This window comes from Psychrobacter immobilis (assembly GCF_904846175.1).
In the GTDB taxonomy this organism is placed as follows: domain Bacteria; phylum Pseudomonadota; class Gammaproteobacteria; order Pseudomonadales; family Moraxellaceae; genus Psychrobacter; species Psychrobacter immobilis_E.
The window spans coordinates 519,043-576,713 of sequence record NZ_CAJGZM010000001.1; the positions used below are offsets into that span (position 1 = coordinate 519,043).

Consider the following 57,671-nt stretch of genomic DNA (forward strand, 5'->3'; position numbering starts at 1 on the left):
ATAATCTATCGGTAGCAAATGCTAAAAATGCGGCAGATAGTGCGCAAGCTAAACAGCAATCAGAACAAGCATCAGCACTTATTAACCAAGCTTATCAAACGCTAAGTGTACCCGATAGTCGTGCCAGCTACTTATTAGATATCGCAGGTCAAGCCCAGAATTTAGAGCATTCTATTGCCGATTTAGACTTTTTAGAAGATGCGATGGAAATGCGTATAGACTTAGACGACGCTATTGGTGCTAAAGACATAGCAACGCTAAAGCAATTACATCCGCAGATTACTGAGCGTTTAGCCAGACAATCTGAGCGCTTTAACACCGCTTATCAAAGCCAAGACTGGCAAACCGCGATTGACGCCACGCAAAAGTTAAAATTCTTAGTAAAGCTAGATGCCGATGTGACCACAGGGCTTGATACAGTGGCCTCTGCTGAACATTCAGATGACGATGATTTATATGTTTAACATCATGATAATTAAAACGGTTTAACTTTAAAACTGAAGAGTTTATATAAGGATATGGTTAAAATAACAGCTATTATCCCGTATAATTGTGAATATTAAATACTTTTACCATTTTTACTCTTGCTTACTAAATCCATATATTTTCAAACGCCTATGTTCAACTATTTCTAATTATTAATAGAGATTAATAGCACAGCGGTTAAATGATAGTCGCCCGTATATTGCCTTTGTTCCATTTCACTTATTCATTTTATCTTTGAGTTTTCTTATGTCTTTATTGCAAATTGCCGAACCCAATCAAAGTGCCCAACCTCACCAGCATCGTTTTGGTCTAGGAATTGACCTTGGTACCACGCGCTCACTGGTTGCTGTGGTACGCTCAGGCAAGGCGCAAGTTTTGCAAGCAGGCACAACGACAGATACCTTGTTACCGTCTGTGGTCTACTATCCAAGCACTGGCAAGCCACTGGTCGGCTATGACGCCCTTGCCCACTTAGCAGATGATCCAAAAAATACGATTATCTCGGCTAAGCGCTTTATGGGTCGTAGCCAAGAAGATATTAAATTCTCCCATCCTTATGAATTAAGTGGCAGCAAAGATGCGATGCCAGCGTTTGTGACGGCGCAAGGGGAAGTATCTCCTGTTGAGGTTTCAGCGCGTATTTTAGCGGCGTTAGAACAACGTGCCGCAAGTGCTTTGCCAGATGACAGCATACAAGGCGCGGTGATTACTGTGCCAGCGTACTTTGATGAAGCGCAGCGCCAAGCCACTAAAGATGCGGCGCAAGCAGCTGGTATCAATGTATTGCGCTTATTAAATGAGCCTACCGCTGCGGCCGTCGCCTACGGTCTAGACCAACCTAGCGATGACAATACTGAAAAATACTACTTAATCTACGATTTGGGTGGTGGTACTTTTGATGTGTCTATTTTAAAGTTAAGCGATGGCGTATTTGAAGTATTGGCTACGGGCGGCAATAGCGCGCTTGGCGGCGATGATATTGACCGCTTATTGACCAATTGGCTGATTAAGCAATTAAATATCGATCCTAAAGACGTAAGTCTGCATGACAAATCAATACTCGCTCAACAAGCCAAAGCTTATAAGCAAGCATTGACCGATGCTGAGCAAGTTGATATCGATATTGTCGTCAATGGGCAATCTTATCAAGGTGTTTTAAACCTTAAAGATTTGATGACTATTGCAGAACCTGTCAGTCGCCGCACGTTGAGCGTCTGCGAGCAAGTACTGCGCGATGCCAAGTTATCTGCCGCTGATTTAGATGAAGTGATTTTGGTCGGTGGTTCTACGCGTATGCCAGCAATTCAACAAGTGGTTGCAGAATTTTTTGCTAAAGAGCCGCTTTGCCGCTTGAATCCAGACGAAGTAGTCGCTTTAGGGGCAGCACAAACTGCGCATCAATTGGTCAATGGCGATAGTGATAACAATCTATTGTTGCTCGATGTGACGCCGCTATCGCTCGGTCTTGAAACAATGGGCGGGTTGGTTGAAGTATTGATTCCGCGTAACACCCCTATTCCGGTCAAAAAACGCCAAGTGTTTACCACCTATCAAGATGGTCAAACTGGCATGGTCATTCATGTGGTACAAGGCGAGCGCGAAACAGTCGATAACTGCCGTTCGCTTGGACGCTTTGAGCTTTATGGCATTCCTCCAATGAAAGCCGGCTTTGCCCGTATCGAAGTGACCTTTAGTATTGATGCCAATGGACAGCTAACCGTCAGTGCGCAAGAAACCACCACTAAGACTGAAAGTAAAATCGAGATTGTGCCATCTTATGGTCTGTCTGATGAGCAAAAAGAGCAACTATTGATAGCTGGCTTTAAATACGCTGAAGAAGATAAAAATGCACGCTCTTTAATTGAGACCAAGGTAGAAGCGGAACGTGAATTATTGGCGCTACAATCGGCGCTTAATGAGTTTGCAGCGCTAATCTCACCTGAAGAGCAGCAGTCATTGGCGCAAACTATGCAAGGGTTGCAAGCTGCACTCAGCACTGACGATTTAGCCACCATAGAAGCCAAACAAGCCAAATTGAAACCACATAGTGATGCCTTTGCTGCCCGCATTATGAATCAAAGCGTCAAAGCCAGCATGGCAGGCACCAGTGCGCAAGATTGGTAGTAGATAGCGTTGATACTATGTGCGTTTAAGCAACATGGACGCTTAAGAAACTTATTTAGTAACTGTACTAATTTTATCCTTTTTATTTTTTAATTGATTAGCAGCGGACAGATAACTTATGCCAAAAATTACGATATTACCCCATCATGAAATTTGCCCTGAAGGCACCGAAGTCGAGCTAGAAGCAGGCAGCAACTTATGTAAAGCTTTGCTAGAAAAAGGCATTAAAATTGAACACGCTTGCGAGATGTCAAAAGCGTGTACCACCTGTCATGTCGTGGTCCGTAAGGGCTTTAATACCTTAGATGAGATGGACGATGTCGAAGCCGATTTGCTAGATCGCGCTTGGGGCTTAGAGCCTGATTCACGCTTATCATGCCAAGTGATGCTTGAGGATGATGACCTAACTATCGAAATTCCTAAATACACATTAAACCATGCTAAAGAAAATCACTAAATAATAACGTATAAATCTAAACTAAAAAATCCAGTTATTCATCATAACTGGATTTTTCTTTTTACAAGTGTGACATTCTGCGCGCAATTTTAACTCGCCTTTTTTAAATGCTCATTTTCTATAAATGCATCCAAGTCGAAATCAATCTTTGCTTAATTATGACTAGAATTTTCTTGCTTACTTGCTGCTATTATCTCAAGCGCGACTGCTTTCTCTTGTTGTCCGATACGTTCGAGCGCAAGATTTAGACGATCTCGAATGTCTTGATAATCGTTATCTTGCATATCTCGAAAGTTTAGGTGCAAATTAAAACCTGGTAGCGTATGGTCAACCCACTTTGATAACTGACCTTTGTTTTCATCAGGGTCAAGTACTTGCCATGCGCTTACTTTATTATCAAAACGCTTTAGCTGGAAAGCACCCGCATATTCACAGTCATAATCATGCGATATATAGTCATGGGTACTTTCGCTAATGAATATCTGCCCTTTACTAGCAGCCGCTTCAAGCCTTGATGCAAGGTTGGCCTCTTTACCAATCAGCGTATAGCTTAGACGATTATTACTACCAAAGTTACCGACATGACAGTAGCCAGTGGTAATACCAATACGGATATACAAACCCTCAAAGCCCAATAGACGCCATTTTTGCCGCAAGGTGCGCATCTCACGGCGCATATCTATCGCCATTGCGACACAATCAAGCGCATCTTGACGCGGTCCACGGCTATTTGGTTCACCGAAAAAACATACCATACCATCGCCAATAAACTTATCCAGTACCGCTCCATGTTTATTGGCAATTAACGTCATACAGTGCATATAAGTATTTAAAATATCCGCCAAATTATCCGCGCTCAAACTATCTGACAATTCAGTAAAGCCAACGATATCTGAAAACATAATCGTCAGCTTGGCACGTTTATTTTCGACGCTAACGGGACTATCAGATTTGACGATTGGCTCCCAAACTTGCGGCGGGACAAAACGCGTCAATTTATTAATCACAGAAACCATGGTATTTAGACGCCCAACCGCTTGCTGCGCTCGAGCTTCATAGTTTATATAATCATGATAAACGTGGCGAAAATGACACAATATCACAATCATGCTGGCCAATAAGACGACAGGCGTGATTAAGCTGTCGTGACAATCGATCTCAGCGCTACTTAACGTGACGCTGACATAATAAAAAACAATCATCGTTACTACTGAAACAGCAATAAGCTTTAGATGATTTTCAGGACGACTGAGAATAACGCGCAGACCAATGAGTGCTGCTAGACTGAGTGCAATCACAGCACAGAACTGTATCGAACCAATGACCGCTGACAATAAAATGATGACAATATTAGACGTCCAAAAACTGCTTTGGCGACGATAGTTATAAATTAAAATCATCAAACTAGGCAGACAGACAATGACAGCCAGCGCCATTGAAGTTGCACTAAAATTAAAATGCACAGCGAGCAAGATGACTGTCAGTATTAAAACGAAGATTTCTGGATAATCGAACTGATAGGTCTTACTATCGCTATCCTTTACAGGAGTCTTTGGGCGTGATGCTTCTACAAGTGCCATGGTCGATATTCGCCTAAAGAAAAACCATCAGGAATTTAAATAAAAATAAGGTCTATATCATCATTTGTGCTTTAGACAATACTTGCCTTTATAAACCATTGATAATATAAGTAGATAGTAAATCTATACATTATACTGCCTTATTCCCATCGAACCTAGGTTACTGGTAAGAAAAAGCATACCACTGGTCGCTTATTGGTTTGAAAAGCGGTTTAAAGTTAACGGTTAATAGAGATGATTTAAGCGAATAACAGTGACAAAAATGAAAAAGCCAGATAATTGCTATCTGGCTTTTTTATATGTAAAGATTAAGTGGAAAATGAAGCTATAAAAATTGGTTACCGAACGATAAAGCTATTAGAAACGCCTGAATACGGCTTGATTTTATGCGTCCAACCATTTTTCCAGTCGCCTTGATGGGTCAATCGATAAGTACCCGCTGGGGTATCGTTACTGATTCGCCAATCAATGATGGCTTTACTAAAAGCCGCCCCTTCACGCTTCCAAGTATAAGTGGTATCAAAATCGCTATCACTCAGATAATCGATCCACTGACCATTCTCAAAACGCTGCACCTTTAAAAAACTGTCTTCGGTGCGTAGATTGTTTTTAGGGTGAGCGCCGCGGAATACGGCTGTGGCAACCTGACCTTTTTGATAACTGACTTTGGGCTGAGTAAGGGTTTGTCCCCAACTTTGTTTTAAAGGCTTATCGTCAAATACCACGCCTGGGCGCTCATTAAACGATTTACCTGAGCGATCAGGCGGTGTGGCATTGTCATAAACCTCGATACCATCACGCAGCGCTTCGGCCAGTTGCGTATATTCTTGTATATAAGCAGCGGCTTGATAAGGGCCATACTCGGTAGACGCCCCTTCATAATGCTGGGTGGCAAATTCTTCGCGCGTACTTAAATAGCCGCTATAGTTATTCGCCAAACCATTAATAATAACCGTGTCGACCCCTGAGTCTTTTAGCTGTGCAAGCACGGCAGCGCGCATTCGTCGTCCAACCATGGTGGTCGGCTCGCCGGGAATAGCAACGAGGGCGATATTACCGATACGCATCAGCTGAACAGGTTGCTGAGTATTAATCCAGCCCCAGCTGCCCGTTGGCAATAAGACTTGTTTTTCAGCCTGACAATCATCTTGGCTGACAGTTGAAACAATGCCAAACGCGCCGCGCGTTAAGCTTCCTAAAAAGGATTGATCCACTTTATTAATATCGTCATTAATACGGAAGTTTTCTCGCGTCATACCCTCATACATACCGGGTATGTTCGATGGCCCATTCTCGCCGCCAGCAGCAAAGGAGTAACCACGAGCTGGCATACATAGAACTTTATTGCCCGCGCCATTGGTGAATTTACCATCGACTTGGTAGCCCTTTAAATCAATCCAGCGCGCGCGTACGTTTATTGGACCAGCAACGGGCGCACCTTGATTCCAAAGCTCGACCGCCTTATCAAGCTGCAGTTGCCCATCACGCCTGACATTTTCCCACTCATTGTCACTACCTTGATAGCCAGGTTTTGAGTTGGCATTGCCACCTGCGGCCAGTACATCACCCTCATCCGCATTGGCAAAAGCTGCGACAAACGGCTTGTCTGATTTTCCAGCAAAGATCTTTTCTGCGCCGCGTTGGGCAAAGCCTTTATTGTCAGCGCTTAGATGCATAAATTGATTACTAAAGCTGGTTGGATGCAGTGCAAACCAATTGATCAGACCCACTGGTGTACCATCGGCAGCATTTAGGCGCAGCTGAGTCATGGTCTCATTGACATTACTATCAAAGTCTTTTGCATCAACATTATTGTTATAAGCAAACTCTGAGCGATTGAGCGTTGCACCCTTTAGCTCGCCTTGCGCCAAAGATAGCGTGCCGGGAGCCAAGGTATCGTGAGCACGCTTAATCGAGGTGACAATGCCATTAACGATAGCATTGAAATTTTGGCTGCTATAGCCTGATAGCGTATCGTCGGTACTGGCAATTTGATACAGCTGTTGATGCGAGTAGCCAGCATTACCCACATGAGTATGAGTGGCGGTGAGCATGACGTTATCATCGTTATATAGTTCGCCATAGTTCTTTTGCAGGCGTTTGATGACTTCAAGCTTTACCGCAGTAAACATCGCGCCCATATCTGCTGATACATATACGACGCGTTTGCCCTCATTTTTATCCGCTTCGCCGATAATAAAAGCATGAGAGTATAAGCGGTCGTTAATACCTTGTACCACTTGACCAGAAGCATAACCAAACATGCCAGTTTCGGCAGCCGCACCGGTGATATCTGCCTTACCGCTACCAACGAGATACTGACTTGTCGGCATTCCTCTCATAGACATGGCAGAGGCGCTATGATTTAACGTGACAGAGCTGTCTGATGCTGAGGTATTTTCGGTAATGGTTTGCCCTGAATCGGACTGTACGGATACTGACTGTGTTGAGTCAGCCTGTAATGAAGCAGCTTCAGTTGAATCCGTCTCACAGGCCGTTAAACCGAGAGCGGCGGTACAAATTGAGATAAGTAACATAGAAGGTCGTAGTAATGGGGATGCAATAGAGGAAGTAGCCATCTGTTATCCTTAACATAGAGTGAAATCTCAGATTGAAAGGTTTCAATCCAAGACTAAATACCTCGAAGCTTTTCCAATGCGCTAAATCAAGCTTACTGATTAATACGCAAAAAAACGGCTGCGAGCAGATAAGTTGGCTATATCCATTTAACCAACCCACTCTCTAATATAATGAATAACAGACAAATGTAAAACACTTTATGGTTAAAACAACTTAAATAGTCGTTTAACGCTTGATTACATTTGCCAATCAAACGGCATTTGATGATGACCACGTAATGCCATCATTAATGTCTGCTGCATCTGCGCCAACACTTCTTTAGTATAAGGCACAGCAGGAACGCCCCATACTGGATTTGGCCACTGCATGTCGTTTTGATAACGGACGATATGATGGAAGTGTAGCTGCGGCACCTGATTGCCGAGTGCTGCCACGTTCATTTTATCGGCTTGAAAAGTCTTAGCCAATTGGCTTGATAACCAGCTCGATTCACGTAAAAACTGCGTTTGGTCTGCCTCAGACAGCTCATATAATTCTTTGATACCTGATACGCGCGGCACCAATATCAACCAAGGAAACTGACAATCATTGATTAAACGACAGGTCGATAATGGGAAATCACCCACTAAAAAACTATCAGCCGCAAGTTTATGATGAAGTTGGAACATAATGACGGTTCTCTTGTTATGACGCTTGAATAAAAGGAATTAGAATTAATTCAAAAATTAATAAGCTATAAGGATAATAAGCTAAATATAGGGTGTCGCTATTTTATCAGTTATCCAATCGATAAAATAGCGCCATGACTGATTGTCTTAGGGTATGACATTTGCATTACTTAAACCATTTAGCAAATGTACTTAGTTTAACGATATAAATCAATGAAGCTAAGCTGACTCTGCCACCATATGCTCGCTAAAATAGCGTAATAACTCTTGAATCGCAGTGACGCGCTGCTGCGGTGTTGCCAGTTTATTAGCATCCTGATAACGAATACCAGATGCACCATTCATACGATAGCGTTGCCCATTTGATTGAATCAACTTAATAATTGCTAACGCATCGACTGGCGTATCAGGGGCAAACTCTAACGTCATGCTGTTGCTATTAGCATCAATCTTATTAATTTTTAGCGGCTCGGCTTGTATGCGCAGTCCATGAATAGCAAACAACTGCTTGGTCTGTTCTGGTAAAACACCAAAACGGTCAATCATTTCGGTACGGATATCAGTTAATGCCTCTTTATCATCGGCATTACTAATGCGTTTATAGAACAATAAACGCTGATGGACATCGTGTAAATATTCTTCAGGAATCAATGCCGAGCTATGCAGATTAATCTCGCTAGTCAGTGACAATGGCGTACTCAAATCAGGTTCCTTACCCGCTTTAATCGCTTTTGTCGCCCGCTCAAGCATATCCATATATAAGCTAAAGCCAATCGCCTGCATATTACCACTTTGCTGCTTACCAAGTATTTCACCAGCACCGCGAATCTCTAAGTCTTCACTTGCCAGCATAAAACCTGCACCCAAAGTATTGGCGCGTTCAATCGCATGCAATCGGCGTTTAGCATCGCCTTTAAGACCTTTAATAGACGGCACCAGTAGATAACAATAGGCTTGATGATGGCTACGACCGACGCGACCACGAAGTTGATGCAATTGAGCCAAGCCAAACTTATCCGCGCGCTCAATGATAATCGTATTAGCATTGGGTACATCAATACCCGTTTCAATAATGGTTGAGCATATCAGCACGTTGAACTTTTTATGATAAAACTGCTGCATTACTTGCTCAAGTTGACGCTCTTGCATTTGCCCGTGAGCGACCCCTACTCGCGCCTCAGGCACCAGTTCACGTATAGTCTCTGCCATACGCTCAATACTCGCCACGTCATTATGCAATAGATAAACCTGACCGCCACGTAGCAGCTCACGCAAGATAGCTTCTTTCATCAAAGCTTCTGTCTTTTGCATGACAAAGGTCTTAATCGCCAGACGGCGAGCTGGTGGCGTGGCAATAATCGACATATCACGCATACCTGAGAGCGCCATATTGAGCGTTCTAGGGATCGGTGTAGCTGTCATCGACATGCTATCCACATCGGTCTGAATCGCCTTAATTCGCTCTTTATGACGCACACCAAAGCGATGTTCTTCATCGACAATCATCAAACCTAGATTAGAGAATTTTACATCTGGTTGTAATAATTTATGGGTGCCGATTACGATGTCGACCTTACCTGCTGCGAGGTCTGTTAGCACCGTTTCTTGATGCTTTTTGCCACCAAAGCGCGATAGCGTTTCGATACGTACCGGCCAATCAGCAAAACGGTCGCGGAAATTGTCTTCATGCTGACCGGCTAGCAAGGTTGTCGGCACCAACACTGCCACTTGATAACCGGCGCTGACCGCAATAAAGGCGGCGCGCATAGCAACTTCCGTTTTACCAAAGCCGACATCACCGCAGATGAGACGATCCATTGGCTGGTTTTGCTTCATGTCTTCCATCACCGCATGGATGGCATTGGCTTGGTCAGGCGTTTCTTCAAAGGCAAACTGACTGGCAAATAACTCATATTGCGATAGATCTATTTTGAAATGAATACCAACTTTGGCTTCGCGCCGTGCTTGCATATTAAGCAGCTCAGCCGCTACGTCATGGATTTGCTCGAGCGCTTTTTGCTTGGCTTTATCCCATTTTCCGCTACCGATTTTATGCAATGGCGCAAGCGCAGGATCACCGCCGCTATAGCGATTAATCATTTGTAAATTGGCGACTGGCACATAAATACTGGCATCATCGGCATATTTTAAGTGAATAAACTCTTGCTCACCGTCACCCACATCTAGCGTAATCAGTCCGTGATAACGTCCAATACCATGCTCGATATGAACAACAGGACTACCTTCGGTTATTTCAGTAACACTTTTAACCAAGAACTCTTCTGATACTCCGCTTTGACGACGACGGCGTGTTTGCAATACTTGGCGACCAAATAACTGTGTCTCACTAATCAGCACCAAACGTTCAGGAACATAAACCCCGCGCTCAATGGGCGCAACGGTTAGACCAACCTGTGGCAACTTTTTAGCATTAAGACCAGTAGTTTTATCAGCGGCTAAAAACGCCTCAAAGCTATCATAAGCTTTGATATCTATTTTACCTTTAAACAGTTCGATTAGAATCTCACGCCGACCCGCTGTTTCGGCAACGATTAATACTGGTGTCGCCGTTTGCGCTTGTAGCGCTAGAAATTCCAGCAGTTCAGTCAGTGGTTCAGCTTTTTGATGATTGACTGATAATTGAGGCGGCTCTAGCGCACTTAACGTCACCAAGCCTTGCTGTTTACTCTGCAGAAGCGATAATTGTGGCTGTGAATTTGACTGCTCTTCAACTTCTAGCAATGAAGCATCTTCTAGTAATGAATCACTGCTATCAATCGCAGCGACATCGGTCATGGTAGCCAATTCATTACGAGCACTTAAAATCACGCGTGGATAGTGATTGAGGTGCTCGTTTAGAGTATTTGATAATAAATACAATAGCTCAGGGGCGACGATGGGTTTATCAATATCATGACGACGCTCTTCATAACGGCGCTGAATTTGTGACCAGTAATCTACCTGTTTTTCGTTAATCAGCTCATCTGTTATAAATAAGGCGTCACTTGGTAAGTAAGCAAATAAGCTACTCTCAGCTTCCCAAGCTTTTAAATTAAAAAATAGCGGCTGATAATATTCAAGTCCGCTACTAGCGATACCTGCCATCACATCTTTATGTAGTTCAAACTTACGGCTGCTAGCATTAGGAAACATCGCGGCAAAGTTGGTACGGAATGTCTCGCGCCCTTCATCAAGCGGAAACTCTTTTGCCGGTAAGATTTGAAATTGCTTAATAGGCTTTGAGATATCTGGCAGTTTATGCAGTAGCGACAGCGACTCTTTGTCCATACTGCTATCGTTGCCATTCATCATGGTTTTGAGGTCATCAACGGTCAGTGTGCGCTGGGTCTGCGGATTAAAAAAGCGAATGGTTTCAATTTCATCATCAAACAAATCTAGACGTAGCGGAAACGGCTGACCCATCGCAAAGATATCAATGATGCTACCGCGTACGGCAAATTCGCCCGGCTCAAAGACGTTCTCAACCGCTCGGTAACCTGCCTTTGCCAGTAAGCCACGTTGGGTATTGATATCAAATCGATCACCCACGCTCAAATCAAAATGCTGTCCTATCAGCCAGCTTGGCGGTGCGACCCGATGCATCAACGCCTGAACCGAGATAAGCAGCACGCCTGACGTTGGCATATCGGTTAATAGATTGATACGCTCGCTGACGATATCTTGATGCGGTGACAGCTCATCATAGGTCAATGTCTCCCAATCAGGGAATACATAAGCATCAACGCCGCAAAATGCTAACTCTGTCTCTATCTGATTAAGCTGGTTTTGGTCACGCGTTACCACAACCTTTAGACGGTCGGCAACATTCCATAGCGATGTCTGCACCAGACTTGCCAGCCATAAACTACTGACTGCCCCATGCACAGGTGCCAGCCAACGCCGCTGGGCATTCTGGATAGGGAATAACTGCTGGTTAATCGGTTCAAAGGCGTCAGTCAAAGCAGTGATAGGCATAAAGGATAGGATCAAGGTTAAGAGTCAGAAAGCTATTATACGAATATTTTGGCAATTACCAAAATTTATGCCGTAACGGTTTGTCACTTAGCATTTTTATTAAAAACCCAATAGCTAAATAGCTGATAAAACTTATACTCGGATACAAAAATAGAATGAGTAAATGTCAAAACCTCAACGGTTAAGCTGAGGTTTTTGAGTTTTAATTGTTAAACTTTTTTTAAAATAAAAGCTGTTTCTAAATTAATGGCTTGTCACTAGCGATAATACCGTTGTTATCTGCATAAACAAACATACCTGAATTTAAGGTTAAATCACCAAAGCTGATTTCAAGATCGGTTTGACCTTCATCGCGGCGGTTTGATTTACGTGGGATACAACCAAGTGCCATGACACCGATATCCATTGCTGCCATATCATCAACATCACGGACACAGCCATATACCAACACCCCTGCCCAGCCATTATCAATCGCCGACTGTGCAATCATATCGCCTAACAGCGCACAACGCATCGAACCGCCACCGTCAACGACCAATACTTTGCCATTACCGTCTTTGTCTTTACCATCGCTATTTAATAACGATTTCACGCGGCTGTTATCCTCAAAGCATTTCACCGTCACGATTTCACCGCAAAATCTGTCTTTACCACCAAAGCTATAGAAAGACTTGCCTTCGATATTGGGCAAACATACCTGTGACTCAGGATTGGCATCCAATAAATCACAAGTCACAAAATTCTCTTTATTCATCGTTGATTCTGGCATGGCGACGCTCCTTGCTATTCATGTTTAGTCTATTAATAGATAGGTTCTGAGTTTAATTTTCTAATTTAATACTTAGGCTATTTTTTGACTTTAGTCATCGCTAGCATTTGTTTATTTTCGATAATATCTGTGGTTTGAATTGCGGGCTCACTACGGTATTTATTACGCTGATAAACATCATGCGCACTCATTGCCATGGCACTGGCAACGCGCTTTGCAGATATAGGGTGTAATGATAGTGACTCTGATACCAAAGGCGAAATAAGTTTAAACGCTTTTTGACCAAAGCTTTCAAGCGGACGACCTTTATGTTTGCCCAACAATAAAGAAGGACGAAGGATGACCAACTGTTTAAAACCTAGCGCCATAATAGACTGCTCAGTTTCCGCCTTGACCCGATTGTATAAAAATCGACTGTCGATGTCCGCATTCATTGAAGACAATAAAAAGAAGTTTTCTACGCCTTTAGCTTGGCAGAGTTTGGCAAAATTGACATTGTAATCATGGTCGATTTTTCGAAAAGCTTCATCACTACCCGCCTGCTTTTTGGTGGTACCAAGGCAACTAAAAGCATCTGTCTTACTATCAGCGCCAACGCTGGCAAATATTTCAGCCAAATTGTCAAAATCATTGACCTGATAAAAACGCATGCTGGCATTAATATAGCGAGGCGGACGCCGTGCAAGCACAATTAACGTGTCATAAAGCTCACTAAGCTGCTTCACAAGATGTTGTCCTACTAATCCTGTGGCGCCAATCAAAATCGCTTTTCGCTGCATAGCCTATCCATTTATATAATGTTAGAGTATTTATAATGCCAAGAAGATTTGTATTTTAAAAACCTATTGTTTCCGTATCATACCTAAATTCAGAGATAACTGACGCTATTCTACACAGTTTATTGTAAGAGATTTTATCAGCCATGAAATTGATTGCGCCAATTAGGTATCTAAAAGCAGCATTTTTGCTAGATATTTCGCTCGTTTACCTAATAAAAGCTTAATTAAAAATACTAAAAACCAGCAATCCGTGTGCTAGCATAACTTCTTTACGCATTAATCATCAAATATATTGTTCTAAGCGCAATAATTTGCTAAGATAACCGGCTTTACACGTCAACGCTGTTTAATTATTCCAAACAGTTCTGGCGCTTGCGATGATCTATTACTAATTTAGGTGCCTTTAATAACAGATAGGTACTCTAATATCAGACATCGACATCATGTTTGGCGAGAGGCTGCTCGTCACCGATGATTGTTAAACCCATTATTATTGCAATCAACATTCATATTTTTATCTGTCTTTATCAAGGAGATACGCGTGGCTAATACTGCACAAGCTCGTAAACGCGCCCGTCAAAACACCAAACGTCGTCAGAACTCTGCGTCACAACGCTCTATGGTTCGTACTTATCTAAAACGTGTTGACGCGGCTATCGCTGCTAAAGATTATGACGCGGCTACCGAAGCTTATAAAAAAGCGGTACCGGTTCTTGATCGTATGGCTGACAAAGGTATTATTCATAAGAATAAAGCTGCTCGTCGTAAGAGCCGCCTAAACAAAACTATCAAAGGCTTACAAGCTTAAGATTGGTTGCGTTTAGACCGCATCTCGCGTTTATAGCGTGATGACTAAAACCTTGTTACCGGTTCTAATACTGGGGCAAGGTTTTTTTATGCCTGCTTATTTAGTATTTTATTTATTATTTATAGCTGCTTAAAAGTGTTTAACAATTTTAGAAAATAATGTTCAGCAAAAAACGCTTAGGTCCATTTTACTTCTGGTGGCAATAGCAATTTGTTCGGATGAAAGCCAGCCGCACGGTAGCCATCTAATAAGGTATGTATCGGACGCACATAAACCTCACCGCGCCAGACAAGATAAGCGCTGGCTTGCTCGAAGGGTTTATCATCAAACCACAAAAACACCCCTTCCATCATCTTTGGCCAGTCATTCCAATCAATCTCAGTCACATCAAACATCACCGCCAAAAACGCTGATAGCAAAGTATCATGACTGACAGCGAGCATTAAATGCCCATGTTGGGGCTGATTCTGGTAAAACAGCGATAAAATATCAAGCCCACCTTGATAGGCATTTTTAGTGCCTTCAAGATTACCTTGCAAAAAGCGATTGATAAAGTTGAGCACGCCAATTTCTTTAAATACCGGATTGGCAATCTCAGGTTCAGTCACCAGACTACCGGGTTCGACCAATAATGACTGATGGTAAATATCACGTTGTAGCCCTGCGCCCGCCTGCATCAGCTGCGCGGTATCGATACAGCGACCAATTGGGCTTGAAATACTATCGACATCGAGCGAATACGGCAGATGTCCTGCCAACCAACGCCCCCAAGACTTTGCCAACACCCGACCTTTTTGGGTCAGCGGCAGCTGATAACTGGCAAAACCGTTACCGTCAGAGCGCTCACGTAAAGAGTGTCTGGTAAACAAAATCAGCCGTTTATCCATCGGCAATAAGCCGACCGAAGACATCATACTGTCAGGTAAGTGAGAGGGCGCTGGTGCACTTGGCGTGTGACTCGCACGCTGCGCAGCCGATAGTTTCGATAAGGTGTTATTAGGCAGTTTACTCATGGTAGCAAGCGTAGCAGATTTTTTGACATCAATGAACAAAATATAAGTTCAGTTGCAATATAGCGTATATTGCAATTATCAGTAGAAGCGCTTATTTGAGACGATTTATTAAATCTCGATTACTTTGTCCCAAGCAAATGCTAATGCAGTACTGCTCACCTCATTCGGATAAGCACGCGGATTAACAATCACACGCGTCTTATGAATTTGATAATCAAAAGCTTCATGGGTATGTCCATGTACCCAAAGCGTGGGCGCCCAATCTTCATACATCCAACTTGATAAATCACTGACGAAAGCAGCATTACTTGGCAGCTCAGCATATTTCTTAGACACAGATAATGGGCTGATACTATGATGACTCATCACTACGGTTTTTTTACCTAGTGCTTTAGCATTCATTAATGCTTGCTGTAACCATTGACGCTGCTCAGCATGAATTTGCATTGATACTTCAGGTGAAAACAGCTCGCTACCCGCATAAATTTGCTTATAATCACGCATAAAACGTCTAACCGCTGCCATCGTATCTTCGTTAGCTTGATATTGATAATCTGTCCATAGCGTACAGCCCAAAATGCGCACCTCGCCAATATCAATATACTGACACTGTAAAACGCGCACGCCTTGATCTAATTCAGGATTATAATTATCCCAAGTTGCCAGCTTTTTATCAAAATGCAGTACATCTTCATTAAAGTACTCATGATTACCAGAGATGGTAATTAATGGTACTTGTAAGCGCGCAGCTTGCTCTTGCAGCCACGGCATACCACTATCACTATTTGCCGTATCTCCAGCCACTAGCACGATGTCTGCGTCCGTTTTAGGGATATGTCCCATCGGGTGCGATTGACGAGAATAGCTGTCGATATGTAAGTCACTCAAAATCTGTAATTTCATAGGGTTTACTATTGTCCTATCATGACGTTTGCGAAAACTTGAAAGTAAAAAAAGCCTACTGCTAGGCTTGCTATCAGCATAAATTTAACCAGTGTAGCACTTTTTTGATAATTGAAAAAAAGTAAAAAAGACAGCACGTTAGGCTGTCTTTTCTATGATTATGCTGCTAAAAATTCCCTAGCTGATTATGAAAGCCTAGAGATTTTATCAATCATTAAATACTTTGAAGTATGGTTTGTAATTTAGCCGCGGGATCTGCTGCTTGGGTAATTGAGCGACCAATCACCAAATAATCAGAGCCATCATTTAACGCTTGTTTCGGCGTGCAAATACGTTTTTGATCATCGGCATTGTCGTCTAGTAGACGAATACCCGGGGTGATTAGCTTGAAATCTTGGCCACATAATACCTTGAGCGTTTTCGCTTCTTGGGCTGAGCAAACCACGCCATCAAGGCCTGCTTGTTTGGTCAGCTGTGCTAAACGGCCAACCTGAGCATCTAAGCCATCAGTGATACCCGTTTGCATCAATGCTTGATTGTCCATAGAGGTCAGCACGGTGACGGCAATCAGTAAGGTCTCAAAACTACCATCTAACAAGCGCTGTTTGGCTAATGACATTGCCTCTAAACCCGCGCTTGCATGCACATTGACCATCCATACGCCAAGCTCAGCTGCCGCTAATACCGCTTGTGCAGTGGTATTAGGAATGTCATGGAATTTTAAATCCAAAAATACTTCAAAATTACGCTGATGTAGGGCCTTAACTATCTCAGGACCACAGCGGGTAAACAGCTCTTTACCTACCTTTAAGCGACATAACGCTGGATCTAATTGGTCAGCCAGTGCTAACGAGGCATCTCTCGTCATATTATCTAAGGCAACGATGACGGGAGAAATATTTGCGTTATTCATAGTTGTGCCACTTTCTATCGGGTTTATCAAATGATTATATACAGACCTATTAGTAATAAAATAGTCATCTAATCGACTAATAGTCTCGCTTTTGCTTGGTTAAAATTGCACTGTCGTCTATATCGCTGGCAATGTCATCTTGCACATTGGTCGCTGTTGCGCCATAGACCGCCTCTTCTACCGACGGCGCATTTGCTTGACGGTCAATCACAATATTGGCTTGTGTCACCTGCTCTTGTAGATTGGCATTTAATTTTTGTAGACGTGAGATTTCCCACTTATTTTGTAGAACACGGAAGATGAGCAATGCTAGTATCATGCCAATAATGATGCCGAGTATCAGACACAGAATCAACAATAAACCCAAGTTCATCGTCGGTGCTTGTGAAAACAACAAGTTCACCCCAACTTCAGTGTTATTGGCTAATACTAAACCTAGCGAATAAGCAAAGCTTAAAAACAGTAATACCAGCAGTAATATGCGCATCAGACGTATCCTTTTATGGTGAATAGTATGAAAATTTTAGCAAATAACGCAGCCATACTGACTGCTAGTAAAGACGCTTGTTGTTTAATCCCTCATATAAAGAGATTTTCTTTATATATCTTAGCTTATTGTACTAGTTTAAGGACGAAAAGCTTTAATAGTAAGAAGCGTTAGTAATAAGCAACTCTCATAATTAAAAGATTAAATGCCTTAATATTATGCTTACCTTACTAACCGTGGGCTACTTTATCATTGACTGCTTCACGTAGCGCTTTGCCAGGCTTAAAGTGTGGAATCGCTTTGGCAGGTACTGGCACGCTTTCCCCTGTTTTAGGGTTGCGTCCCATACGTGCACGGCGATGATGGAGACAAAAACTACCAAAGCCGCGTACCTCTACTCGGCCGTCATTGGCCAAAGTATCGGTCATCAAATTTAATATTTCGCGTACTGCATCATCGACGACGATATCTGTCATGTTGTCACAATTCGCACTCAGATTACTAATAAATTCGGACTTGTTAATTGCTTGCTGCATTATCACACGGACCTTATTGATTAATGGATAAGATGATTATGAAGTAAATAATAATTTTATGATTATTTAGGTTTACGTTCACATCTCGTTACTCAATGTTGCAAATAATAGCGGATATTAGCGTAAATAGGAATAAGAGTTTGACCTTTTATACGAAATCGCTAAGTATTTGTCTCATACTCAAATTTAATCACAAAAAAAAGCGACCGGAGTCGCTTTCTTTTTATATGCTAATTATATCAACAATATACAGCTTACTGCATTTGTTCTTTGATCAAGTCACCAATAGTTTTTGGCTGTGCATCAGTACTAGCAGTAGTACTAGTAGTACCAGTGCTGCTTAGCTCTTTAATCGCTTGGCGCTCTTCAGCTTCGTCTTTTGCTTTGATTGACAGGCTGATGTTACGAGTTTTGCGATCAACACTGATGATTTTAGCTTCAACATCATCACCAACGCTCAAGTGCTTAGTTGCATCTTCAACGCGGTCACGTTGAATCTCAGAGGCACGTAGGTACGCTTCAACTTCATCAGCAAGTTCAATAGTAGCACCTTTAGCGTCTACTTCTTTTACTTTACCATTAACGATAGCACCGCGGTCGTTGTTGACTAGGTATTCGTTAAATGGATCTGAAGTTAATTGCTTCACACCTAGGCTGATACGATTGGCTTCTGAATCTACAGACAATACCATTGCTTCAACGGTGTCGCCTTTATTGTAGTTACGGATAGCATCTTCACCAGTTTCATTCCAAGAAATGTCTGATAAGTGAACTAGCCCATCAATACCGCCATCTAGACCGATAAAGATACCGAAGTCAGTGATTGATTTGATCGTACCAGTAATTTTATCACCACGCTCATGTTTCTTATCAAACTCATCCCATGGATTGGCTAAAGTTTGTTTGATACCTAAGCTGATACGACGACGTTCTTCGTCGATATCAAGAATCATCACTTCAACTTCATCACCCACTTGAACAACTTTCGATGGATGGATGTTTTTGTTGGTGTGATCCATCTCTGATACGTGTACTAGACCTTCAATACCTTCAGAGATTTCAGCGAAACAACCATAATCAGTTAGATTGGTTACGCGAGCTTTCACAACTGCACCTACTGGATAAGTACCGCCAACGTTATCCCAAGGATCAGTACCTAGTTGTTTTAGACCTAGGCTAACGCGATTGCGCTCACGGTCAAATTTAAGTACTTTAACTTTAAGATCTTGACCAACTTCAACAACCTCAGATGGATGCTTGATACGGCGCCATGCCATATCAGTGATGTGCAATAGACCATCAATACCACCAAGATCAACGAATGCACCGTAATCAGTAAGGTTCTTAACGATACCTTCGATCTCGATACCTTCTTCAAGCTTGTTCAATAGCTCTTCGCGCTCAGCTGAGTTTTCAGCTTCCATAACCGCACGGCGACTAACGACAACGTTGTTACGTTTTTGATCAAGTTTGATAACTTTAAATTCTAACTCTTTACCTTCAAGATGCGTCGTATCACGGATAGGACGTACATCTACTAAAGAACCTGGCAAAAACGCGCGTACTGAACCGATATCCACGGTAAAGCCGCCTTTTACTTTACTAGAAATAATACCTTTTACAATCTCATCGTTATCAGAGATTTTTTCAAGGAAATTCCAAGTCTCAACGCGTTTGGCTTTTTCACGTGACAGTAAGGTTTGACCCATACCGTTATCAACTGCTTCAACCACTACGTCTACTGTATCGCCAACTTCAACTTCAAGTTCGCCTTCTTCGCTTAAAAACTCTTCACGAGCGACGATACCTTCAGATTTTAGACCCGTATCAACAGTGATCCAGTCGTTATCGATGGCGACAACAGTACCGGTGATAACCGAGCCACGCTCGATATCCAGACCTGTTTCTTCGATGCTCGCTTCAAATAGTTCAGCAAATGATTCCATTATGTCTACCTTTGTATAGCCGTATCCTGTCCAGCACAGTACGGATCAAATGTATGATTGCATAAAACGAGAATACTGGTTTTATATCCTATGCAGCCATATATAAAAACGTTTGTTGCTAATAAGCGAATGGGTCAGCAAACTCACTAGCAACAACTGTCTTATAATTACCTTCTATAATTTTATACTAAAATGAAAGCCATAGGAAACCTTTTAGTACTTAATATGTTGTTTTTATTAACGATTAAAACAAATACCTTGATCCTGACAATGTTTTTTTACCAGCTCATAAACCGCATCAGCGTCTAGGTTTGAGCTGTCTAAAACCAGCGCATCTTCTGCAGCCTTTGACGGTGCCACCGCTCGGTTTTCATCACGATCATCACGCGCTTTAATCGTCGCAAGAATCGCTTCAAAATCTGCAGCTTGTCCAGCCTGTAAAAGCTGTGCTACTCGCCGCTCTGCACGGGCTTTGGCACTTGCGGTCAGATAGACCTTAACATCGGCATCGGGGAAAACCACGGTACCCATATCGCGACCATCGGCAACTAATCCTGATTGGGTCGCCATGTCTTGCTGCAATTTAAGCAACGCTTGACGCACCTTTGGATAAACTGCGACTTGTGAAGCATAACCGCCAACGGTTTCATTGCGTACTTGCTCGCCAATCTTGGCACCATTGACAATGATATCCACGCGCCCTGAATCAGTATTAGGCTCAAACACGATCTGCAAACTTTGAGTCAATGCTAACAGTGCCGCCTCATCAATATTTTGCTCGCCAGCGACATTTAGCAAACCGGCTTCAAACGCCTTTAGACCGACAATACGATATAAAGCCCCTGAATCTAACAACTGATAGCCTAATGTTTGCGCTAAGCGCCAAGTAACCGTACCTTTACCTGCCCCACTGGGACCATCAATACAGATAACCGGATAGCGCAATGATGGCGTATCACTATTGTCATTAGTATTAGCCTCAAGTGTAAATAAAGCAGTCATAACAGTCACTTAATCGTCGGCACAGCTTACAAAATGGTAAAAAGCTGAATTTCTACTGGTTTATCAAGCGCTTGCACGCCGACAAACTTGTTCGTAAGCAAATAGGGCGATAGTATAGCAAACAAACTTCCCTATCACTAGCAGTGAGCATAATATCTTGTTAATGGTTTATCGTGACTGAAACTTTTACCGCTTGTTCTCTTTTACCGCTTGGCGGCGTTGTCGAAAAAAATCCTTCAGCATCTGACTGCTATGCTGACTACACAAGCCTTTATGTACTTGAATACTATGATTATAAAAGGACTGTGCCGCCAAGTTCATTTGACTACCAACCATGCCAGCCCTCGGCTCACTTGCGGCATAAATAAGTCTATCCACGCGCGCATGAATAAGCGCCCCAATACACATGGTACACGGCTCTAAAGTCACATATAACGTCGTCTGTAATGGCAAGCGATAATTATTTAAACGCCTGCAAGCATCTCTTAACGCGATAATTTCCGCATGAGCAGTCGCATCATGACGTCCGATCGGCTCATTAAACCCTTGCCCAATTATGTGCTTATTGTGCACCAGTATCGCCCCTACTGGCACTTCTTCACGCGCAGCGCCTTGCTTGGCAAGCTCAAGGGCTTCTTGCATCCAGTGAACATCTCGAAGTGACCAAAATGTACTCGTTGATATCGGATTGCTCGCTAACTGATATGGTTGCAAGCTTATCGTTTGTGTCTGCTTCATTTATTAGTACAACTATTGTGACAACAATTATTTTGAAAACTACTTTTGACAACCATCTTTAACTACTACTGCGGTAACTGCCAGTCGATAGGCGTTTGACAGTACTGTACCAGATAATCATTGGTTTTAGAAAATGGCTTAGAACCAAAAAACCCACCGCGGTTGGCAGCAAGTGGCGACGGATGCACAGCGGTCAGAATCAGATGTTTATCGGTATTAATATACTTGCCTTTCTTCTGCGCTTTACTGCCCCACAATATGAATACGGTATGCTCTGTTTGTTCATTAACCACATCAATGACCGCATCGGTAAACTGCTCCCAACCTTTATTCTGATGGCTGTTTGGCTCTCCTTCTCTCACGGTCAATGAGCTGTTTAATAATAACACCCCTTGCTGCGCCCAATAAGTTAGATCACCATGTTTTGACGGTGCGATACCAATATCACTTGCCATCTCTTTCAACAAGTTGTTCAGTGACGGTGGCTTTGGAATGGCTTTGGGCACTGAAAATGATAAGCCCATTGCTTGCCCTGGTCCGTGATAAGGATCTTGACCTAAGATAACAACTTTAACCTGTGATAAAGGTGTTAAGTTCAACGCATTAAACATCAAAGGGGCTGGTGGATAGATACTATCGTCTGATTGATAGGCTTCCTTTAAGAAGGCACGTAAGCTATCCATATTGTCAGAGGTTAATTCTTCTGCTAAGGCGTTCTTCCAGTCTTCTGGTAAACGTACATTATCTAAAATCGCTTGTTTTTGGGCATCGGTTTTTGCGGATTTTTCGTGGAACAATTCCATGGTATGTCCTTTTTTATTTGTTATAAGATAATAAAAATGTTGTCGCTAATGGTTTACGGTGCATTTGAAAATTCCTAGCAGTAAAAATTCCTAGCAGTAAGACTTATAAGTGGCATGATTATAACCTATGGCATTATCATAAATTATAGCAATAAAAAAACGGCTACTGTAGTAACCGTTTTTTTATTGCAGTGCGACAAATACACTAACTGGCTAAGGACTCAGAGTCTGGATGAGGCTCATGCGTCTCAACAACCGTTAAAATAATACGGCTGTCCGCTGAGCCCTTGTCTGACCCTTTCTCAAGCTTGACAGAATCGCCGTCTTTACCTTTAGCATCTTCAGGCTCCAAGGTTAGATGAACAACCCCGCCATTGACCAAGTCACCAAATAAAATCATGCCTGCCAATGGCTTCTTAATCTCGTCTTGAATCAGACGCTGCATAGGACGCGCACCCATTAGGCGATCATAGCCTTTATCAGCTAAGTAATCACGTACCTCATCGTCAATCTCTAACGTTACTTGCTTATCATCAAGCTGTACTTGTAGCTCAACCAAGAATTTATCAACCACAGAAACAACGACTGAAGTATCCAATGGGTTAAATTGGATAATAGCATCAAGACGGTTGCGGAACTCAGGCGTAAACACGCGTTTCAGCGACTCAGTATTGTCACGGCTATGGTCTTGTTGCGTAAAGCCCATAGAAGAGCGACTGATACTATCCGCACCTACGTTGGTGGTCATAATCACAATCACTTGCTTAAAGATAGCGACGCGGCCGTTATTATCCGTCAGGGTACCATGATCCATCACTTGCAATAACAAGTTAAAAACATCAGGGTGCGCTTTTTCGATTTCATCAAACAACAACACACAATGCGGATGCTGATTGATTTTTTCGGTAAGCAAACCACCTTGATCAAAACCGACATAACCTGGAGGCGCACCTATCAGACGCGAAGCAGTATGGGCTTCCATATATTCTGACATATCGAAGCGTACTAATTCAACACCTAATAAATTTGCTAGCTGACGTGAGACCTCTGTTTTACCAACACCTGTCGGTCCGGCAAACATAAATGAACCAATCGGTTTATCAGGTGCTTTAAGGCCAGCGCGCGAAAGCTTAATGGCATCGGCAAGCGTTGCAATGGCTTCGTCCTGCCCAAATACCAAATGCTTCAAATCACGGTCTAAATGCTGAAGAATGCTCTTATCATCACTTGAGACTGATTTGGGTGGAATACGCGCCAGCTTGGCAACGATGGCTTCAATATCGGCGACATCGATTTTCATCGGTGCACGCTTAGCTTTAGATTTTTTAGACCCATCAGCTTTCGCTCTATCGTTGGCTTTTGCAACCTTTGCTTCATCTTGCATCTCGTTGAACGTATCTCTATCATTGATGTTGTCATTGTCAGCATCAAGACCCTCTTCATCAGCATCGATTTGAGCATCAAAATCTTGCTCTAAATCAGCAATAAAGCTCTCTTCGGCGTCAATATCGTCCAAATCAGCCACGATACCTAAGCGCTTATAAGCACCAGCTTCATCGATGACATCAATGGCTTTATCCGGTAAAAAACGCTCATGGATATGCTTAGCCGATAATTGAACAGCAGTCACCAAAGCCTCGTCGGTATATTCAACATTATGGAACTCTTCATAACGCGTTTTCAGCCCACGCAAGATATCGATAGTGTCATCGACGCTAGGTTCTTTAACATCAATTTTTTGGAAACGGCGTGATAATGCATGGTCTTTTTCAAACACCTGACGATATTCAGTAAAGGTTGTCGAACCGATACAGCGCAGCTCACCATTGGCAAGGGCTGGTTTGATTAAGTTTGACACATCCATATTGCTACTCATTGACGAGCCTGCGCCAATAATCATATGAATCTCATCAATAAACAAAATCGCATTGGGCTTTTTCTTTAGCGCATCAAGTAGCGACTTCATACGTTTTTCAAAATCACCACGATACTTAGTACCAGCGATTAACGAGCCAATATCTAGGCTATAAATCACGCAGCCGTTAAGTGGTTTTGGTGCTTTATCATTGATAATTAACCATGCCAAACCTTCGGCAATCGATGTTTTACCAACGCCTGGCTCACCAACCAATAACGGGTTGTTTTTACGGCGGCGACATAGCACTTGGGCGGCACGCTCAATCTCAGGGCCACGACCAATCAATGGGTCGGTTTTACCTTCAGCGGCGCGTTGGTTTAAGTTGGTTGCAAATTCGACCAAGGGATCTTTACTGGTTTTTTCTGAGGCACTGCGGCGCTCACCAGTCATCGAAGCACGTGGCTCAGATGGCTCGTCTTTGTCCTGACCATGTGATAAATACTGGGTCAGCTCAAGGCGACTGATGCCTTGTTTTTTAAGCAAATAAACGGCGTAAGTATCATGCTCTGAAAACATCGATACTAAAATATCAGACCCTTCAACCAGACGACCGCCACCAATAGACTGCACATGGAAAATAGCCCGTTGCAGGATGCGATCGAAGCTTTGGGTCGGTTGCGGTGATTGCTCAGTATCTGGATCTACCGTTGGTGTATGCTTATTGATATAAGCTTCTAGCTCACTGCGCAAGGTTGAGACATTGGCATTGCAAGCAGTCAAGGTATTGGCAGCATTGGTATTTTCCAATAATGCCAATAGTAGATGTTCAACAGTGAGATACTCATGCGATTTTTGGCGCGCAAGTGTCATTGCTAAACGCAAAGAAACTTCAAGATGACGACTTAACATAAGGACTTCCTACGGTTGTACCTATCTTATTATTGATAGCTTTATGAATGAGTTAGTGACTAAATCAGGGCGATAGATGGATTGTTCAAGGGCAATGTTAGGATTATTAAGAGACTTTACTGAATGATGTTAAATGAGGACTTCCATGACTTAAGTACTATTTTCAGCTCGCCTTTATATCAACATGATACTTAAAGATAGTCAATCTATTAACACTGATTAAAATGTATCGAAGTGTCCAGCAGGCCTTTTAGGGACATTTATAGAGTCAAAAAATCATACTCAACGAAATCATTCGAGTGTATACTTTTGAGATTGGCTGTTAAATATAATACGAATAAAAATGCTAAAACGACTTGGAAAAACGAGGAATAAATAAAATTAAGTGTACAAGAGTATACTTTAATATATAGGGTTATATCAGAGGAAAATCAAGTCTGGATTTAAAGGATAGGAAAATTTAGAGGATAATAAATAGAAGGATTAATATTACACTTAATGTGAATAAATATATTAGGGCAAACCATTGAGTAACTCGTCAGGATTGCTCTATATTAGAAAGATATTTTGACGAATAAAAAAGCAAAAGCTGGAAACCACAAAAAGTAAAAACCGCGACAAACGAAGAAAACTTTGCTACAAAAGCAGTCTAAAATTACTCGCCCTGATGCGGCTCGATTTGAGTCAATAAAGGATAGCCCTCACGGTGGGCAAGGCTATTAACTTTTTTGGCTTTGGTTTCAGCAATATCTTTTGGATAAATACCCGCAATACCTTTGCTACTATTATGAATCGTCAACATGATCTCAACCGCTGAATCCATACTATGACGAAATTCTGACTGCAGTACATAAACGACAAACTCCATCGGCGTGTAGTTATCGTTATACATCACCACCGCATACATCGGCGGTTTTGCCACTTCTGGCTCTGCCACCAATACATCAGCTTGCGGCGTGGTTTCACTCTCGGTATCGCCGTCTTGAGCAAAATGCAGCGGCAGATTGGGGAAATGCCAATCAGCAACGGTGGGCGTTGATTGTAATATGGTTTGTTTTATCATAATTAGAATACAAATTAATAGGTGGGTTTATAACAGCATAAAGGAGGATTAAAAAATTAGCAGATATGTCGACGTGTTAAGACATTACTAAGCGTCAGCTATTGGACACAGCAACATGAAATAGTAAAAGGTGTAAACAGTCAGGTTCAGTCAAACCTTGTAAGATTAAGGTTCAATCGGGCTTTCATCAACCTCTGGCAAGTCTAATAACGACAGCGGCATATTATCAACCTTGTCGCCAAGCTTCCAATCGTATAACTGCTTTACTTCCTGCCCGCCTGCTTTCAAGCTCAGCTTAACCTGCAAAGGCTTGAAGCCTGACGGCATCATAAAGCGACCGCGAATACGGGTAATACCTTCGATAGTATAATTGGCTGTTTCTAACGGCACTTCTACAAAGTCATCGTCGTTGAGCAATGTTAACGTTGGTTTTAAGCGTTTGGCTTTACCATCGTTAGCAAGCATCGCAACATCAAAGCCATATTCAAAAGCGTTCTCAGGTAAAGGTTGAATCTTCGCGCCAAGTATCTGTAGTGGCATACCGCCTTGTTTACTAAGCAGTTCGGCATATATCTCATTAAGCTGTGCTACTTGTTTATTTTCAACGGTCAGTTCTTGCTGATTTTCACGCAACTCTTTTAGGTTTGCCAGACTTATTTCCAGCTCTTGCTTAGCGGTAGCCGCTTCATTGGTCGCGATTTTACTGCTAAGGCGTAAATCTTTTAGCTCTTGCGTCGCCTCTTTACTGGTAATAACCGCTTGCTTAGCTTCGGTTTGCATCGAATAATAGCCGCGCTGATAGCCAAGCTTATGACCAAATAACAGCCCAACCACCGCCGTTACCAATATCGCTACTACAAATAATGCCAATACTAAAGTAGATGCACCTTGCTGCGAGTGACTGATGCCATTGCTATTGATACCATGGCGACGGATAGCCACATCAATGCTGCGATAACAATTGCGATAATCAGCGTAAGAGAGATGCGAATCACGCCCCACATTATAGGAAATAGAGTCTTGACACGCTAAACGTGCTGGCTGTGGGCAAAGGCGTAGTACATTCTTCAAACGCATTTAGACAATATCTCTTAACAGTAAGGGCAGGTTATTATAGCGGAATTTATAATCAATACCTAGCGCCATAAATATGAAGGATTTGATAATAGATGAACATCTGTTAAGGAACAATAGGAGCAAAGTTTAAGCCCATTGATTCATCGAAACCAAACATCACATTCATATTTTGTACTGCTTGCCCAGCCGCACCTTTTACCAAATTGTCTTGTACGACAATTACCGTCAGCTCAGCACGCGCATTGTCTTGATGGATACCAATACGTAAGCGATTACTAGCACGCACGCTGCGCGTATCTGGATAAAGACCTTTTGGCATCACATCTACAAAGGCTTCTGCAGCGTAGCTTGTCTCAAACATTTTCTGCCAATCAATAGCAGCGCCTGCATCCGTCAGCTCAAGATGAATAGAGCTCAACATTCCGCGTATCATCGGCACAAGATGAGGTAAAAAACGGATACGATGGCTAAATTTACTATCTAATAATTGGGCAACGCCCTGTTCAATCTCTGGTAAATGCCGATGACCTTCAACGCTATAGGCTTTGAAATTGTCTGTGGTTTCAGCATAGTTAAGGGCAAGCTTTGCTTGACGACCCGCACCCGAAACACCAGATTTTGCATCGATAACGATACGTGATTCAACCAACCTTTCTGCTTGCTTATTTTGCGCATCGATAATAGGTTTTAAGCCCAAGATAGCCGTGGTTGGATAACAGCCAGGGTTACCTACCACCAAAGCATCCGCAAGTTTTTCACGATTGACTTCAGGTAAACCATAAACGGCTGTCTTTAATAATTCAGGACAGGCATGCGCTTGCTGATACCAGTGCTCAAATTCCGTTAATGACTGTAAGCGAAAATCCGCCGCCAAATCAATCACCTTTACGCCCACTGCGGTTAACGCTTCTGCTTGCTTCATTGCCACGCCATGTGGGGTCGCAAAGAATACCACATCGCATTTCTGCAAGGTCGCTAGCGTCTCATCACCTAAGTCGCTAAAAATAATATCTGAGATACCGCGTAAGCTTGGGAATATCTCATCAGCTCGGGTGCCAGCTTCGCTACGTGAGGTTAGCAAATCAATAGACACTTCAGGATGGGCAGATAATAAGCGAATCAGCTCAATACCTGTATAGCCTGTGCCGCCGACAATCGCTGCTGAAATCATAAGATAGCCCTTTTTCTTTTATTCAGTTTCTTATTCAATTAATGTTAGATAGCTATAATCTTTACACCTTAAGTATAAACATTATAGCGTCTAGATCTATCGCTTTTAATAAACTCACGCTTCTGAATGTTAGCTACTTTTAAAAATTAGCCATATTAAATCTTATAGTCATGTACCGCATCGATAAAGACTTTAGCATTATCAGGGTTGACCCACTGAGTAATACCATGACCTAAGTTTGCCACATACCCTGTTTTTTCGCCATTGGCATAAGCACTATCTAGCATGGCATTAACTTCAGAACGGATAGTTGCAGGTGAACCGTATAAAGTCGCGGGATCTAAATTACCCTGAATGGCTTTGCTACTTTGTAGCTTTTTATGCTGCTTAGTCAATTGACGCTGACTTTCGGTCAAGACTTGGCGGGCGCGATCAATGGGCATTGTCCAGTCTAAACCCAAGGCATCGGCTTCACTATCCGCTTGAATATCAAGCCATAATCCGCCACCTTTGGTAAACAATACTACTGGTATTTCGGGGTGACGTACCTTTAGCTCAGCGACAATGCGCTTATTATAAGCGTGTGAGAAATCGACGAATTGACGATGGCCAAGCGCCCCGCCCCAGCTATCAAATATCTGTAAGATTTGCGCCCCAGCGACCACTTGTGCATCCAAATAATCAATCACTGACGTTGCTAGCTTGTCTAATAATTGATGTAAAAACTCAGGATTGCTGTATAAAAAACCTTTGGTATAACGATAATCTTTTGAGCTACCGCCTTCAATCATATAAGTCGCTAGCGTCCAAGGACTGCCAGAAAAACCAAATAAAGGCACTTGACCATTGAGCGCGGTACGGATACTTGTCACCGCACGCATCACATAATCAAGCGAGTCATTGACATCGAGTACTGGCAATCTATCTAAATCTGCCTGCGTACGAATAGGATGTTTAAACTTTGGACCTTCACCGGTTTCGAAATATAAGCCAAGCCCCATCGCATCAGGAATGGTTAAAATATCACTGAATAAAATAGCAGCGTCCAAGTCATAACGACGTAGTGGCTGCAAAGTGACTTCCGTAGCACGGGCGGTATCTTTACATAAGCTCATAAAATCACCCGCTTCAGCACGGGTGGCTTTATATTCTGGTAAATAACGACCGGCTTGGCGCATCATCCACACAGGTGTGGTATCTATCGGCTCAAAGCGCAGTGCGCGTAGTAATCTATCATTTTTTAAAGGCGCAAAATTCTGCTCTAGCGCGTTATTATTGTCTGAAGCACTCATGTACAAATCTCCAAAACAGCCCTATCGTTATTCAAATGAACAGTTAAGCAAATGCATAACAAGGCTGGATAAAATAAGTTAAAGAAAAGAATATTAAAATGCTCAGATAGCGACACTCTATTACAGAATCCCAAATTTGCTGAATAACGGGTTATGGATCAACCGTTATAAAGTCGTATTTAGAATTTTTAGAGCGTCATTTGCTGTTAGCCTTTAATTAATAATGTCGTGCTGATATTTTACTTACATACAAAATAAGATAAATTCGCTAAACGATTTACATGGTCAGCGCTAAGTTATCACGGTGTACCATAACTACGCGCTCTTCCTTGTTACCAAGGATTCTATCAAACTGCTCTGTACGCTCACGAGCCACACGGCAAGCATCGCGCGATGAGAAGTTCACTTGACCGACAGCGATACGCTCGCCCGTATCTTGGTGGACAATCTCAACCACGTCGCCTTCATCGAAATCGCCGCGGACTTCTACTACACCGACCGGTAGCAAGCTCTTGTGATGTTCAACCACTGCTTTTGCAGCACCAGCATCGACAAGTAAAGAGCCTGACATACGCAAATGCGCCGCTAGCCACTGTTTACGTGCAATGATTTTATCTTCGTCATTGGTGGTCAGTAACGTACCGACCGCTTCGCCAGAAACCACACGCGTGATAACATCGTCGATAGCACCACTGACGATGACCGTCGGACAACCGCCCATGGCAGCCAAGCGACCGGCACGGATTTTGGTCAGCATACCACCGCGACCAAGTTTGCCACCGTCACCGGCGATATCAAATAAGTAATCAGCCATCGCCCGCTCTTGACGGATCATTTTGGCATTAGGATTATTACGAGGATTATCGGTAAAGACACCCTCTTGATCGGTCAAGATAATGTATAAATCGGCATTTACCATCGCCGCTGCCATCGCGCCTAAGGTGTCATTATCGCCAAATTTAATCTCATCAATGGTAATGGTATCGTTTTCATTAATCACTGGCAGCACGCGCCATTCTAATAATTGCGTCAACGCCCCAGTGGTATTTAAATAGCGACTACGATTAGACAAATCATCATGAGTCAGTAGCAGCTGCGAGCTTTGAATACCATGCTGAATCAATGCTGACCACCAAGTCTCAATTAAGCCCATCTGACCGATAGACGCACAAGCTTGTAGCGCCGCCAATTTCCTCGGACGCTCTTCAAGATTCATACGCACCACGCCTTCAGCAACCGCACCTGAAGATACAAGCAATACTTCAACACCTTGCTTATGCAGCTTGGCAATCTGCTTTGCCCACTCGTAAATGGCAGTTCGATCAAGCCCTCGCCCATTATTGGTTAATAACGATGAGCCAATCTTGACAATAACGCGCTGAATATCAAAGTTGCGAGCTTGCTTAACAAACCTTGCTTCTTCGGTCGTGTTCTCTATGTCAACTGCCATATAAACTCCTGTTGCTAGTGTAAAGTGATTACGGGATTAAATTAAGAAATATGCGAACACCTATTTAAAGAACGTAAATTTAAATTACCTAAAGTCAAAACTCGTGAACTTAAAGCTTGTGAAGTTAAAAGAAGTACGCTTAAGGCACGTACATCACTTCAACACCATCATCATCTAGATCATCGTCGTCGTTTAAGTCAATGCCTTCACGCGCAGCTTTGCGAGCCGCACGATAGGCTTCACGCTGTGCTTCCGTGTTCAGACGTACTTCTGCTTCTAAGCGCTCAAAACGCTCTTTTTGTGCTTCAGCGAAAATAGGATCTTCGATTTCACGCTCACGCTCACGCTCAATCTCATTCATTAAATGGTATTTAACGGCATCGACGCCTTCGCCAGTCAATGTCGCGGTACGGAATACAATACCTGTCCAACCAAGCTCAGCCACAATATGCGTACAAAGCTCATTTAAGTCTTCTTCGGCAACCTGATCGATTTTATTCAAGATTAAAATCTGTGGCAAATTGGCCAATTCAGGTGAAAAACGCTCAAGCTCATTTAAAATAATACGGGCGTTTTCTACTGGGTCACTGCCATCGATTGGTTTTACATCAACCAAGTGTAACAGACGACGCGTACGAGCGACATGCTTTAAAAAGCGGATGCCAAGTCCTGCGCCTTCTGAAGCGCCTTCGATTAAACCTGGAATGTCGGCCATGACAAATGAGCGATGACGACCGATATCTACCACGCCTAAATTTGGTACTAACGTGGTAAATGGATAATCGGCCACTTTTGGTCTAGCAGCAGAGACTTGGCGGATAAAGGTCGATTTACCAGCATTAGGCAAACCAATTAAACCCACATCAGCCACAACTTTTAGCTCAAACTTAAGAACTTTTAATTCACCTTCAAAACCAGACGTCGCTTTACGCGGTGCTTGGTTGGTCGAGCTTTTAAAATGGGTATTACCCAAACCACCATCGCCACCTTTGGCAATCAGTAAAGTCTGACCAAGCTCAATCAAATCACCCAACACTTCGTCAGTTTCGGTATCGACCACAGTCGTACCGATTGGGACTGGCAAATAAATGTCATCAGACCCTTTACCGGCACAGTTCTTACTATGACCGTTTTCACCGCGCATGGCGTCATAACGACGGGTATAACGATAGTCAACTAAGGTGTTGGTATTGTCTTCTGCAATGACATAGACATCTCCGCCCTTACCGCCATCACCACCATCAGGGCCACCGCGAGGGACATACTTTTCTCGGCGAAAACTGGCGATTCCGTTACCACCGTCACCTGCTTTTACCGTTACGACGGCTTCATCAATAAATCGCATCTTACGTTCCTTTATTTACCATCCAGTTTATAAACTGGTTACAGTCAACGACCGTATTTTAGGTAGTAGCTATATATTTGGGTAGTTATGAAAAACTTAATAAGTATAAAAAATTCTTTAAAAAATTACGCCAGTTAGAATGCAATGTCATTCTTAGTTAGCATTTATTATGACAACAACACCCGATAACCATTCGGACTATCGGGTGCTTGAGTACTGCCTTTAACCATTTACACCGATTTATCTAAGATAAAACTTACTTTCGTATCACTATTTCGTCTAAATAGAAACAGCTAAAATAGTAGCTGTGCAATGTTTTACGCGGGGATTTGCGTATAGCTGATGCCAGCCATTTGCGTTGCCAAACGTAATACCTGCGTGCTATAGCCTACTTCGTTATCATACCAAATATAAACGATAGCATGGTTATCAGTCAAAATCGTTGCTTGGGCATCGACGATACCGACGTGCGTATCACCGACGAAATCAGTCGAGACCGCTTCGGTAGAGTCCGTATAAGCAATCTGCGTCTGCCATTGGCTGCTATTAGAAACTTTACGCATGAACTCATTTAACGCATCAGCACTAGCTGGCGCAGTTTTTAGGTTTAAGTTCAAAATCGCTAAGCTGACGTTTGGCGTTGGCACGCGAATAGCATTACCCGTTAATTTGCCGCTAAGCTCTGGTAGTGCTTTACCAACTGCTTTTGCCGCGCCAGTACTGGTAATAACCATGTTCAATACTGCACTACGACCACGGCGATCGGCTTTATGATAGTTATCAATTAAGTTTTGATCGTTAGTGAACGAGTGAATGGTTTCAACGTGACCGTTTTCGATACCATATTCGTCATTTAATACTTTTAGTGTTGGGGTAATTGCGTTGGTTGTACAGCTCGCCGCACTGACGATAGTGTCATCGCCAACGGTATCGTTATTTACGCCATAGACAACGTTCTTAATATCGCCGCCAGCAGGTGCGGTTAGTAATACTTTTTTCACGCCAGTAGACTGCAGATGCTTACCAAGACCGGCTTCATCTTTCCAAATGCCCGTGTTATCAATGACCAATGCATCGTTAATACCATAAGCAGTATAATCAATCTCGCTTGGGTCTTTGGCATAAATCACTTGCACAAAGCGCCCATTGATAATCAAGCCGTTATTTTCGTTATCGACAACCACGCCACCAGCGAAGCTACCATGAATCGAATCACGTTCAAGCAATGAGGCACGCTTAGCCAAATCACCCGCTGCTGCAGGACGTACAACAATCGCTTTTAACTGCATACCCTTGGCACTTGACGCTTGTGACAACAATAGACGCGTCAAGATACGACCGATACGACCGAAACCATATAGCACGACATCAGTTGCGCCATTGCTAGCGCCTTTATCAGTACCAATAGACTTTAAAGCCGCTTGTAAATCATTGTCATTCGCCATCAGCTGACCGACATCGATACGCGCCGCTTGGATATCTTTATTCTCGGCTAACACCTTAACCATCGCTAACGTGTCAGCGATATCAATAGCTTTAGCACCTTGCTCACGTAACGCCACTTTTTGATGCAATGCCAATATTTGACCTACAGAAGTCGTATCTAGCGTGTCGCCAAATAGAGTCACTTGCACATCTTGCTCGTTATAAAGCTTATTCAATAGCCCCATCAGCTCAATGGCTTGTTGCTCTTGTTGGTTATAATTGCTCAAGTGGTCTTGATGTAATTGGCGTAAGGTATCAGCGTTGCTCACGAGAAACATCCTTATGGTCAGTAATTAGGTAATCAGTAAAGTATGAAGAAATATAAATAGATAGGTCATCATTCAGTTAAGTAATGATTCTAAAACGATAACGCTCGACTGTTGCTTCGATGGTTATGGTCACCGTTTTTATCAGCATAGTCTTTAGATAAGGGGGATTTTAGCCTAAAATGCCTTATTTTGCTAGTGATAACCGAATTCGCCGCGTTTATGAAGCAGATTATTAAAATATAGCCTGCTTGTTAAAAATAAAGACAGCTAAACTTGCTGTCCCATTTTTGATGAGCCAAAAACGCTGTAGAAATCTGATGAATATAAAATATTTAAGTAGCTGTCAGTAACAGACTATTAATAACGAAATACTAATAACTAACTATTAATAATCGATAATTGGCCTTCATAACTAATAGATATTCTATGGCACCAATTTCACTGTCTGATTGGTCTGCGGCGTAAGTTTGAACTCTTTTAAATCATAGCCCTGCTGTTGAGCAATCTGGCGGTATTTTGCATAGGTTTCTTGACTCACATTTGGCGAACGCGCTAGCAACCATAAATAGTCTTTATCCGGCGTACCAACCAACGCCGTTTTGTAGTCTGCATCACGCGCCAGTACCCAATAATCCGCGCGACCGACAGGCAACCAACGAATCCAAGAAGGTAAGAAAGTAACTTTTAATTTGCTGCCCGTCGGATCAGCTGGTTTGGCTAAGCCTTCAGCTACGATATCTGAACCGTCTTGCGCTTTACACTGGTTAATTACTTTGATGCCTGAGCCATCTGTTTTTTCAACATAATTCGCGGTCACATCACTGGCGCAATTGCGCTGGAAATACATTGGCAAACGACCTATCTCATACCACGTGCCCGCGTACTTTTTAAGATCAACGCTATCTACTGTAGTTGGTACACTTGCAGACTTATGAATGATAGCACTCGGCTTGATGGATAATGTCTCTGTGCTGGTTTTATCCGTCGTTGCATTAGCGGTCACATTAGCTTTAGCCGCAGTAGTGACGGGCGGCGTCGCCGCATACGCTGAGAACGCCGCCAATGGAATAATAATCGCTAAGGCAATACCTGTGTGCTTGATAAGTCCATTCATAAATATACGCTCCGGTATCTCTGTTACAGCTGCATCGATAGTGTCAGCAGAAAGATAGTTTTTTGCTTTAGAGTCACTGGTTTTGGTTTTATTCTTTCTAGTCAGGCTATCTTTCGTAGCTATAGCATCTGCCTGTCCTTCTACCATATCATCTTCAACAGAGTGCAGCTTTGATGATTGTGTATCTACCTTTAAATTTTCATCAATATTAATATCAGTCGTTTTTGTCACTTTTTGATAGCTATGGGCTTTTTTATATCCATGATTAATCCGTGGACTTTGCGAGTCTTGCGAGCTTTCAGCACTCTTATTATTTTTATTGTGTCTAGCAACATTACTCGTGCTCGGCTTGCTTTTCATATTGCTAGTTTCAATACCAATAATGCTTCTAGCTTTATGATTGCTATTCTTAATCATTGCAGACTCTGTTGCCTCATGAAGGCTTTTTTTAACGCTTTTGTAGCCAAAATAGCTGTCATGTGTTGACGTATCTGTCACCAAATGGTTGGAGTGTTCGTCGTTAGCACTGTCATAGTGTTCATAATGATAGCTAGCGTCGTTGCTGGCGTTACCAGTCTCTGACGGCTTATCTGTCTTTAGATGGCCTTTATTCATCTGGCCTTTCTTAAGATAGTTCTTTGTAAGATGGTGCTGACTTGGCTGGCTAGTCTGCTGCGATTGAGAACCAGCTGCCTGAGAATCAGACCATGCTGATTTAGGTAACTTATTGGTTTTCATAGGAGTACCATTTATTAATAAGGATAGTTAAAAATTCTTTATTAGAAAAGTATCAAATCACTCTCAATAATCACTTTAAATATAAAAGCGCAAAAACTAAATACGGTTATAACCGCATACGCTATAAACTTTTATACGCTATAAATTCTAAGAGGCACTGCCTAAATGTCATAAGTACATGACAATAAGAAGCTGTTTTTAGAAACCTATTTTGGAAAATAGCTGCCAAATAGATATATAACAAACTAATTCAGTGCCTTTGATAATTTGACAGTTCATATTAATGGCAAAGACGCCATGAGAACAGTGTCGCAATGTAGGGAAACGCAACGGTTTGTAAGTAATTCTACATTTATCTGATAGAACTAACACATAGTTACTGATTGTTAGAACAGTATTGAAATCAGTGTTTTGTAATCCTCTAGACTACTCATTTAAGCTGCCTTACACCCTGCTCTAACCCCTTACCTAAAAGGCGTTTTCAGTTAATCAACCATGATAAGAATGGTCAAAACAATAGTGTAAAAGCCATTCGATGTATTACTCGAAAAACTGCCTAATTCCAGCAACAGCAACACCGCCATACTGCTCCGTTTGTATGCTCATTACTGGTGATAAACCGCCCAAACCTATCACTGGCATATCTGCTAATTTTGCTAATTCTGACCATTCCTGCCAGCCAAGCGGCTGAGTGTCAGGATGAGTTTGGGTTGCTAAAACAGGTGACAGGAAAATACCGATGATGGGTGGTAATTGCTCCTCTAGACGCACATGCGCCAACTTATTAGCAGCATCAATACTCTCAGCATCATGACAACTTACAATCAGTGGATAGCTTAATAAATGGTCTGAATATATGCCGCAGTGCGATACATTGTTACTCTGATGAACATCGTTATCGGCATAACTTGAGCACTGCATAAGCTGCGTCTGGGTTAAATGCTTTGCTACAATCTGGCGGTTTATGTTTATGGCTTGCTTATGCGCTGCGTTGCTTTCAAATTCAGTAGGCACAATCGCATGGATATCGGGTCGCAAGCTTAATAACTGCTCTATATTCTTATCTGAGTCCATGGCTTTTGGTCGGACATAAACCCATGCGTCATGCGCTAAGTGCACCGCATGATACTGTAACCATGCAGCTGCTGGATCAGCCGCGTCACCGAAGTGTGCCAATGGATAGGTAATTGCTATCTGTTGTGGTAAGCGCAACCATTCAAGAATGGTTTTATTGGCCGCAGGCAGATGGTAATCTCCTGCCAGTAACTTCGATTTATCTACCCAAGTTAGTATCTGCCCCTCTAAACCTTTATGACGGTGTTTATACTGTTCATACTGCTGCGCGCTCAGCGCTACCCTATAGACCTGTAAGCAAACCTGCTTATCACCATAGTCATGATGCAGGCGCCCAAGCTTTACAGCACTATTATTAGCGATATCAATGCCCGTTTCTTCGGCGGCTTCGCGTCTCAGCGCTTGCTTAGCCGTTTCGTCACCCTCTATCTTGCCTCCTACGAACTCATAACGGTTACCTTGATGTTGTGAAGCGTCTCTAAATCCTAGCAAATACTGATTATCATGATAAATGACTGCCACTGCAACATTGACGACTGTTATTGCATTCGTATTGCTCATCGCGTTCTTATCTGATGAATGTTCTATCGAGGTCATTATTTGACTTGCCATCTTAGTGCCCTTTATCAAAATATTTATGGATGCATTTATCGATATTTTATTATCTTGATTGATAGTTTTTAGAGTATTTATAGCCTTTGTAAATAAGGCTTTATATAAGTTTACATAATAACTGTCATTTATTTTATCAAATAGCTTGCAAAAGCTCTCAATGTAAATGATAATTATTATCGTTAATAACTTACTTTATATCACTATATTTAATTCAATTATTTTATCAAAAGGAATTTATTATGAGCATGGTCATCTCTCGTTATTTAAACTGCCGCGAAAATCGCTTACCTACGCTACAGTCACAGCATTTATTTGCACTGACTAAAGAAGTGCGTATCGAGCATGAAGGCGAAGAATACCGCTTACGCTTAACGCGCAACAACCGCTTAATTTTGACCAAATAGATAGACTGTTCACCGCATAAAAAAACGCCTTTACTAAAAGGCGTTTTTTATTGGATTAAATTAACCGCTAACTATCGACTTACAAACGGACAGCTAGACGATTAGAGCTTTAGAGCTTTAGAACTGCCAACTATAAACCACATCGACTGCATTCTCCGCCGCCGAGGTTGCTTCTACATAGATCCGACGCGTCAGCTGATAACGGATAGATAGGCTATTTTGGGCATTAAACACACCGACACCATAGCGGATATATAAATCAGGGGTGACATAACCGGTGACATTGACGTTGGTGTCCTCACTACTGCCTGAAGCGTCAACGGTCAGGCTTTGGAAGCCAAACGCTTGACCTATCTGGTTGGTGAGATTGCGTGTACCACTAAGCCCAAAGCTTAAGCCTGCCGCCGCAAGGTTATTGGTCACCTGCGATTTAAAGCCTTGCTCACTGATTTGGGTGGCGCTCTTATTATTAATACGACCGGTTATCAAGGCATTCATCGCTTGCTGCTGGGTAAGACCGGCATTATTAAAGACGATAATATTTGGATTTTCTGTATTGCCTTTTACGCGCACGCCGACTGTTTTACCGCTAATGGTTTTAACCGCCTCGATACTCAGATTGGGTTTCATCACATCGCCATTAAAACGCACTTGACCATAATTGAGCTCTAGACTCTGACCAAAGGCATTGATATTGGTACGACGAGAAACCTGCACCACACCTTTGGCGCGCATAATGCCCGTGCCATTTTGTGTGACATTAATCGCCCCTGCTAAAGGAATCACGGCACCAAAGCCACGGAAATTAATATCATCGCCCAAGTCGATACCGATATCGGCGTTGATTGACCAAGGTTTTGAGATAGCTAAAACCTCATCAATATTACCAATCAAACGACGATCAAGGACGACCGCATCTTCGGTTTGGGTAATGATGTCTTCACTGGCTTCTGGTGGACGAATGGTTGCTGACGGCACACTGACCGCTCCAGTGATATTGACATAACGGTCACCCGGACGCACGATAATATCGATATCAGGATTAATCTCAGCCAATAATAATGGCGGCTGGGTTAATACCAAACGCTCACCAATAATACTTAGCTTGGCTTGTAGCTTTTGTTGCCAATTCACCGTACCGGTCAGTTTACCTGTACCGGTACCACTATTAAAGGTGCCGTTGATAGTTGCCTGCGTTCCACGAATTTTGCCATCGACATTAACTTTTCTTAAGTTAATAGGCAAATCAAGCATCGCAATACGGCCGTCAGCCAATTTTACATCACCATAAAACTGCGGCTTATCAAGCGTACCACCCAAGCCACCTGCCATGGTGATATTACCTTCGAGCACCCGCATACCGGGGAAGAAAGGCTTAAATATCGCCAAATTAAGCTCATTGAGCACCAGTGCACCCGAGATAGGTTTTGGCGTTTTATAAGGGTCAACGATAACCTCAGCATAGCCGCGCGCACCGCGACCGGTATTGATGTCCGTGCGCAGCTTGATACCTTCAGGGACCGACAAAGCAATAACGGACACGCGCTTATAAGGCAAGGTAACAGGCTGACTGTCGCCATCTTGAATCAAGCCGATTTTGCCGTTGTCAGAGTACAGTGTAGTATTAATCGTCGGCGGACGACCACGTTGCCAACCGAAGATGGCTTTACCATTAATTTTCGCTTGCCAATCAATATCTTTGGGTAAAAAGACTGAGAATAGCGATGTATCCAAATTTTGTACGGCTAAATTGACTTGACCCGCGGCGGGTGAAGCAATTAGATTCTCACGTAAACACAGCTTGCCCGTTTGGTCGCTCGCTTGCCAACAGTGAGCGGCAAGCTGCACTTTTAAGTCAGTAGAATTATTACCTTGTTTTTTGGGTAGATTCACAATCAATTGCGCAGGTTGTAGTTGATTTAACGTCGCATATTTCGATTTGACTCGACCTTTACCAATCACCCCTGACCAACTGAGCTTATCGCGATTAAAGCCACCTTTGAGCCTAGCTGAGATATCAAGCTCATCATTCGCCACCTCAAGATTGACCACATGCGCCTGCTCAGTGCCATTAAAGGTCGCATTAACCTTTTTAAAACTTTGTCCTGCCGCATCCAAACCTTCTGCGCTAATAATAAGCTGACTTGGGCTATTGGCCAAATTGACGAGCTTACCGCGGATACGCCCTTGACGCAAAATAAAGCCCGGTAGCGCTAGACGCTCACCAACCAAGTCAATATAAATCGTGGGCAGCGCTTGTCCTGCTGGCTGCGATAAGGTCGCGCCGCCCGTCACTTTGCCAGCAAGCTTATCTGAGAGCTGGTCGAGACTGGTGATATTAATCTTAGCTTGTAGCTGCTTAGCATTGCCATTGGCTGTGAGGTAGTTATCGCCCCAACGTAGCACTAAATTATTGGCATTTAAGCTATCAATTAGCGCATTGACTTGTTTATATTGCCCCTGTGCATCTTGTGCTTGTAAGCGTTTGAAATAACTGCCTAAGTCTTTTGGCAGACGCATTTTCGCGGCTAGACTACCTTTAGCACTTAAGGGCTTGCCTTTTAACATACCACTTAAGTTAACTTGTTTAATATTAATGATTTGCTGATTGTCGCTCCAGCGCCCATCAGTATCGATGCTGCCAGTAATGGTACTTGGGATGTCTTTAAAGAAATAGCCCAAGTTAAAGCGATTCATCACCGCATTGATATCCCAAGCAATCCCTTTACGCACATCAACCGTACCATTGGCATCGATACTGCCTGCCGCGCCGACATGGCGGAAACGCTTGATACGAATCAGCTGGGCGTCACCACTGGCATCGATGGTAAGTTTACCAGCTGGCAATTGCTCAGCGTCTAATACACCATCAAATTTTACCGCAAAGTTTTTAATCTTACCCTTTGCATTAGGATTATTTTTTGGCGGCGTTTGCCACACGCCGCTGGTTTTTAAATCACCAGTGATAATGGCGGCGTTATTCGGTAAAAAATAGCCAAGATTAAATTTATCAAAGCGGCCATCGACCGTCCAACCGATATTTTGACGTAAATCAATAACACCGTTTGCCTTTACTGCGCCGGCTTCACCGTTATAGTTAAGTTTACGGATACGAATCAGCTTTGGCGTCCCAGCGGCATCAATCGATAAGCTGCCTTTTGGCACATCAGCGGTATCAATGTGACCATCAAAACGAGCATCAAAAACAGATAGCTCACCGCCGATAATATCGACGCTGGCATCACCGCTGCCCGTGATACCGATAGCGCGGCTATCTTGGCTAGCATCAAGGTTTACTTGCAGATCGGTATTGTTAAAACTGATGATATGACGCTGACCTTTGACGCGGTTTTTACTGATATTGAGCATGCGCCCGCGTGCATTGATACGTCCTGTTAAGCGCTCAAGTGGTAGATCACTACGATATTTTTTGGGTAGTAAACCTGTGGTACGCGCATCAACCTGCCACGTTAGCGGGCGTTTTTTGCTCGCCAGTTGAATCTGTCCAGTACCAGATAAATCGCCTACTATGCCTTTATAATTAAGACGATTAATATCGATGACGTCGCCTGCTTTACGCACACGCACATCGTAGTTGCCTTTAGGTGCGACATTTAGCTCATTAATCACCGCCTTGCCATCGACCGATAAGTTTGAACCGCGCATAACAACAGCGGCTTGCCCGCTTGGGCTGTCGATATTACCGATATTAGGCACATTACGACGTACAAGATTTTGCCATTTAGCATCGATATACCAAGGCGTTACTTGTTTAGATTTAGATGTTCTGCCACGTGCTAAGGGTTTACCCTGCACAATATTGGCATTGATATGTTCACCATCACGCTGACGCAAATCTGCATCCATCTCTAGATTACCAGTTTTATTTTTATGCTGATAATGTACGGATAAGCGACCATTGAGTTTTTGCGGGGCATACGCTTTAAAATCCGCGTAATCTTTAGGAATCACGCGACGAACATCAAAATTACTGCCCGTGGCGCGCACTCTTGCATCAAAGCTACCCTTCCAGTCTAAAATACCTTGTAGCACCAAGTTGCCGGCTGGCACCTGCGCATCCAAGCGATCAATGCGCAGTTGGCTATTGGCAATGATAGCGCGACCTTGATAATGCCCAGAGGGGATATCTTTGGCGGTCAATTCGGTATTAATACGCAGACGTATCTCTGGGATAACACCCGATGCCGTCGCCATACCACTTTTTAGGTGGATATTTTGGCTGTCGGCATACGGGATAATAATATCATCCCACTCAAGCTTCGCCTGAAATGGCGAATCCTTATCCAGACCCTGCACCACAAAATCGCCACTGACATCGCTGTCGTTATAGCGGCTACGCACTTTACCAACGGTGCGTTTAAGCGTGCCGGTTGCAGTGATATCTAATGGGTCAATATAAGCCTGTCCTAGCGCGCTTACTTCAGCTATGGCACTCAAATCTAAAGGATAATCACCTTGTAAATCCGCATATCCTTTTAGAGCACTGACCTTAACGATATCAGCGTATTGTAATTTACCGCGACCAACCGTTACTATACTACCAACCCACGTCAAATCATGCGCCTCAATATCATGCACAATGATAGGGTCTTTGGTAACTTGTTTATAAATGATGGTTTTTACTTTTGCTTGATCAAAACGCAAATTGACCGGCAAACTAAGGGTTCGATAATCGAACGGCTCGCCGGTTGGCGGTTTGTTATTGATAATCTCAATGGTTTGGATATCTGCATCGCGCAGGTGCACTTCTTTGGCAAATACCGCGCGCCAGCCAATTTTGACATAAGCCTTATCGACCAATATCTCAAGGTCTTCGTTTGCCTTGATATCGATATCAGTGACCCAAATACCATCGCGCAGATTGCCGCGTCCATATTTGAATTTAATACCCGTCTCAGCGCTGATTTTTTCTAAAACGAACTTGGTGCCTGATTCAGTGCCGACCGCATACAGAAAAACGGCGAACATAATCGCTAATACGATAACAATAAGCACCATCAATTTGAGCAAAAAAGACAGTGGATACCAACGTCTTACGGCGCGGGCGTCACGTTGTGCTGGATCTTCATCCGAGGGCTTGTTTGGCAGGATATTTTTAGTCGACATGACACTCAGCTACGTTAAAGAATGATTACCAGCATGCGCTAGGATAAAAAATAGTACTGTACTTAATATTACAGTTAGGACTGTTTTGCTGCTTACTGCTTATAAAGGCGAGCCGATAAAAAGATGCAGTCTAACCGGAATGCTGTCTTCTGTCACACCCGCAGCCACATCGACACGCACCACGCCGACCGGCGACGCCCAACGGATACCAACACCGACGCCAATTTTGGTATCTGTTTCAAAGTCTTTATCATAAGCATTACCGACATCGGTGAAAAATGCCCCGCGGAAACCCGGTTTAAACTCATAGTTATATTCGGCACTACCAACGGCAAGGATTTGCCCGCCGGTCAAATAGCCTTTATCAATCGGTGATAGGCTTTCGTAATCATAACCGCGGATACTTTGGTCGCCGCCAGCAAAGAAGCGTAGTTTATAAGGCACTTCGTAAAAGTCATCGGCCCAAATATAACCGGTATTTAAACTACCCAACACTTGGTGTTTGTTATCAGTACCGAAACTATAAATACCGCTGACGCCCGCGCGTACTATCGCCAAATCGGTATCGCTCAGAGCGCTTTCTGAACCTGCCTCAAGCGAATAATACTGGCGGAACCCACGCATAGGATTGGCGGGATTATCAACGTCTGTCTTACTCATGCCGTAACCAAATAACAAGGCTTGCTGAGTAGGTTTAGAGGAAGTAAAGCGTACCGGAAGATTGTCTAACTCATCCTCATCCACGCCGGTCTCTAGCTCATCTAAACGGTAGCGCACAGAGTAACTACGATCCCAGCCGTTTTCACGGCGGATATTACGTGCCAATGCGGCTTTTAAGGTTCTGGTAGATAAGTCAAAATTACCTTCGCCTTGGTCGATGACCTCTTCTTCATAAGTCAAACGCGCATCCAACTTATCATTCAAAGGGTGCTTCCATGGTCGGCTGGCGTAAAGGGCGACGTTCTTGGTGATACGTGATACTTCGGTTTCTGCGCCTGCTTGATAGCCTTTACGATTGAGCAGATTATAATCTATCTTGGCGGTTGCACGTACGCCAGTATCGGTGCCATAACCTAGACCGACTTGAGCATCACGCGGTTTGTTCGCAGACACAAAGACATACAATGGTACTTTTTTATTTTCTAATACGTCTTGCGGCGTTTTACGTCCAGCAAGCGTTGGCGGTACAAAGTTTTCATCAGCAAGAATGCTTTTTTCATCAGGAAAAATTTTCTGCGCAATGTTACTAATAGAGTCACTGATTTTACCTAAAATACTATTGGCTTCTTGGTCTTTTTCGTCCAATACCCGATCATTCGGCAAACGGCTTAGACGTTCGGCTTTTTGTTTAATGGCTTGCAGCTTAGCCAGTGTTTCTTCATCAGCCTCAAACTCAATCGCAGCAATGTCAGCTGGATTGACACTATCGCCACTAGTGGCGTAGCGCTCGCCATCAGCTTGAGTCATGCCATCGCCATTTTGCCCCGTATTATTTATGTCGGCGCCATCATCGGTATTATCAGTACTATTGCTATTAGGTGAATTATCAAAGGCTAAAGTACTGCTTTCACTGCGTTCATCTGGTGGCAAAATCGACTCGACGTTGACGGTATTAAAGTAACGGGTCGCTGATAAATCATTACTAAATTTGGTCACCGCCGGACGATAAAACGGATCGCCTTCTTTAAAGCCTACTAGCTGATGTAATAATGACAATTCTACCGGCAGTTTTTCAGGGTCACGCGTCAGCGTACGTGATTCTTGGTCATAAGTAAAAAACACCACTTCATCAAATTCATAGCGCTCACCAGTATTGTAGACCAGCGATACATCGGCGGTATTGTCCGGCAAGATGATATCAACCGATTTATTTAGCCAATATTGATCAAAGTAACCATAGGTATCACTAAGTGACTCAAGCGCCGCTTTACTGTCTTTATAAACTCGGTGATTAAAGATATCACCCTCTTGTGGCGGCAAGTCTTTTTCAAGCGTGGCAAATTCTTCTTGCTCGCTACCTTCGCCGCGAATATCAACAATACGGCTATCAACGCGTACTGGTTCGCCTAACTTCTCAATAATGACATCGATAGTATCGCTATTGGTTTGGCGCAAACGTAAGGTCACATCATAGTACCCAACGGCTTTGGCGGCATCTAATGCGCTTTGGCGTAGACGCGGTAGTGCGGCGGTAAAATCGACTACAGACTGCACCGTAGTCTCATCAATCGCAGCTTTGATATTCTTAAAGGGTTGAATATCATCATCGGCTTTGGTTAATGTTGGCTTAAGGTTTCTGGCATTGTTTGGCGCATTGTTTTTTGTACTATTGTTTTCACTATTGTCGCTTAAGTTATCCGCCGCCGCTTGTTGCAGATAAACTGTTGTTTCTACGTGCGGTAGCGTTATCACACCGCCATTAAATAAACGATTATAAAGACGCTTAACGATATTGCCTTTCTTATTGCGCGCCATAGTTTTAGGTTTTGCCGCTTGTTCGATACTTTCTTTTACCGCGTTAATATCGTTTTCGTAATTCGGTAAATAATCATCAGGATTGATGCTGCCTGACTGGGCATTTTCTACATCATCGCTATCCGTTTCTACACTGGCACTGGCGTTAGTGTTGGTACTGGTACTACTATCGCCATCACTAATAACCGAATCACTGACGTTAATAGGACGCGACATCACATCGTCAGTCTCTGCCTGTTTCGCAGCCGTCTCATCTCTACCTAAGGTATCAAGATTGCTTGGCGCTGCTAGATTGGTGGTATCCAATCCCACGTCCAGCCCAATCGGCGGCGTGCTATCGTCCAACCTTGCTACAGGTGCATTAAACGCTTCACCAAATGCTTGAAAATCGCTGTCGTTACGACGCATGCCATTGATATTACTAACGCCATTACTCTGATTAATGCTGTCAATATCTTGAGCGTTTTGCCTATCCATTGCCGCCAGCTCGCGATCAATCTCGTCAGGCGTCATCATCTGATAGCCTTGTTGCTGCACGATATTGACTTGCTGTTCTAAGTTTTCATTGCTATCAAATGCTTGGTTGTTGCCTAGACTATCTATGCCATTACCGATAGTATTAGCAAAATCACTAACACTAGCAATATCATTATTTGATAACTGGGATTTATCGGTGTTATTTGCTTGCGTAGTAGAATTTTTGTTAGGATTTTTAATGCCTAAGTTCTGCTCGCTATAATCATCCAATACCGATTGATCGATAACACCTTCTTCAACGGCTTTTTTTAGACGTAAGGCATCCAAAGCGATATCAAGCTGCCTATCTTCATAGGCATCTTTAGAAAATGCTCGTTTAGACGAGGACTGAGCCGAAGAATTAGAAGGCGGTTTTGGCGTTGTTGGCTGCGATTGAAGTTGCGGCTGTGCAGTGGTCGTATCACTTTCGCTATTTTCGATGACTTGGCTGCTGTTCGGGCTATTGACCGTATTATTGTTTAAATCAGTAGCGGCAAAAGCGACAGGCGCCATACCGATACTCACCCCAAAACCAACCAAACTGGTGGTCAACGCCCTAAAAATCGCCGTACGCGTAAAGTAAACGCGCGGACTATCGATACGATGGGTGCGATTAACGTAACTAAGATGAGCAAGTTTAGCTGTGCCCTTTGACATGTCTGCCGATGTATCACGCAACATAACCGATGAGTTGTGCGCTAGAGTTGAAGGCTGATGTTTCATATTTATTTCCTATCACCTCACGCGGCACAATTTGACGAGTCTTACCGGTGAATAAAAGTAGAGCAGTTAACTGAAATTATTGGTTTGGGCAGCTAAAATTTACAAATCATAACTTAGTTAATTATCAAATCATAGCATCGGGCGCATGTATTTTTACCAAAGCCTTGCTATTATACGGCTTAACATTGATAAAACCTATGCTATATTTCGATAAGTTTTTGATACCATTAACAATTGTTTATATATCAATGACTGCGTTTTACCTTGCTCTCACCATACTAGTTGCGACCCATCTGTAGGAATTTTCATGGCCAATCAGTTTCAATTATTTAAGCGCCGCCGTTTTAGCGCCATGTTTTTTACCCAGTTTTTGGGCGCGTTCAATGACAATATCTTTAAGCAAGCGCTGATACTGGTGCTGACTTATACCGCTGCCAGCCAGTTGGGTATGGAAGTCAGTATTTTAAACAACTTAGCGGCGATGTTGTTTATTTTGCCGTACTTTTTATTTTCGGCATTGGCAGGTCAAATCGCCGATAAATTTGAAAAATCAAAACTGACGCGATTGATTAAGTTGCTTGAAATATCCATCATGGTTATTGCCGCCATCGGCTTTGTCTTTGAATGGTATGCACTATTATTTGTGGCGCTGTTTTTAATGGGTGCCCAATCGACGTTTTTTGGTCCGATTAAGTATGCGTATTTACCGCAAGCGATGAAAGAAGATGAGCTGGTCGGTGCCAATGGTCTGTTTCAAATGGGTACCTCGCTTGCCATCCTGCTTGGTATGATTATCGCTGGGGTATTGACCCAGATAACGCAGCCGCTATTCTGGATCAGTGTGACCGTACTAATCGTCGCGGCAATAGGCTATTTTGCATCTCGTTTTATTCCAACCATGCCAGCGATGCAACCTGACCTGAAGATTAATTGGAACATCTTTACTACTAGCATGGCGACAGTGCGCTATTTATACTCGCTGCCTTTTTTATTCTTTGTCATCCTTGGTAATAGCTGGTTTTGGTTTTACGGCGCGACGTTTTTGACCCAAACCCCAGAGTTCAGCAAAGTCATTTTACATGGCGACGAGTCAGTGGTTATTTTTCTATTAACGCTGTTTTCAGTCGGCGTCTCGATTGGTTCTCTGCTTTGTAAATCATTGACCAAAAACCAAGTCAGCCTGCGCTTATTGCCGTTTGGTATCGCTGGTCTCAGCATCTTTGCGATTGATTTATATTTTTCTTTGTCAGGACTCAATATCAACGTTAATACAGAAGCGTTACTCGGTATTAGCGACTTATGGGGTATGAGCGGTAGCTGGCGTGTGTTTGCCGACTTATTCTTTTTAGGTTTTAGCGGCGGTTTATATATCGTGCCTTTATATGCTTCTATGCAAGCTTATGCGCCAAAAAGCCATCGTGCGCGCATTGTTGGTGCCAACAATATCTTTAATGCCATCTTTATGGTCAGCTCGGCGATTTTTTCGATTGTGGTGTTAAATACGTTAGGTATGACCCTACCGCAACTGTTCTTAGTAACGGGCATATTGAATCTGGTTTTTGGGGTATTTTTATACCTGAAACTTAATAAACATATCAAACAAGCGGTCATTCAAACCCATGATGATGAACGTAATCGACACGATTAGGTATTCAAGTCATCTAAACAAGCCATCTAAATTAGCAACACTGCAAGATGCTATTATAAGTGAATCATCAAGCTGATAATTTTGCTGCTGACCGTCTATATTGTTTGTTATAGTTGTTTGTTATAGTAAGACTCATCAGCAATCAGCAAACTGCTAATAGACAGTGCTTACTACTCGTGCAAACTTGCTATTTTAAGCGAATTTCAACTGGCTTAAAAGCCGTTAATCATAGAGCATATTTATAATATACATAGCCATCAGGAGTGAACCATGGCGCAGCGTCCCTTATCAAAAATTGACCATTTATTACTGGGGGTAGACAAGGCATTACGAGCGGTCGTACCGCATTCAAATCCTAGCACTCGCCCGCTGCCCGTGAGTAGCGACGAGATTCCTGAGCTGAGTATCACCGAGGCGCGGCATGTCGCAGGCCTGATGCGTATCAACCATACTGGCGAAGTATGCGCGCAAGGGCTGTATCACGGGCAAGCGTTTGCGGCAAAAGATAATAATGTTAAACAAGCCATGCAACAATCCGCTGCAGAAGAGGTCGATCATCTGGTGTGGTGCGAGGTACGTTTGGATGAGCTTGGCAGTCATCCTAGTATTTTCACGCCATTATGGTATGGCATGTCATTTGGGCTTGGGGCGGTAGCAGGTGCTATTTCTAACGAGTTTAGTTTGGGCTTTGTCGCAGAAACTGAAGCGCAAGTCAGTGAGCATTTGCAAGATCATATTGGACAATTACCACCACAAGATAAACGCTCAAGAGAAATACTGGCGCAAATGGATATTGAAGAATTACACCATCGCGAATTGGCACTGGCCAATGGCGGCGCGGCATTGTCACCGCCGGTACGTTATACCATGCGCTGGATGGCCAATCGCATGAAAGCCACTGCTTATCACTTATAAGCGTTTATCGTCTATAATAGTATTTATTATATTGGGCTAATTCTCTGTCATAACGGCTAGCGATAGCGAGTTATTACCTACTTTTAACAATCCTACTACTGTTAGCACTCCAGTTAATTTGCTAGGGTATTAAAAATTTGTACGATTTTGCGGAAAAATAAGACATAACGAGCAATTAATGGATTATTAGATAACGATTCAATAAACAAAATGATTATTAAATAAATAAGGTAACTATTTTTATGAAAGCCATCAGCCAACCAAATACATCTAGCAAAGCGCCGAAATTTGCAACCCTAACCGCATTAGCCGCGGCCTGTGCCATGATGCTATCGGCGCCTGTGAATGCAGCTGAAGAAGCTGTTACCGCTGCAGCCTCTACTAGCACATCAGTGCCTAGCGCAATCGATTCCAGTAAACGGGTAATTCGCTTAGCCAAACCAAATGCGGCTGTCAACACTGCTCAACCCGATGTACGGGCAAATACGGCGGCTCAAAATAACGCTCAGCAGAATGCCATTCAACCAAATAACATGGCGCAACCTACGTTTTCTCAAGCGGGTAATACTCAACCAAACCGTGCGCCTTTGAATACTACAAACATTGCCCAGCCACCAGCCGTACCGACGCCGGATACGTCAGAGTTGACTGGCACGACGCGTGTTTATGAGCGTGGTCCAATGACCGCAACGGGTATTGATTTACGTAGCGGTCAGCTGCCAAATATCCCAGCACCGCAAGTGAATATCTCAGATATAAGCTTTGTACCGACCGTGCTAATATCGCAGCAACAAGGACTTGGCACCGATAAACTGGACGTCAGCTTACTCGATGAGTTTATTAAAGAGGTGTCGCCAAATGCGCGCCATTATCCGCCAAACTTTCCTACCCGCACCCAACGTCATAACGCCCGTGAAAAAATAAAAGTCATGACCGAGTGGATTGAACCGTATGCCAAAGCACCAAATGCTTCATTTGATGTCTTGATTCGTGCTGCTAAACTGAATGGCATGGGACGTAACTTAGACTTAGGCTCAGAATATACGGTACGCGGCGGACAGTATGTCGATCGTGCGATCAAACTGAAGCCTGATAGCGGTGAAGCCAATTTCATTTACGGCATGATGCTCTCAGAAGGTGGCGGCTTTAAAGAGGGTCAAAAGTACCTTGATCAAGCAGTCAACCTCGGCTATACCGAAGCCGAGCAAAGCTTAGCGCAATCGGACGTACTGAGTGATCGCCGCGACAAAGCCCTAGAACGCTTGCGCCGTTTAGAGCAGAAAACGCCTAACAATGCGATGATTCGTCAACAAATCAAACTTGTCGAAGACGGTAAATTCTATATTTGGGATATCCCTGCACCAGACGTCAATATCAAACCAAGTACCTAGTTAGGTAATCGTTATTTTTAGAAACCAGTTATTTAAGGTTAATAATTTAGACATTTACCGCATAACTAAGATAAACACCAAAAAGCGTGCTGAATTATTGCTAGCAATAATTTAAGCGCGTTTTTTTATGCCTAATACAAACGTCAATCTTATATTAATGACTGACTCATTTATCATCAGCTTCTCACTAAACTAGCAATTTTCACTCATTAGCCTATAATCTTTTATTCCTAAAATTTTTTATTTCTATAGCTTATTAATTGAGAGCCTGTTAATTAGAAGTTCCTTGATTAAATATCTCCTCAATTAAATATCTTCTTAATTAAATATAATAGTCTCCTAACAAAAGTTGCGCTACACTTCTATGGACAGATAAATGTGTCATTTATTCTGTCTTTGTTGTGCTTTCCTGACTATTATTCACTGGAATTACCTATGATTTTTGCTGACCCTGCCAATAATATCGCGGCACCAAGCCATAAAAATAAAAGACCTATTTCTCTATTGGCAGTGGTCGCAGCAATGGCGATATTGCCTGCCTGTAGTACTGTTTCTGTCAATAAACAGGCATCAGCAAAAACCATTGCTGCTCAGCGCGGTAATATCGTCACCGATAAAAAACTCAGTAGCGATACCGCCTCGACTTTGTTGTCAGCAGGGCTTAATCAGCAAGCTTGTATGCAACAGTTTGATCTATGCTTAACGCAGCTGACGGACAGTATGCTGAATGAGCACTACCGTCCAGCATTGGCGGCTTTTGCTGAATTACACTACGCCAAAGCGCGCCAGCTTGGCGAATCTAAAGACTGCCGCAATGCCCTTGCGCGCCCGCCACTTGACCCTTATTATGCCAACGCGCCTTTAAGTGACGATGATGCCACAGCGCAGCAGAAAAGAACCGATAGCTGCTTAGTTGGTTATCAAGGGCGTTTATTTGATGCTATTAAATACAGTTACACTTACTTATTTTATGACAGTTTAGAACATGACTTTGAAGGCGCGGATAAAGAAAAATCTCGCTCACAGGCGCAAAGTCGTATCCCAAGTGAGATGGATATCCAAACCCAAGATATCTATAACGCGGCCAGCAACGATGTGATTACCCAGCTTTATCAGTCGGCTGACGGCAGCGGTAAAATGATGGGTGATACCAAGGTAGAATACTTACCAACGTTGGCGAGTACTCGTGATAGCAGCGAGCAAGCAGCGATTGCTAATAGTACACCGATAAATGGTAAACCCACCGATCAAATCAAAGTCATGAAAATGCAAATAGATAACTATAATCTCAATGTATATTTGCCCAACGAAAACAACTATCTCAAAAATGCCAATCAACAAACCGCTGCCTTAACAGATTTGGTCTCAACCTACGAGCTGCGCCTTTCTGGACTAAACTCCATCAGTAAACGCCCAGGTTTGGGGATTAGTTTAGTCGCCTCATTAGATGACCGTTATACCACTACCATTCGCCAATTATTGGTCTCCTCGCTATCAGGCAGGCTCAGTCAAGAAGCCAGCCCTCAAAAAGCCCGTAATCGTACTATAGAAGAAGAATCAAAGGATGGTTTAGCAAAGGACAGCTTAGACAGTGATGATGCCAGTACGCGCATTTATCCGACTGGACATTTACTGATGACCGGCTTGATTAAGCCTGCTGGTGATAGCGTGCTCGATACCTTGACCAGCAAGCAGCTCGATATCCATTTATATAATCCTTACCGCAGTGAGAGCGCCAATATCTTAGGCGATGACTATCCGCTTGCCGCCAACTTCTCGGCGGGATATGGCTTATGGCTGGCAGAAAACCAGCTCGATGGCGTTGGTTACCTAAATTTAATTACCCGCCAAAAAGAAGCCAGTTTACCAAAACTCTTTATGTTAGAGCCTTATGACCCAGATAAGCGTGTCATCATTATGCTACATGGCTTAGCGTCTAGCCCAGCAACTTGGGTTAATCTGACCAACGATATTTTTAATGATGATAAGTTGCGCAATAACTATCAAGTCTGGCAGATTTTTTATCCAACCAACTTGCCTATCTTAGAAAACCGCTATCAAATCCAAAAGCTCATCAATGCGACCTATGAGCAAACAGATCCAACAGGGCAAAATATTGCCAGTAAAAACAGCGTTATTATCAGCCACAGTATGGGCGGTATCATTGCGCGTATGATGCTTTCTGATGAAAACTTGGTCGATGATTTAGACAGACTGGATGACCAAGACGTATTGTCAATGAATGAGAAGCGCCAAATACGTGACGCGGTAAAAGAATCATTTGGCCAACAGCAACTACGCGAGCGTTTCGAGCTAAAAACCTTACCGCAAGTCGATACCGCGGTGTTTTTATCGTCACCTTTTCGCGGCACCGATTATGCCGACCGTTGGTTTACCCGTGCGTTACGCCGCATAGTTTACTTGCCCGTCGGTTTGGTCAAGACGGTCACCGATAACTTGGCAACGCTTGCTATTCAAGGTGACTTAGCCCAAAACCCACTCGGCGCGTTATATTTACAAAATGGTGCCAGTCAATTAAGTGATAAATCCTCCTTTATTCAATTGACCAAAGACATCAGTATCAATGAGCGCATCACCTATCATTCAATCATCGCCAATAACGACCCGGATATCACCAAAGGCTTGGCAGAAATGCAACCCGCCGGAGTAAAGCTCGATTTATCAGCAGAAATAGCGGAGGAAGACGGGCGTTCAGATGACGTTATCGAGGGTAATAGTGCCAATAATACCAATGAGCTCTTAACGGATAGCGATGAGTTGCCAGGTCAGCCGCTTGTCGCCGCAGTGACGGTCGACGGTCAGATTGGACAAGCATTAACCGAGCAGCTCTCGGACGGTATCGTGCCCTATACCAGTGCTCACCTTGAAGGAGCAGCATCAGAGACCGTGATTAATGGTGGTCATAGTATTCAAGAAAATCCGCAAACTATTTTGACCCTCCGTCGTATTTTGCATCAGCAGTTAAAAAATTAGCTCAAATATTTTTTGTAAGTAATGTTTTTATAGTGCGCACCAAACAACTATTATTAAAAAATGTTTTTTTAGATTACTCTTATGTGTCTATTGATAACCTTACTTAAACAATGGCTATTAATTGAAATTACATTAAATAATATTGTTAATAAATTATGACTAATAGGTGTGTATTAAGAAGCTCACCTAACTTGCGTGTACGCATGGTCAGGCGCATAATACTTGAACAGTAAATAATATTAACACTGTCATAGGATAGATAATTTATAGTTTATAAGGATATAAACTGTTTAATCTAACTAAAGGGTAGCGATCGAACTATCTTAAGCGATCAAACTATCTTAGTTAAAATATTATCTAAACGACAATAATGCTAAATAACACTTAGCCATTGTCCGTATCGTCCTGATTGATGGACCACTACGGACAGTTACTTCAGCGTATCATGGAAGCTAGCGCTATTCAGCTAACAGATAAGGGTAACCGTTTATGTTCGCTACATTTATGATCAGTCAGCTTGATGCGCTGATGCTCGCGCGAATTCAATTTGCTTTTGTTATCTCATGGCATATTGTCTTTCCAGCTTTTTCTATCGGTCTTGCCAGCTTTCTAACGGTTTTAGAGTTTCGCTGGTTAAAGACCGGCGAGCCTATTTATGCAGAAGTTTATAAACACTGGGTGAAAATATTTGCCGTGGTGTTTGGGATGGGTGTGGTATCGGGCGTGGTGATGTCCTACCAATTCGGTACCAACTGGGCAGTATTCTCTGATAAAGCTGGTAATGTTCTAGGCCCTTTACTTGCCTACGAAGTATTGACCGCCTTCTTCTTAGAAGCGTCATTTTTAGGTATCATGCTGTTTGGTTGGGGTCGCGTGAGCAAACGCATGCACCTTGCCGCGACAGCGATTGTTGCTATCGGTACGCTGATATCGGGTTTTTGGATTTTGGCGGCCAACAGCTTCATGCAGACGCCACAAGGTTTTATGGTTGGTGCCGATGGTCTGCTCTATCCGACCAATTGGTTAGAAATCATTTTTAACCCCTCATTCCCTTACCGTTATGCGCACATGATGACCGCAGCTTTCTTGACGACTGCTTTTGTTATCGGTGGTATCGGTGCGTATTATTTGCAATCCAAAAAACATGTTGAACATCGTAAGCATGGTCGTGTCATGCTCGGTATGGCAATGGTCATGGCCATCTTTGTGGCGCCAGCACAAATATTTATTGGTGATATGCATGGTCTAAATACGTTAGAACATCAACCCGCTAAAGTCGCAGCGATGGAAGGTCTGTGGGAAAACGAGCGCGGTGCGCCGCTTGTGTTATTCGGTATTCCCGATCAAAAAGCAGAAAAAAACCACTATGAAATTAAAATCCCTTATGTCTCGGGCTTAATTTTAACCCACTCATTAGACGGCGAAGTTAAAGGACTTAAAAACTGGGCGCCAGAAGATCGGCCCTACGTTCCTATCGTTTTTTGGTCATTCCGCATTATGGTTGCTATTGGTACGTTGATGGTATTTGTCGGTCTATTTAGTCTCTATAAATACTTTAAAAAACAACAATTCGATGGTGACAGCAAATGGTTCCATCGGGCTTGGATGTTTATGACACCAATGGGTTTTATTGCGCTACTTGCTGGTTGGTTCGTGACTGAAACTGGACGCCAGCCATGGACTGTTTATGGTGTCATTCGTACTGCTGAAAGTATGTCACCCGTTGCTGCCCAACAAGTTGCTACGACGCTGATTGGCTTTATTGTCCTATATGTCTTTGTGTTTGGCGCGGGTAGCTTTTACATCCTACGCTTGATTGCTAAAGGTCCACAGCCGTACGAAAATCCTGCTGATGATAACTTCTATGAGCATTCTATCACTGAAGGTCAAGGTCGCACGTTAAGTGGTGATAGTAACGCCAGTGAGAAAGTAGAAGATTTTGATAAACCTGCCGATGACGTCGATGATGGAGGGTTACGCTAATGTTTAATTTTGGTGATGTATTAGATTTACCCCTCATCTGGGGCGGCTTAATTGCTCTATCTGTCTTTATTTATGTCTTGCTTGATGGCTTTGATTTGGGCTGCGGTATTTTATTTCCGTTTGCTGGCTCCGATAAAAACCGTAGCCGCATGATGAATTCTATTGCCCCTTTTTGGGACGGCAATGAAACTTGGTTAGTGTTGGGCGGTGGTGGCTTGTTTGCCGCCTTCCCCGTGGCTTATGGCATCATTATGACTGGGCTCTATCTGCCAGTGACCTTTATGCTGTTCGGTCTCATCATGCGCGGCGTGGCGTTTGAATTTCGCTTTAAAGCGACTTCGCATCGTTATGTATGGGATTACTTCTTTTTTATCGGCTCTGTCGTTGCCACCTTCTTCCAAGGAATCATGCTCGGTGCTTTAGTCCAAGGATTAGAGGCCAGCAATCGCCTATATACTGGTGGTCCTTTTGATTGGTTCACGCCGTTCTCTATCGCTTGTGGTATCGCGCTCATCATTGGCTATGCGCTACTCGGTTCGACGTGGTTGATTATTAAGACGGAACATACCCTGCAAGTATGGGCACGTAAAGTCTCTGGTTGGATGCTAAGTGCTTTAGTAGTGGCGATGATCGGCGTCACGATGTTTATGTACTTCTCAGATATCAAAGCGCTTGAAGGTTGGTTCAGCTTCCCAGGTCTGCTCTATCTTGCACCGATGCCAATTATCGTCGTGCTGTTATTCTTCTTGATGCGTAAAGATTTGACTGGCGAGCGTGAATATCGTCCATTCTTATTGACTGTCGCGCTATTCTTGATGGGTTATATCGGGGTTTGCTTTGCAATATTCCCATATATCGTACCGTATCAAATGACAATTTATGAAGCGGCGGCAGCGGATACTTCGCTATCCTTTATGCTCATTGGTGCTGGTATTATGCTGCCAATTATCTTGAGTTATACCGCGTTTGCCTATTACACGTTTAAAGGTAAAACCGACCACGAGCACATGTATTAAGAATAAATAGTGATTAATAGCTCACAGCTGCCGTAAGTCATTATGGTAGCTAAGCCTAACCAGCTGATTTAAACGCTAACTAGGAGTTGAATATGAAAAATCTCACTAAAAAACAATCGCAATGGGCATGGTTCATTGGCTTATATCTGGCAGGTTTTTTGACTATTTTTATCATTGCACAGTTAATTAAACTGGCAATGGGCGTTTAAAACGTATCCTTTTACCTACATTTCTATATCCATAAAAAAGCAGCGCTGAATATTTAATACTCAGCGCTGCTTTTTTATTTGTTTTAATTGTCACTATCATAAAGATTGTGACTATGATAAAGACAGCTTATGCGCCGCAATGGTTATCGACGCCGTGACTTTCTATATAATCATTGACTTGCGTTAGGCGCTCGGGTGTACCAACATCTATCCAATTGTCTTTAATCACTTCAGCGCTAATTT

General features: G+C 43.0%; 40 protein-coding genes (2 of these 40 only partly in view). 12 read left to right on the top strand and 28 right to left on the bottom strand.

Going from position 1 to position 57,671, the window contains the following annotated elements:
- From hscB to fdx, 3 genes are all read left to right on the top strand, one after another.
- Nucleotides 1-464: the 3' portion of a Fe-S protein assembly co-chaperone HscB gene (hscB, locus tag JMW39_RS02125; RefSeq protein WP_201543345.1), read on the top strand. It extends 130 nt beyond the left edge of the window; only the last 464 of its 594 coding nucleotides appear in the window; its start codon lies off the left edge, out of view; its stop codon occupies nucleotides 462-464.
- A 268-nt stretch (nucleotides 465-732) separates the two neighbouring features.
- Nucleotides 733-2,610 carry a Fe-S protein assembly chaperone HscA gene (gene hscA / locus JMW39_RS02130; RefSeq protein WP_201543347.1) on the top strand — a complete coding sequence of 626 codons (1,878 nt, stop codon included), beginning with the start codon at nucleotides 733-735 and terminating at the stop codon, nucleotides 2,608-2,610.
- Between the two features lie 118 nt (nucleotides 2,611-2,728).
- Nucleotides 2,729-3,067, top strand: a complete 339-nt coding sequence (gene fdx, locus JMW39_RS02135) for an ISC system 2Fe-2S type ferredoxin (protein ID WP_201543349.1) — start codon at nucleotides 2,729-2,731, stop codon at nucleotides 3,065-3,067.
- Nucleotides 3,068-3,219: 152 nt separating this feature from the next.
- Here the strand turns inward: fdx and JMW39_RS02140 are convergent, their stop codons facing one another.
- The 6 genes from JMW39_RS02140 to JMW39_RS02165 form a co-directional block, all read right to left on the bottom strand.
- Complete coding sequence (locus JMW39_RS02140; protein WP_201543351.1) at nucleotides 3,220-4,647, bottom strand: adenylate/guanylate cyclase domain-containing protein; 1,428 nt, start codon at nucleotides 4,645-4,647, stop codon at nucleotides 3,220-3,222.
- 338 nt (nucleotides 4,648-4,985) lie between these two features.
- Nucleotides 4,986-7,226 (bottom strand): neutral/alkaline non-lysosomal ceramidase N-terminal domain-containing protein, encoded by a 2,241-nt coding sequence (locus JMW39_RS02145; protein WP_227679136.1) that lies wholly within the window; start codon nucleotides 7,224-7,226, stop codon nucleotides 4,986-4,988.
- Nucleotides 7,227-7,463: 237 nt separating this feature from the next.
- Complete coding sequence (locus tag JMW39_RS02150; RefSeq protein ID WP_057759208.1) at nucleotides 7,464-7,895, bottom strand: HIT domain-containing protein; 432 nt, start codon at nucleotides 7,893-7,895, stop codon at nucleotides 7,464-7,466.
- Between the two features lie 219 nt (nucleotides 7,896-8,114).
- Nucleotides 8,115-11,870 carry a transcription-repair coupling factor gene (mfd, locus tag JMW39_RS02155; RefSeq protein WP_201543354.1) on the bottom strand — a complete coding sequence of 1,252 codons (3,756 nt, stop codon included), beginning with the start codon at nucleotides 11,868-11,870 and terminating at the stop codon, nucleotides 8,115-8,117.
- 238 nt (nucleotides 11,871-12,108) lie between these two features.
- Nucleotides 12,109-12,624 carry a ribonuclease E activity regulator RraA gene (gene rraA, locus JMW39_RS02160; RefSeq protein ID WP_227679161.1) on the bottom strand — a complete coding sequence of 172 codons (516 nt, stop codon included), beginning with the start codon at nucleotides 12,622-12,624 and terminating at the stop codon, nucleotides 12,109-12,111.
- A 92-nt stretch (nucleotides 12,625-12,716) separates the two neighbouring features.
- Nucleotides 12,717-13,418: an NAD-dependent epimerase/dehydratase family protein gene (locus JMW39_RS02165; protein WP_201543357.1), complete on the bottom strand. Its 702-nt coding sequence runs from the start codon at nucleotides 13,416-13,418 to the stop codon at nucleotides 12,717-12,719.
- Between the two features lie 541 nt (nucleotides 13,419-13,959).
- Here JMW39_RS02165 and rpsT point away from each other — a divergent pair.
- Nucleotides 13,960-14,226, top strand: coding sequence for a 30S ribosomal protein S20 (gene rpsT / locus JMW39_RS02170; RefSeq protein ID WP_010200097.1), 267 nt, complete (start codon nucleotides 13,960-13,962; stop codon nucleotides 14,224-14,226).
- A gap of 176 nt (nucleotides 14,227-14,402) precedes the next feature.
- Here rpsT and JMW39_RS02175 read toward each other — a convergent pair whose 3' ends face one another.
- The 19 genes from JMW39_RS02175 to JMW39_RS02265 all read right to left on the bottom strand — a co-directional run bounded on the left by JMW39_RS02175 (nucleotide 14,403) and on the right by JMW39_RS02265 (nucleotide 38,024).
- Complete coding sequence (locus JMW39_RS02175) at nucleotides 14,403-15,239, bottom strand: histidine phosphatase family protein (RefSeq protein ID WP_201543359.1); 837 nt, start codon at nucleotides 15,237-15,239, stop codon at nucleotides 14,403-14,405.
- Between the two features lie 108 nt (nucleotides 15,240-15,347).
- A complete protein-coding gene (locus JMW39_RS02180) occupies nucleotides 15,348-16,142 on the bottom strand; it encodes a metallophosphoesterase (protein WP_201543360.1) in 795 nt (264 codons plus the stop codon).
- Between the two features lie 214 nt (nucleotides 16,143-16,356).
- Nucleotides 16,357-17,055 (bottom strand): orotidine-5'-phosphate decarboxylase, encoded by a 699-nt coding sequence (gene pyrF / locus JMW39_RS02185; protein WP_201543361.1) that lies wholly within the window; start codon nucleotides 17,053-17,055, stop codon nucleotides 16,357-16,359.
- Nucleotides 17,056-17,131: 76 nt separating this feature from the next.
- The gene (locus JMW39_RS02190; RefSeq protein WP_201543362.1) at nucleotides 17,132-17,542 is read right to left on the bottom strand and encodes a lipopolysaccharide assembly protein LapA domain-containing protein; all 411 of its coding nucleotides are present in this window, start codon (nucleotides 17,540-17,542) and stop codon (nucleotides 17,132-17,134) included.
- Between the two features lie 230 nt (nucleotides 17,543-17,772).
- Complete coding sequence (locus JMW39_RS02195; protein ID WP_201543363.1) at nucleotides 17,773-18,078, bottom strand: integration host factor subunit beta; 306 nt, start codon at nucleotides 18,076-18,078, stop codon at nucleotides 17,773-17,775.
- A gap of 254 nt (nucleotides 18,079-18,332) precedes the next feature.
- Nucleotides 18,333-20,027: a 30S ribosomal protein S1 gene (gene rpsA, locus JMW39_RS02200; RefSeq protein WP_201543531.1), complete on the bottom strand. Its 1,695-nt coding sequence runs from the start codon at nucleotides 20,025-20,027 to the stop codon at nucleotides 18,333-18,335.
- Between the two features lie 234 nt (nucleotides 20,028-20,261).
- Nucleotides 20,262-21,026, bottom strand: a complete 765-nt coding sequence (gene cmk / locus JMW39_RS02205) for a (d)CMP kinase (protein WP_201543364.1) — start codon at nucleotides 21,024-21,026, stop codon at nucleotides 20,262-20,264.
- A gap of 186 nt (nucleotides 21,027-21,212) precedes the next feature.
- Nucleotides 21,213-21,764, bottom strand: a complete 552-nt coding sequence (gene tadA / locus JMW39_RS02210) for a tRNA adenosine(34) deaminase TadA (protein ID WP_201543365.1) — start codon at nucleotides 21,762-21,764, stop codon at nucleotides 21,213-21,215.
- Between the two features lie 65 nt (nucleotides 21,765-21,829).
- Nucleotides 21,830-22,567, bottom strand: a complete 738-nt coding sequence (locus tag JMW39_RS02215) for a uracil-DNA glycosylase (RefSeq protein ID WP_201543366.1) — start codon at nucleotides 22,565-22,567, stop codon at nucleotides 21,830-21,832.
- Between the two features lie 205 nt (nucleotides 22,568-22,772).
- Nucleotides 22,773-25,334 (bottom strand): ATP-dependent Clp protease ATP-binding subunit ClpA, encoded by a 2,562-nt coding sequence (clpA, locus tag JMW39_RS02220; RefSeq protein WP_201543367.1) that lies wholly within the window; start codon nucleotides 25,332-25,334, stop codon nucleotides 22,773-22,775.
- A 655-nt stretch (nucleotides 25,335-25,989) separates the two neighbouring features.
- Nucleotides 25,990-26,397, bottom strand: coding sequence for an ATP-dependent Clp protease adaptor ClpS (locus JMW39_RS02225; protein WP_201543369.1), 408 nt, complete (start codon nucleotides 26,395-26,397; stop codon nucleotides 25,990-25,992).
- Nucleotides 26,398-26,562: 165 nt separating this feature from the next.
- Nucleotides 26,563-27,474 carry a hypothetical protein gene (locus tag JMW39_RS02230; RefSeq protein WP_201543371.1) on the bottom strand — a complete coding sequence of 304 codons (912 nt, stop codon included), beginning with the start codon at nucleotides 27,472-27,474 and terminating at the stop codon, nucleotides 26,563-26,565.
- A gap of 103 nt (nucleotides 27,475-27,577) precedes the next feature.
- A complete protein-coding gene (gene argC, locus JMW39_RS02235; RefSeq protein ID WP_201543373.1) occupies nucleotides 27,578-28,645 on the bottom strand; it encodes an N-acetyl-gamma-glutamyl-phosphate reductase in 1,068 nt (355 codons plus the stop codon).
- Nucleotides 28,646-28,800: 155 nt separating this feature from the next.
- Nucleotides 28,801-29,937 (bottom strand): uroporphyrinogen decarboxylase, encoded by a 1,137-nt coding sequence (hemE, locus tag JMW39_RS02240; RefSeq protein WP_201543375.1) that lies wholly within the window; start codon nucleotides 29,935-29,937, stop codon nucleotides 28,801-28,803.
- A 277-nt stretch (nucleotides 29,938-30,214) separates the two neighbouring features.
- Entirely contained in the window at nucleotides 30,215-31,387 is a 1,173-nt protein-coding gene (gene proB / locus JMW39_RS02245; RefSeq protein WP_201543377.1) for a glutamate 5-kinase, read from the bottom strand.
- A 139-nt stretch (nucleotides 31,388-31,526) separates the two neighbouring features.
- Complete coding sequence (gene cgtA, locus JMW39_RS02250) at nucleotides 31,527-32,732, bottom strand: Obg family GTPase CgtA (RefSeq protein WP_201543383.1); 1,206 nt, start codon at nucleotides 32,730-32,732, stop codon at nucleotides 31,527-31,529.
- 317 nt (nucleotides 32,733-33,049) lie between these two features.
- Nucleotides 33,050-34,495: a glyceraldehyde-3-phosphate dehydrogenase gene (locus JMW39_RS02255; protein ID WP_201543384.1), complete on the bottom strand. Its 1,446-nt coding sequence runs from the start codon at nucleotides 34,493-34,495 to the stop codon at nucleotides 33,050-33,052.
- Between the two features lie 415 nt (nucleotides 34,496-34,910).
- Complete coding sequence (locus JMW39_RS02260; RefSeq protein WP_201543385.1) at nucleotides 34,911-36,338, bottom strand: lipocalin family protein; 1,428 nt, start codon at nucleotides 36,336-36,338, stop codon at nucleotides 34,911-34,913.
- A 540-nt stretch (nucleotides 36,339-36,878) separates the two neighbouring features.
- On the bottom strand, nucleotides 36,879-38,024 hold the full coding sequence (locus JMW39_RS02265; protein ID WP_227679139.1) for an NUDIX domain-containing protein: 1,146 nt from the start codon (nucleotides 38,022-38,024) through the stop codon (nucleotides 36,879-36,881).
- 248 nt (nucleotides 38,025-38,272) lie between these two features.
- Between JMW39_RS02265 and hemP the strand changes: the two genes are divergently transcribed.
- Entirely contained in the window at nucleotides 38,273-38,431 is a 159-nt protein-coding gene (gene hemP / locus JMW39_RS02270) for a hemin uptake protein HemP (RefSeq protein ID WP_227672156.1), read from the top strand.
- Nucleotides 38,432-38,548: 117 nt separating this feature from the next.
- Here the strand turns inward: hemP and JMW39_RS02275 are convergent, their stop codons facing one another.
- On the bottom strand, nucleotides 38,549-43,558 hold the full coding sequence (locus JMW39_RS02275; RefSeq protein ID WP_201543387.1) for a translocation/assembly module TamB domain-containing protein: 5,010 nt from the start codon (nucleotides 43,556-43,558) through the stop codon (nucleotides 38,549-38,551).
- 99 nt (nucleotides 43,559-43,657) lie between these two features.
- The gene (locus JMW39_RS02280; protein WP_201543388.1) at nucleotides 43,658-47,272 is read right to left on the bottom strand and encodes an autotransporter assembly complex protein TamA; all 3,615 of its coding nucleotides are present in this window, start codon (nucleotides 47,270-47,272) and stop codon (nucleotides 43,658-43,660) included.
- Nucleotides 47,273-47,579: 307 nt separating this feature from the next.
- Between JMW39_RS02280 and JMW39_RS02285 the strand changes: the two genes are divergently transcribed.
- From JMW39_RS02285 to JMW39_RS02315, 7 genes are all read left to right on the top strand, one after another.
- Nucleotides 47,580-48,920 (top strand): MFS transporter, encoded by a 1,341-nt coding sequence (locus tag JMW39_RS02285; RefSeq protein ID WP_201543389.1) that lies wholly within the window; start codon nucleotides 47,580-47,582, stop codon nucleotides 48,918-48,920.
- A gap of 270 nt (nucleotides 48,921-49,190) precedes the next feature.
- The gene (gene coq7 / locus JMW39_RS02290) at nucleotides 49,191-49,835 is read left to right on the top strand and encodes a 2-polyprenyl-3-methyl-6-methoxy-1,4-benzoquinone monooxygenase (RefSeq protein ID WP_201543391.1); all 645 of its coding nucleotides are present in this window, start codon (nucleotides 49,191-49,193) and stop codon (nucleotides 49,833-49,835) included.
- A gap of 242 nt (nucleotides 49,836-50,077) precedes the next feature.
- Nucleotides 50,078-51,226 carry a tetratricopeptide repeat protein gene (locus tag JMW39_RS02295; protein WP_201543393.1) on the top strand — a complete coding sequence of 383 codons (1,149 nt, stop codon included), beginning with the start codon at nucleotides 50,078-50,080 and terminating at the stop codon, nucleotides 51,224-51,226.
- Nucleotides 51,227-51,661: 435 nt separating this feature from the next.
- Nucleotides 51,662-54,220 (top strand): esterase/lipase family protein, encoded by a 2,559-nt coding sequence (locus JMW39_RS02300; protein ID WP_201543395.1) that lies wholly within the window; start codon nucleotides 51,662-51,664, stop codon nucleotides 54,218-54,220.
- A 489-nt stretch (nucleotides 54,221-54,709) separates the two neighbouring features.
- Complete coding sequence (locus JMW39_RS02305; RefSeq protein ID WP_201543397.1) at nucleotides 54,710-56,203, top strand: cytochrome ubiquinol oxidase subunit I; 1,494 nt, start codon at nucleotides 54,710-54,712, stop codon at nucleotides 56,201-56,203.
- Nucleotides 56,203-57,219, top strand: coding sequence for a cytochrome d ubiquinol oxidase subunit II (gene cydB, locus JMW39_RS02310; RefSeq protein WP_201543399.1), 1,017 nt, complete (start codon nucleotides 56,203-56,205; stop codon nucleotides 57,217-57,219). The genes JMW39_RS02305 and cydB overlap by 1 nt, the downstream gene beginning before the upstream one ends.
- Nucleotides 57,220-57,311: 92 nt before the next feature.
- Nucleotides 57,312-57,428: a DUF2474 domain-containing protein gene (locus tag JMW39_RS02315; RefSeq protein ID WP_201543401.1), complete on the top strand. Its 117-nt coding sequence runs from the start codon at nucleotides 57,312-57,314 to the stop codon at nucleotides 57,426-57,428.
- Between the two features lie 127 nt (nucleotides 57,429-57,555).
- On the opposite strand, the gene murU is transcribed toward JMW39_RS02315, so the two are convergent.
- Nucleotides 57,556-57,671: the 3' end of an N-acetylmuramate alpha-1-phosphate uridylyltransferase MurU gene (gene murU / locus JMW39_RS02320; protein ID WP_201543403.1), read on the bottom strand. 613 nt of this gene lie beyond the right edge of the window; 116 of the gene's 729 nt are visible here — the last part of the coding sequence; its start codon lies off the right edge, out of view; its stop codon occupies nucleotides 57,556-57,558.

Excerpts from the sequence above, each read along its gene's own strand:
- hscA (WP_201543347.1), top strand. The coding sequence starts at position 733 with ATGTCTTTATTGCAAATTGCCGAACCCAATCAAAGTGCCCAACCTCAC.
- fdx (WP_201543349.1), top strand. The coding sequence starts at position 2,729 with ATGCCAAAAATTACGATATTACCCCATCATGAAATTTGCCCTGAAGGC.
- JMW39_RS02140 (WP_201543351.1), bottom strand. The coding sequence starts at position 4,647 with ATGGCACTTGTAGAAGCATCACGCCCAAAGACTCCTGTAAAGGATAGC.
- JMW39_RS02145 (WP_227679136.1), bottom strand. The coding sequence starts at position 7,226 with ATGGCTACTTCCTCTATTGCATCCCCATTACTACGACCTTCTATGTTA.
- JMW39_RS02150 (WP_057759208.1), bottom strand. The coding sequence starts at position 7,895 with ATGTTCCAACTTCATCATAAACTTGCGGCTGATAGTTTTTTAGTGGGT.
- mfd (WP_201543354.1), bottom strand. The coding sequence starts at position 11,870 with ATGCCTATCACTGCTTTGACTGACGCCTTTGAACCGATTAACCAGCAG.
- rraA (WP_227679161.1), bottom strand. The coding sequence starts at position 12,624 with ATGAATAAAGAGAATTTTGTGACTTGTGATTTATTGGATGCCAATCCT.
- JMW39_RS02165 (WP_201543357.1), bottom strand. The coding sequence starts at position 13,418 with ATGCAGCGAAAAGCGATTTTGATTGGCGCCACAGGATTAGTAGGACAA.
- JMW39_RS02175 (WP_201543359.1), bottom strand. The coding sequence starts at position 15,239 with ATGAGTAAACTGCCTAATAACACCTTATCGAAACTATCGGCTGCGCAG.
- JMW39_RS02180 (WP_201543360.1), bottom strand. The coding sequence starts at position 16,142 with ATGAAATTACAGATTTTGAGTGACTTACATATCGACAGCTATTCTCGT.
- pyrF (WP_201543361.1), bottom strand. The coding sequence starts at position 17,055 with ATGAATAACGCAAATATTTCTCCCGTCATCGTTGCCTTAGATAATATG.
- JMW39_RS02190 (WP_201543362.1), bottom strand. The coding sequence starts at position 17,542 with ATGCGCATATTACTGCTGGTATTACTGTTTTTAAGCTTTGCTTATTCG.
- JMW39_RS02195 (WP_201543363.1), bottom strand. The coding sequence starts at position 18,078 with ATGCAGCAAGCAATTAACAAGTCCGAATTTATTAGTAATCTGAGTGCG.
- cmk (WP_201543364.1), bottom strand. The coding sequence starts at position 21,026 with ATGACTGCTTTATTTACACTTGAGGCTAATACTAATGACAATAGTGAT.
- tadA (WP_201543365.1), bottom strand. The coding sequence starts at position 21,764 with ATGAAGCAGACACAAACGATAAGCTTGCAACCATATCAGTTAGCGAGC.
- JMW39_RS02215 (WP_201543366.1), bottom strand. The coding sequence starts at position 22,567 with ATGGAATTGTTCCACGAAAAATCCGCAAAAACCGATGCCCAAAAACAA.
- clpA (WP_201543367.1), bottom strand. The coding sequence starts at position 25,334 with ATGTTAAGTCGTCATCTTGAAGTTTCTTTGCGTTTAGCAATGACACTT.
- JMW39_RS02225 (WP_201543369.1), bottom strand. The coding sequence starts at position 26,397 with ATGATAAAACAAACCATATTACAATCAACGCCCACCGTTGCTGATTGG.
- JMW39_RS02230 (WP_201543371.1), bottom strand. The coding sequence starts at position 27,474 with ATGCGTTTGAAGAATGTACTACGCCTTTGCCCACAGCCAGCACGTTTA.
- argC (WP_201543373.1), bottom strand. The coding sequence starts at position 28,645 with ATGATTTCAGCAGCGATTGTCGGCGGCACAGGCTATACAGGTATTGAG.
- hemE (WP_201543375.1), bottom strand. The coding sequence starts at position 29,937 with ATGAGTGCTTCAGACAATAATAACGCGCTAGAGCAGAATTTTGCGCCT.
- proB (WP_201543377.1), bottom strand. The coding sequence starts at position 31,387 with ATGGCAGTTGACATAGAGAACACGACCGAAGAAGCAAGGTTTGTTAAG.
- cgtA (WP_201543383.1), bottom strand. The coding sequence starts at position 32,732 with ATGCGATTTATTGATGAAGCCGTCGTAACGGTAAAAGCAGGTGACGGT.
- JMW39_RS02255 (WP_201543384.1), bottom strand. The coding sequence starts at position 34,495 with ATGTTTCTCGTGAGCAACGCTGATACCTTACGCCAATTACATCAAGAC.
- JMW39_RS02260 (WP_201543385.1), bottom strand. The coding sequence starts at position 36,338 with ATGAAAACCAATAAGTTACCTAAATCAGCATGGTCTGATTCTCAGGCA.
- JMW39_RS02265 (WP_227679139.1), bottom strand. The coding sequence starts at position 38,024 with ATGGCAAGTCAAATAATGACCTCGATAGAACATTCATCAGATAAGAAC.
- hemP (WP_227672156.1), top strand. The coding sequence starts at position 38,273 with ATGGTCATCTCTCGTTATTTAAACTGCCGCGAAAATCGCTTACCTACG.
- JMW39_RS02275 (WP_201543387.1), bottom strand. The coding sequence starts at position 43,558 with ATGTCGACTAAAAATATCCTGCCAAACAAGCCCTCGGATGAAGATCCA.
- JMW39_RS02280 (WP_201543388.1), bottom strand. The coding sequence starts at position 47,272 with ATGAAACATCAGCCTTCAACTCTAGCGCACAACTCATCGGTTATGTTG.
- JMW39_RS02285 (WP_201543389.1), top strand. The coding sequence starts at position 47,580 with ATGGCCAATCAGTTTCAATTATTTAAGCGCCGCCGTTTTAGCGCCATG.
- coq7 (WP_201543391.1), top strand. The coding sequence starts at position 49,191 with ATGGCGCAGCGTCCCTTATCAAAAATTGACCATTTATTACTGGGGGTA.
- JMW39_RS02295 (WP_201543393.1), top strand. The coding sequence starts at position 50,078 with ATGAAAGCCATCAGCCAACCAAATACATCTAGCAAAGCGCCGAAATTT.
- JMW39_RS02300 (WP_201543395.1), top strand. The coding sequence starts at position 51,662 with ATGATTTTTGCTGACCCTGCCAATAATATCGCGGCACCAAGCCATAAA.
- JMW39_RS02305 (WP_201543397.1), top strand. The coding sequence starts at position 54,710 with ATGTTCGCTACATTTATGATCAGTCAGCTTGATGCGCTGATGCTCGCG.
- cydB (WP_201543399.1), top strand. The coding sequence starts at position 56,203 with ATGTTTAATTTTGGTGATGTATTAGATTTACCCCTCATCTGGGGCGGC.
- JMW39_RS02315 (WP_201543401.1), top strand. The coding sequence starts at position 57,312 with ATGAAAAATCTCACTAAAAAACAATCGCAATGGGCATGGTTCATTGGC.